Raw genomic sequence first — 41948 nt, 5'->3', positions numbered from 1 at the left:
CCTCCTGTTTCATGTGTTTCCTGCCATATTACGGCATGAAATGGGCGGATGGCCTAGCACATAGACCATCCAGCCACCCCCTTAACATCGCAATATGACAGTTGGGACACAAAGCCGTAGGGCTGTGCCCCAAGGGTGAGACCCTATGCCCATCACCATCACCATCATCCTGCTGAACCTCCTCATCTGGGGAGGAGTGGCATTCATTTGTAATGGAGCATCATTCCATGGACGACCGTTCGACAGAGATAGCAGCCGAAGCCGAAGCCATCATCGCCGGGGTAAACATTGACCCCATGCTGCGCGCGCAGATGGATCTTGAAGACGGCATGATCGAAGCCGGGAAGGCCCGCTATTGGGAGCTGGTCGACAAGGCCACAAGCAAGGCCGAACGTGGATCTGAAAGCACCCCTGCCCGCGCAGCCATACGCCTGGGCCATGACAAGCTTGCGACAGCCGTGGCCGAGTGGGTCGCAAACAGTGGTAAGACTGGAGGCAAGAAGCGTGGCCCCAAGCCGAGCGGTCTGCGTACCATCGCCGCCGTCGACCCCGAGACCGTGGCCTTCATCTCCCTGCGCGTGGTCTTCAACTCCCTCGCCACCGCAGCCGCAACAGTCACCATCCCCAAGCTGGCCATCCGCATCGGCATGGCGCTAGCTGATGAGGCAATGCTGCGCCAGTATGAGGATCGTCACCCGGCCATCGTACACCTGATCAAGCAGCGCCTCGAAAGCTCCAGCCGTATCCACTATCGCCGCATCCTGAAGGCATCGCTCAACCGCAAGGCGCCTGACATTGTCGAGCAGAACCTCCCTGATGCGGACTACATGCTGGTCGGCCTACCCATCGTTGAGCTGATCCAGACAGCCACCGGCCTGATCACTACGGGAGGCGGCAAGTACAGCCCGCACGTCACCATGAGCGAGGAGTGCCAGCGTTTCTTTGATGACGTGCACACCCGAGCCCAGTTCTTCTACCCAGAGTTCGGCCCCACCATCGTGCCCCCCCGGCCATGGCGCGGGATGCGGGCTGGAGGCTATCATTACGGGCTGGCCGGGAAGCTGACCCTGATCAAGACCCGCGACAAGGAACACCGCCGCCTGATCAGTGAGGCCCACATGCCGCTGGTTTACGCTGGGCTCAACGCTCTCCAGAACACGGCCTGGCGCATCAATCAGCAGGTGCTTGAGATCTTCGACTACGCCTTGCGACTAGACAGCGGGATCGGTGGACTACCTCAGGTCGGTGATGTGGTCGTGCCGATGTGCCCAGCAGATATCCCTCTCGACAAGAACAAGCGCACCGAAGAGCAGCAAGAACGCTGCGACAGGTGGCGTCGGACGGCTGCGGCTGCATACAGGGAGAATGAGGAGCGGGCCGGTGCGCGCAAGGCCATCAGCAACACGCTGTCTCAGGCCAACAAGTACGCGGAATATGAGCGCATGTACTTCCCTCACACGCTGGACTTCCGGGGTCGTGCCTATCCCGTGACCAGCTTCCTCACGCCGCAGGGTACGGACTATCAGAAGGCTCTGCTTGAGTTTGCCGAAGCCAAGCCGATGACCGCCGAAAGCCGTGGCCTGTTCTGGCTCTCGGTTCATGGCGCCAACTGCATGGCCGACTGCCCCTTCACCGGGGAGAAGCTGGACAAGGGCAAGCTGCACGCCCGCGCCGACTGGGTCCAACGCAACAGCGAATTGATCTGGCAGACAGCCCGCTCACCGCTCGACCACATGGACTTTTGGACCAAGGCCGACGCACCCTTCCAGTTCCTCGCCTTCTGCTTCGAGTGGGACCGTGTGGCCGACGCTCTGGCCCGTGGTGAAGTCCCGGTCTCACGTCTACCCATCGCGCTCGACGGTTCCTGCAATGGCCTTCAGCACTTCTCGGCAATGATGCGTGACGAGGTCGGCGGGGCAGCGGTCAACCTGATCCCCCAAGAAACACCGGCCGATATCTACAGCATGGTCAAGGCAGCAGCGACAGAAGAGATCGTGGAGATCTCGAAGCAGCCGCCGAAGCTGGTGCTTGTGGAAGAGGAGGATGAGGAAGAAGAGGAGATCATCGACACCGGGATTGAAGGCATCACCGGCAAGGCCAAGGCCAAGAAGAAGCGCAAGGTCAAGGTCGACCCCGTGAAGATGTCTATTGCTTGGCTGGGGTCTGGGCAACTGGACCGCACCATGTTCAAGCGCCCGGTCATGACCACGCCCTATGGATCAAAGCTGTTTGGTATCAAGGGTCAGATCCGCGAAGAGCTGCGCAAAAGGAAGTACCGTTTCCCAGATGGCGACGGCTTCTCTGAGGCAGCGTTCCTCGCGGGCATTACGGTCGATGCGATCGGTGCGGTCGTTGTGAAGTCTCGACAGGTTATGGACTGGCTACAGCACACGGCTGCTCTCATGACTAGGGTCGGAGCTGCGGTGGTCTGGGTCGCACCGTCTGGCTTCATCGTGCGTCAGGCGTATCCGAAGGTTGACAGCAAACGCATCGACACCTTCTTCCATGGTGTACGCTTTTACCCCCAACTTGATGTGGAGCAGGAAGGAACCCTCGACCGCAACCGCCAGACAAACGGCGTGTCTCCAAACTTTGTGCACTCTCTTGATGCCGCCGCCATGATCCTCACCGTTGCCCGACTCTGGCTCGACCACGGGATTAATGCCTTCGCCATGATACACGATAGCTATGCAACCCACGCGGCAGACACTCAGCTTCTCGCCGATACTCTGCGCGATGTGTTCGTGCGTATGTATCTGGAGAACGACCCGCTTGGGGAATACGAGCAGACCGTGCGTACCCTTCTTGAGACCACGCCACATGAAGATGATGCGCTAGCAGATCTGAAGGACGCACCAAGCAAGGGTAATCTCGACCTCAATCAGATCAGGCAGAGTGATTTCTTCTTCGCCTGATCACTCTCAAATTCCGATGTGCAATTAATTACCCCACGCCTTCGGTCTCTCAGCATTTCAACACACCACCTAAGGACATGCACATGCTCAATCGAGACGCATTGATCAACGCAAACTCTGATGACGTGATCGACGTGGCACTCGCCATTGCCGACCGTCTTCAAGACTTCCCGCAGCATCTTCGCTTGGCTGGCGCCATGCTGTTCCTTCAGACGTGCACTGAGCTGACCGGGACTACTCCGCAGGACGTGGCGATGGTGGCAGGGAACATCCGCACCGCAGCCGAGAAGGGTCTGGTTGACCCTGGCAAACGGCACAAGGCGCTCGTCGGCTTCCTGCGTGAAGACGTGATGGAGTGGCGCCAGAAGGTCGCTGAAGAAGAGGGCATCGAAGTATGACCCCTGACTATCCCAACCAGTTCGTCAATCAGACCTATCGCCTTCGGGAGCATCCACTCATGAACCACCAGTCCCTCACCGCCCTGGCCCGCAAAGAAGTCGAAGCACTCGGCTACCTCACGGGCCAGACGGCCCAGGCATTGCGGTCTTCCGGGGTCGACCCGGCCGCATTCGAACGGCGGGCGCTTGATAGCGTCTACTGAAACTCACATTCATATATGACAGGACACCCCTGACAATGGCTGAAAAGCGCAAATACGATCTCCACAAGTCTCCTCGTGGCGTTCTCATCTGGCCGAAGCTCAACGTGCCGGACACCAAGTACAAGCCTGACGGCGAGTACAAGACCAGCCTCCGCATCTCGGTCGCCCTCTTCGTGTCGAGCGGCCTCAAGGATCTGATTGACGCCGAAGCCGAGAAGGCATTCACCAATGCGACCGACGACAAGGGCAACGCCGTCTCCCCGGCGACCCGCGCCAAGATCAAGGCGAAGGGTCCGAGCTACCCGTATGGCCCGGCGTTCGACAAGGATGGCAATGAGCTTGAAGATCAGGTCGATCTGAAGTTCGCAGTTGGTGCTGGCGGCGTCGACCGCAAGACCGGCGAGACCTACTCGAACAAGCCCAAGCAGTTCGATGCCAAGGGCAAGCCGATCAGCGTTGCGTTGAACATCGGCACCGAAGCCAAGGTCTCCTTCACCTGCTTCCCGTGGGCCACGGCGGCTCTCGGTCACGGCGTTGCGCTGCGGCCCAAGGCTGTCCAGGTCTTGAAGCTGGCCGAACGTGGCGGCTCGGATGCTGGCTACTACGGCTTCGAGGAAGAAGAGGACGGCTACGAATACAGCAAGGACCTCGACGGCGGCGAAGGCGAGTTCGACAGCGAGGCCCCGGCCGATGCTGGTTCCGACGAAGACCAGATCCCGTTCTGATCATGGAACATGGCCCGATCCGATCCGATGGTTTTCGGTCAGGGCTTGAAGCAACGAATGCCGGTCTCCTTCGGGCGGCTGGCATTCAGTTCGAGTATGAGAAGCGGCTGATCTACTACATCGTGCCGCGCCGTCGAGCCAGCTACAAGCCAGACTTCGTGCTTCCCAATGGCATCATCCTTGAGACCAAGGGAATTTTCGACGCCGATGACCGGCAGAAACACCTGCTCATCAAGCAGCAATATCCCGACCTCGACATTCGCTTCGTCTTCTCCCGGTCTGCCTCGACGCTGACCAAGGTCATGAAGATCGTGGATGGTCAGAAGATCAGGCGGGAGAACCCAACCACCTACGCCTCGTGGTGCAAGACGCACGGCTTCCTCTATTCGGACAAGACGCCGCCAATCGACTGGCTGCACGAACCGCCGAATGAGAAGTCCATCGCTGCGCTTCAGGCCGCAGCCGAGAAGGCAGACTTCGAACCATGACCAACAACCTTCCCCGCCCTTACGCCGTTGCGTTGGGCCAGCTCGCAGCCCTGCGCGGTCCTCTTCCCCTGATGGTGGTCGAGGCGATCAAGATCTACGGCGTGGTCGAGGCACCGGGCAAAGCCAACAACCAGCTCATCCTTTCTTGGGCCAAGGAAGTCGGCCTTCGCGATACCTATTCCAACGACGCAATCCCGTGGTGCGGCCTGGCTCTCGCGGTCGTCGCCAAACGGGCGGGCAAGGCTGTCCCGACGAACCCACTCTGGGCGCTCAACTGGCGTAACTTCGGCGTTCCGGTTGACAAGCCGCAGCTCGGCGACGTGCTGATCAAGACCCGCAAGACCGCATCCGGCGCCGTGGCAGGGCATGTGGCCATCGTCCTGGGCGAAGACGCCACGCACTACCATGTGATCGGCGGCAACCAGTCGGACGCAGTGACGATCACCCGCATCTCCAAGAAGGACAAGTTGTGGTTCCGCCGCCCTGAGTACCGGGTCGCGCCAGCCACCGTCCGCACGCTCACCTTCAAATCCACCGACGCCAAAGCTGGAGCATCCGAAGCATGACATTCGAAGACAAGATGAAGTCCGCTCGACGCGGTCTCAATTTCCTGAAGCTCGGCGTCATCCTTGAGCCGGACATGAAGCGCGGTCTTGCGGTCTTCGCCTGGCTCAACTGGGGCTTAGGCGTTCTCTTCGCGACGTTCTGGTTTCTGGTCGCCAAGCTTTTGGTGATGGCGTTCGCATGAGCAAGCGCCGAGACGACGCCTTCGTCCCGTACTTCGCGGCCGGTCTCATTGCCGCCATCGCGTATCTCTTTCTGATCGGCGTCATCATCGCGCCGCTCCTTCGTTAATCTCACCTTCCAATGTGAAAGGACTACCCCATGAAAGACGCAATCCTCAAGCGCCTCCGTGAACCTTCGACCTACGCGGGCCTCGCCGCTCTCGTCGGTAGCCTGGGCTTCGCCTTCGCCCCTGAAGCTGGCCAGTCGATCCTGGCTGTCGGCACTGCCGTAGCTGCACTTCTCGCCATCTGGCTTCCTGAGAAGAAGAGCTGACCATGGACGTCGTCAGCACCACCCTTGGGCTGGCGGCGGTCATCATCGTGATCACACTCATTCTGATCTGGTGGTTGGTCCGCACCAGCCGCAGCGAAGCGGTCGCATCCCATACTGTCAAGGAAGCACAAGCCAATGCCGCAGCAACGCGCAAGGCGTCGGGCGAATTGGTTCGTCACGTTGATCGCGGCGATACTGTTCGCTCTCTCAGGGACGGCGTGTTCTAGCACCGCCACCTGCCCGCCTCTCGTCACCTACTCGAAGACCTTCCAGACCCAAGCCGCCAGCGAGCTTGAGGCCCTGCCAAGCGGGTCTCGGGTCGTCACGATGGTCGGGGACTACGGCAAGCTGCGAGCCGCCTGTCGCACACTCGAAGCCCAGCCATAGCGCTGGGCTTTTTGCGTTTCATTTCCGATTTCTGGAGAACACCCAATGACTGAAGTCAAAGCCCCTACCGACAACGCCTCGATATCCCTCGCGACCGGCATGTCGACCGCCTCCATCATCCAGCGCAAGGACGTGCTGTCGCGCGGCACTCCGCAGATCAAGACCATCTATCGCCACCTCACCTCCCCCAAGGGTCTCGACAAGGGTCTCTCGGATATGGAGGCCCGCATGGTCTACCGCATCAACGCCCTGCCCCGCCGCATCTCCGATCTGGAGACCGAGTATGGCGTGACGATCGATCGCCTCCGCAAGAAGGACCCGACCGGCCGCGCCTACGTCCGTTACTACATCGTCCTGCCGGTGGATGGAGACACGGGAGAAGCTGCATGAACCAGCAGCAGATCAAGTACACCATCGAACGGGTCGGCCAGATCGAAAGCAAGAAGCTCGCAGCCCTGCGTGTGGAATGCACCGTCCCGGCCAAGTGGCTGACCGATGAGCACCGCCTCGCGCTTGTTCAAGGGCGCAAGGTCAAGCTGCGGGAGGGCCTGACCGCTCTCCGACGCCGTGACGATATCGGCGATGTGTTCGACTTCTCCAAGTACGAGTGGAGCGAGCGCAAGACCGCCGACTTCGAGAAGCGCCAAGAAGCCATCAAGGCAGACGCCTCCCGCATCAAGGATGAGATCATGCTCGGCGATCACGTTGCCGCGCTGGAGCTTCTGCGGAAGTTCGAAGCATGAAGCAAGCTGTCGGTTACATCGCATGGGACTTCGCTGAGAACTGCCCCAAGTCCGGCACCCGGCGCTTCAAGGTCTGGACGACCGAGCTTGGATGTATGCGCAAGCACGGTCTCCTCAACAGCACGTCCAATCGCTACGGCGTGAAGACCGTCTACGTGGATGTGGACGCCTGACGAGATAGCCAAGGAAACGCGCCATCGCATTCTGGTTGCGGTGGCTGCATATGCTTACGAATTCCTATCTGAGAGCATTCTCTCGGACCATGAGTTCGACGCGATGGCCTTGGCTATCCGCCCCGAGATGAAGACCGCGCGGCCTTGGCACACGCCAGACCAGAAGCGCCGCGTGGCGAAGCTCGACAAGTTCTTCCGAACGCAATTCCACGCCGACACCGGACAGTGGATACACCGACACCCGGAGTTGAGCCTCGTCGCCCACAAGTATGAGACGACATATGGCAACAAGAAAGCAAGATCATGAACACGATCCGAGCGAATATCTATACAAGGGTCCGTGCGATGACTGCGGCTCTTCAGATGCACTTGCTCATTATACTGATGAGCATACCTTCTGCTTCGCGTGTGGTAAGCACACAGCCGCGCCTCGTGCATCCGCTGAACATGCTGATCGCAAGGGAGCTAGGGTGGCAACCTCGTCCGTCCCGCAAGTAAAGGCGGGGTTTGTATCGGGTCGCTACTCCGCAATCGAAGCCCGCAAGCTACAGCTCGAAGCGTGCCGCAAGTACGACTATCAGATCGGCACCGATGAGAAGGGCAAGCCGGTCCACATTGCGAACTACCGCGACCCTGAGACCCGCCAAGTGGTGGCGCAACACCTGCGCTATCAGGACAAGGAAATGCCGTGGCGCGGTGAACCCAAGAAAGCTGGCCTGTTCGGGCAGCACCTCTGGGGCCCTGGCTCTGCGAAGCGCCTCATCATCACCGAAGGCGAGATCGACTGCATCACGGTCGCCCAGCTCCTCGGGCTGAAGTGGCCGGTGGTCTCCATCCGATCCGGCGCCCACAACGCGCTGAAGGATATCAAGGCCCAGATCAACTACGTCGAGAGCTTCGATGAAGTCGTCCTCATGTTCGACATGGACGACCAAGGCCGCGAAGCCTCCAAGGAGATCGGAGCAATCCTGTCGCCGGGCAAGGCCAAGATCGCCACCCTTCCCTACAAAGATCCGAACGAATGCCTGATGAAGGGCAAGGGTCAGGATGTGGTCGACGCCCAGTGGACCGCCACGGCCTACCGACCGGACGGCGTTGTGACACTCGCCGAGATCTACGATGAGGCCATCAAGCCTGTCGAGCAGGGCTTGCCGTGGGCCTGGCATCCCATGACGGAATGGACATATGGCCGACGCTTCGGAGAGATCTGCGGCTTCGGCGCTGGGACAGGCGTAGGCAAGACTGACCTACTGACCCAGCAAATCGTCTTTGATATCGCGGACCTGAAGCAACGGGTCGGTATCATCTTTCTCGAACAGCACCGCTCAGAGACAGCCAACCGCCTAGCCGGGAAGCTGAAGGGCAAGGCGTATCACGTCCCCGATGGATCGTGGAAGGATATAGACCGCGTGAAGGCTATCCGTGAGGTGGCCGACATGGACCGGGTCTTCCTCTACAACCACTTCGGGCAGACCGACTGGAAGCGGATCGCCGAGATCATCCGGCACCTCGCCATCAACGAAGGCGTCAAGCTCTTCTACCTCGACCACCTGACCGCCCTCGCCGACCCATCCAATGAGCGCGAGAGCCTTGAGCTGATCATGGAGGAGATGGCCTCCCTGGCCCAGCAGCTCCGCGTCTGGATCGGCTACATTTCACACCTGTCGACACCCGAGAAGGGCAGTCACGAAGAAGGCGCCCAGGTCAGCCTGAAGCACTTCAAGGGCGCGCGAGCCATCGGCTTCTGGACCCACTTCGCCTTCGGCATCGAGCGCAACAAGGTAGCCGAAGAACCGGCTGAGCGCCTGATCACCACCGTCCGCTGCATCAAGGACCGGCTCACCGGGCGCGGCGACGGCCAGACGATGAAGCTGAAGTACGACCAGAAGACCTGCCGCCTCTCGGTCGCGACCCAATCACAATACGGCGGTGGCATCGACTTCTCCGCAGGGGAGGACGAAAGCCCGCCAGCTCAAACTGGAGCAACCCCCAATGAACCTGAAGATGATCCGCTTCCTTTCTAGGTTGCGGTCGAAGCAGCGCGATCTGCGCGGCCAGATCAAGCGGCTGCGGAAAGCCTACGACGCGCTCGACAAATACTGCGAATACCTCCTCGGCCGGGTCAGGCGTTTGGAGGTCGACAATGAAGAACTGCGGAAGGAGGCTGCATGGAAGCCCCCCGCGAAAGACTAATCTTCGACATTGAAACGAACGGCTTCCTCGACAAACTCGACCGCATCCACTGCATTGCTATTGGCGATATCCGCTCAAGCAAGATCGACCTGTACGGCCCAGAGCGCATTGACGAAGCCATCGCCCGTCTCGAAGCTGCCGAGTATGTCGCCGGTCACAATATCATCGAATACGATATCCCGGCGATCAAGAAGATCTATCCCAGCTTCAAGCTGTCCGGCCGCATCACCGATACGCTGATCGTCGGCAAGATCATCTGGCCGCATCTCAAAGCCCTCGACTTCGACCGTGTCCGCGAAGATCACACCTTCCCGAAGAACATGATCGGCCGTCACGGCTTGGAAGCCTGGGGCCACCGCTTCAAGCTGCACAAGGGCGACTACTCCAAGAAGATGAAGGAGTTGGGTCTCGACCCGTGGGAAGCCTACAACGATGAGATGGGCTCGTATTGCGTTCAGGACGTCGCGGTCAACATGCGGCTCTGGCGTGAGCAGTTCAAACGCTCTCCCTCGCCCAAGGCCGTCCGCACCGAACACGCGATCTTCGAGATCATCCGGCGTCAAGAGCGTCGAGGCATCCGCTTCAACGTTCGCAAAGCGCACCTGCTCTATGCCCAGCTCACCGCCCGGCGCCAAGAGCTGACAGACCAACTCACGCACATGATCCCGCCATGGTGGGCGGCTGAGCCTGAGGCCCGCTTTGAGCGGACTCGGCGCGTTGGCCTTCCGCAGTTTGGGAAAGAGTGGGTCACGGCAATCGGCAAGCGTGGCCAGCAGCTCAAGGCCAAAGAGGTCTTCCGCGTCTACAAGACCGAGACCGAAGGTGACACCTACCAGAAGGTCGAGCTGATCCACTTCAATCCTGCCAGCCGGGATCAGGTCGCCGACCGTCTCATCAAGCTGTTCGGTTGGAAGCCTTTGGAATTCACCGACAGCGGCAAGCCGAAGGTGGACGATGAGACGCTGAAGGCCCTCGAAGATATCCCGGCGTGCAAGCTCTTGGCCGAATGGTACATGATCGAGAAGCGTCTCGGCCAGCTATCTGAAGGCAAGAACGGCTGGTTGCGCAAGATCACCGAAGACGAGCGCATCCATGGCCGGATGGACACGATTGGCACACAGACCAGCCGTGCGACCCACTTTGAGCCCAACCTCGGGCAGGTCCCGTCGATCACCAACGCCGATGGCCCCGTACCGTTCGGCAAGGAATGCCGCGAGCTGTTCACGGTAGACCCCGGTTACGTCCTCCTGGGCGTGGACTGCTCGGGTCTGGAGCTGCGCTGCCTTGGGCACTACATGGCGCCGTTCGATGGCGGGGCTTACGCGGACATTGTCGTCAACGGCGATATCCACTGGGAGAACGCCCAGGCCCTTGGTCTGGTGCCACGCGGAACCAAGCGCGACAAGCACAACAAGGTGCATGAAGACGCCCGTGCCGTGGCCAAGCGGTTCATCTACGCATTCCTTTATGGCGCTGGCCCTGAGCTGATCGGGGCGCTGGCTGGCGTGGATGACGAGGAGGTCTACGCCCTAGGCGGCAATAAGACCATCGCCACGCAGCTCGTTAAGAAGGGGCGTCACCCTGACCGTAGGCTGATCGCCACGATCTCCAAGGGCAAGAAGCTCATCGACACCTTCACCAAGTCCCTGCCCGCTCTCAAGGCGCTGAAGGAATGGATCAAGGCTGAGATGGCGAAGAACGATAAGTCCGTTCCCGGTCTCGACGGTCGCTTGATCCCGAGCCGGTCGGAACACTCGGCGCTCAACTTCCTCCTTCAGTCGGCCGGGGCAATCATCTGCAAGCAGTGGATCGTGCAGTTCCACGAAGACCTGATCGCCGCTGGTTATGTCGAAGGCGTTGATTTCGCCCAGCTCCTTTGGGTCCACGACGAAGTGCAGGTTCAGGTTCGCCCTGAGATTGCTGAAGACATTAAGCGCCGCATCCTCGCGGCAATCCCCAAGGTCGGAGACTACTATGACTTCCGAGTGCCACTCACCGGGGACGGACAGATCGGAATGTCATGGGCCGAAACCCATTGACGTCCTGAGGTGGATCAACAAGCACGGCCCTTCGATGACCAAGTCGGTACTCTCCCGCACCTATGCGGACGAGATTGCTGTTTGCGCGTCGAGGGGCTGGCTTTCGGTGATCCTCCCAGATGGAGAGGTTGGCCGCTTCTGGCGGCTGACACCCATCGGCCTTGCCTTCCTCCATATGGAAACAGAAACATGACAAAGACACTTCTGCTCGACGCGGACGGACTGGTCTACAAGATCGCCTTCACCTCGCAAACGGCGGTCAACTGGGCCGATATCGGCGAGCCAGCCTTGTGGACCCTATGGGCCGATGAGGACGTGGCGTGGTATCGGCTACGCGCTTGGGAAGCCAAGATGCTGGAGACCTTCGAAGCCGATAAGGCAATCTGGGTCCTGTCCGACAGCGATAACTTCCGGTTCGACGTCCTGCCTACCTACAAAGGCAACCGCAACCAAGACCAACAGACCATGCGGCCATTGCTTCACGCACGGCTTCGAGAGCGCGTCCAGGCTGAGCTTCCGTTCTTCCTCAAGCCACGGCTCGAAGCTGACGACGTGATGGGCATCGTGGCCACGGCGGGCGACCGCATTGTGAAGGGCGACAAGCTGATCGTGTCCGACGATAAGGACATGCTCACCATCGCCGCACCGCAGGTTCACTTCGAAGGCACGGCTCGCGATATCTGCACGCCGACCAAGCTTGAAGCTGATCGCTGGCATTTGCGTCAGGCGCTCACCGGGGACACGGTCGACCATTATGACGGATGCCCAGGCTTCGGCCCCAAGTCCGCAGACAAGCTTCTGGCCAAGTTCGACGGCGACGTCGCCAAGTTCTGGTCTGAGCAGGTTGTTCCGACCTACGCCAAGAAGGGCCTGACGGAAGAAGATGCGCTTGTCCAGGCGCGTTGTGCCCGCATCCTGCGCTTCGAGGATTTCAACGCCAAGACGGGAGAGCCGATCCTATGGACACCGTGAAGAACTGCGGGCGCTGTTCCTGCGGCTATTCTGGATGCTTCGATTGTTTCCCGGCGCCAAAGCCTAAGGAAACCGAGCTTGAAGAAGGGCCGTGGCTCATTAAAAAGCGGGGCTTATACTACCGACCAAACGGCAGTGGCTATACGAACAAGCTTGAGGAAGCTGGGCGCTTTGTTTCCGAGTATGCCCACGACGTGCTGAATACCTGCGCTCCTGGCGAGATCGTGATCTTCCCTGAAGACTCCGCCGCATTCCGCGAGCTTGTGCACGCGAACAACATGGCGTCAGGCAATCGCCAAGATGGCTTCAAGATCGCCTCTGACGGCGGGTCTTCCGGCTACTACGTGCTGCCTCCTGAAGCCACTGAGCTGCGGCACCTCATACAAGCCCGCAAGATGAATTTCTCCATCGGTAATATCTTCAAGGCTTGCTGGCGGCTCGGGCTCAAGGCGGGCACTGAGAAGTACTACGACCTCCGCAAGATGGTCTTCTTCGTGCTGGATGAGTACGAGGCAGATGGCCGGGAGGTCTACAAAGCCGAGCTGAACAAGCTCAAGGATCACATCAACAAGGAGTTGGCCCGCGTAGGCTGACTTCCACATTGTCATCTGAAATTAATTACCCCACGCCTTTGGTCTTCAGGCAATAACACGAGGCTTTCCCGACATGAATGAATACGTCCCGACAGTCACGCCGCAGCTCATCAATCACCTTCGAAATGATCGCAAGGATTGGCGCAATGCAATGCCTGAAGCCAACTGGACACACGACCAAATCCAGAGGGCCATCGGCGCTAACGAGGTGATCCTTCATCTCGAAGAGCTGTTGAACCGCCAATCGGGTCTCGTCTCAGATGACGACGATTAGGAACAATCAACATGTGCAAAGTGAAACAAGCAGCCGCCGCCCCGGTCGAACCAATCGAGGCCGCGCCTACACCACAGCCCAATGCTTCTGCGGTCGCAACACCGACCCTCGACATGGCTGTGTCCAACCAGAACAAGGGACGCAGCTCGCTGTCTCTTCGTCGCCGCAATCGCGGTGCGCGGGCCACGCAAGTCACTGGCTCATCGAACGCCGCAGCAACCGGCGTAGCAACTACCTCGAAGTCCGGCCTCGGCACGCCGTAAGGAAGGAGCGAGAGGAATGGCGCAAGCAACCCTTGCACAAGACTACGCCTCGCTCGTCACATACCGCGACCCCTACCTGCAAGCAGCGCGCGACAATAGCGCCCTGACGATCCCGTCTCTGGTTCCGCCTGAAGACAATGGCGTCAGGAAAACCCGCAAGACCCTCCGACAGCCTGACGACAGCACCGGCTCACGCGGGGTCAACAACCTCGCCTCGAAGCTGCTCATCAGCGTTCTCCCGGCCAATGCCCCAGTCTTCCGCCTGATCATCAATGACCTCACGGTTAAGAAAGAGATGACGGAACAGATCGGCACGGCTGGGACGAGTGAGGTGCAGCGGGCGCTTGGGCAGGTCGAGCGGGTCGGTATGCAAGAGATCGATGCGACCGGCGTGCGTGGCCCGGCCTACGTGATGATCCAGCATCTTCTCGTGGCTGGCAACTATGCGATGAACGTGGACCACAAGACCGGACAGGTCCGTGGCTATCCACTCCAGTCCTTCGTTGTGTCCCGCGACCGTATGGGCAATCTCATGCGTGGGATCATCGAAGAGGTGATCGCTTTCGGCGCCCTCACGCCAGATCTTCAGGAAGCTGTCAAGCAGCGCCGCATGGAGATTGGCGGTGGGACTGAGACCAGCAAGGACGATCTCGAAGCGGAATGCCGGGTCTATACCTGCGTGAAGCGCACGACGTTCAACAGGTTCAAGGTCTGGCAGGAAGTCGAAGGCGTTGTCGTCGATGGGTCTGAAGGCTCATATGGCGAAGACACCTGCCCCTACATGTTCGTCCGGCTCATCCCGGTCGATGGTGAGGACTATGGCCGGGCCTTCGTGTCCGACCTTTACGGCGACCTGTTCAATGCCAACGAACTGCGGCGAGCAATCGTCAGCTACTCGCGAACAGCGGCGAAGGTGATCTACCTCGTCAAGCCCAACTCGACGACCAAGCCGAAGAAACTGACCGACGCCAAGTCCGGCGACTTCGTGACAGGCAATCCTGACGACGTCGTGGCGCTGACCCTTGAGAAGACCCAGGACTTCAATGTCGCCCAGGCGGTCTATCAGGATATCAAGCGGGCTCTGGAACTCTCCTTCCTTCTGAACTCGACAGTTCAACGCCAAGCGGAGCGTGTTACCGCCGAAGAAGTGAGAGCCGTTATCGAGGAGCTGAACACCGGCCTCGGTGGCGTCCAGTCTGTGATTGCGACCGAATGGCAGTTGCCCTTCGTGAAGCTCACCCTGAAGCGTCTCGAACGGAAGAAGCTCTTCAAGCTGCCGCCCGGCGTGGTCTCCCCGACCATCGTCACTGGGGTCGCCGCGCTTGGCCGTTCGCAGGATCTTCAGAACCTCGTCCAAGCCCTCAATGCGCTCGGCCTTCTGAATGCTGTCCCGCCAGAACTGCGTGGACGCATCAAGGCAGAGGACTTCATGAACCGCGTGTTTGCGGCGGCTGGGGTCGACCCGGATGGTCTCTTCATGACCTCCGAAGAATACGAGGCAGAGCAGCAGAAGGCCATGATGATGCAGATGATGCAGCAAGCCGGGCCTGGCGCCGCGCAGCAAGTTACCAAGGGCGTGATGGATCAGCAGACCGAACAGGTTCGCCAAGAAGCTCCAGCCGCCTGAACCACCCCCTAGATCGCCGACCACGGATGTACTGGCGCCGGTCTAGGGGCATTCACAGGACATTGCCCAACACCCGATTTCTGGGATTGAACCAAAGGAAACACCACCATGGCTAAGAAAGAACTCGCTTCCGCAACCGCCGCCGCCGACCTCGCCACCGCTTCTGAAGCTGGCATCAAGTTCGACGTCGAAACCCTGCCGGATGGTCAGGCCGTCGCTATCTCCTCGACCGGCGAAGTGCAGGGCGAAAGCGTCCCGGCCGAAGGCTTCCGCGAAGTGATCGAATATCCGGTCCCGCAGAAGGACGGCTCGTTCATGACCCTCCTCATCCGCAATCGCTGATCGACCCCACGAAGGAACCTGCCCACATGGAAGTAGACACCAGCATCACCACGTTTGAGCCGGGCACCACGGTCGACATCGACGCCGAAGTCAAGGCTGCGGAACAGCGGGAACGCGAGTTCCTTGAGCAGAGCCGCGTCAACCCCGGCGAGGAAACTCCCAAGGCTGAAGCCAAGGACCGCCCCGAGAACGTGCCTGAAGAATTCTGGGACGCCGAGAAGGGCGAAGTCGATTGGGTCAAGCTCAACGAACGCCTGACGAAGGGCGACGAGAAGACCGACGAGACCCCGGATGCAGATCAGGGCTTCGGCGAGGTCAACGGCCACAAGCTGACGGCCAAGCACGCGGAAGACTTCAAGCCTTTCTATGAAGCGCTTGAAAGCGGCCAGCCCCTCCCGGCCGATGCGGTCAAGTATGTCGAGGACACCTTCGGCATCAAGACCTCCCCCGAGATCATCGAAGCCTACATGCGTGGTCAAACCGCCAAGGCTACCGGCGAAGCTCAGGCAGCATCTCTCGAAGTCCAGACGGCAGCGCTCGGCGTGGTCGGTTCGGAAGAGAACTATTCGGCAATGCAGGATTGGGCCGGTTCGGTCCTCACTGAAGCCGAAGCCAATGAATATGACGAAGCCGTCCTGGGGTCAGACCCGAAGCTGGCCAAGCTCGCCGTCCAGGCACTCTGGAACCGCTACAAGGCTGAAGCCGACATTCCGCCTTCCCGCCAGATCGGCACGGGCCGCACCTCGTCTGGTGCATCCGGCACGGTCTACGCCGACATGAACGAATACGTCCGCGACACCATGAAGCCCGAGTATCAGAACGATCCGGCCTTCCGTGCGAAATGTGACGCCAAGCTCAGCCGGACGGGAAACCTAACCATTCCCTCCTAAGGAGAGCCTATGGCCGACCAATTCACTGGTTCCGGGTCGCAATACCCGTTCGGCTCATTCTACGCGGACTTGGCCACCCGCATGTCCACAATCGAAACGACGGTTGGAACGTCCCTCGGGGCGGTAACGGCGGCGGAGCTTGCTGAAGCGGCTGCGGCTCTCGCCAATACGGCAGCAACAAATGCACAAGCCGCGCTCGCTGAAGTCGTCTCGAATATCTCCACCATCGCAGAGGACGCGGCTGAAGCTGCCGAAGCTGCGGTGGTAGCAGCCTCTCAAGACGCTCTTGCAACCGCTCAAGCATCAGCAACAGGCGCGGCCAATAGCGTGGCTGCGGCGGCTGCGGCGGCTCTTGCTGCGGCCCAACAGTCGGCTCTCGATGCTGAAGAGGCGGCGCAATCGGCCGAAGCTTTCGTCCCATCGAACTACTACACGAAGGCTCAGGCGGATGCCGTGATCCAAGCCGCTGGCGTTCCAATCGGTGCGTCCCTCTATTGGAATAGCACTACGCTTCCCAGCGGCTTCATGAAGGAGAATGGTGCTGCCATTTCCCGCACGGTGTACCCTGAACTCTTTGCGGAGATTGGAACCACTTATGGTGCCGGTGACGGTTCGACAACGTTCAACGTTCCGGACAGTCGTGGCGAGTTCATTCGCGGTCTTGATGACGGCCGTGGTGTAGACGCTGGACGTGTTCTTGGATCAGCCCAAGCTAGCCAGAACCTCAGCCACACGCATACAGGGTCGGCGGTTTCGGCAGGAAGCCATGCCCACACCGGCTCAACTTCGTCGGATGGTGCACACACACACAATTCCAATGCAGGTACGGCGGTCGGCTCAACCAGTCCATGGAACGGTACAAGGGGTGGTGCGGCTTCCGGCACAATCCCGACCGATAGCGCGGGTGCCCATTCCCACTCTCTGAACATCAATGCAGCGGGCGCCCACACACATACACTCGCGGTTGATGCCAGTGGCGGGACCGAAGCGCGCCCTCGTAACGTCGCCAAGCTAATCCTGATCCGCGCCTTCTAAGGAGTCCCTATGGAAGTATACAACTACCATCCCGAAACAGGGGCTTACTGCGGCGCAACCTTGGCTGATGAAAGCCCGCGTGAACCCGGCGTGTTCCTGTTTCCAGCCTTCTCGACCATGACCGCCCCTCCAGAATACCGTGAGGGCTTCGTTCGGCGTTTCGTTGACGGCGCTTGGGGTTATTCCCCTGAAGCCGAACCCGCGACCCCGCCAACCGAAGAGCCTGTTATTCCTGATCCGCTCACACTGCCGATGGAGCGCTTGGATTTCTGGCGACTGGCTGCGCGTGTGCAGGTCTCAAAGTACAGCGTCCGCGCCCGGCTTGAAGCCATGCCGGAAGAGACCCCTGAAGAACGCCTTACGAAATACGACGCCATCGCTTGGTTTGAAGAAGCCAAGCAGTACCGCCGCTACGACCTCCTTCTGATTTCCCTCGCGGAAGCTGAAGGCATCACCTCCGACCAGCTCGACGCCCTCTGGTCTTGGGCTGCTTAAAGCGGCCTCGTCAATCCCATCTTTACATCTGAAATAAGGAACGCCTCAATGGCTGACAATACCCCAACTCGTCTTGGTCAGGCTAACAACGCTGGTGCTGACGACGCGCTCTTCCTGAAGTTCTACGCCGAGACCCTTGGCGCATTCCGCCGCACGACCCAGTTCATGGATCGCCACTATGTCCGGTCGATCACTCAGGGCAAGTCGGCCCAGTTCCCGCTGATCGGCCGCGCTGGTGCTGGCTACCATACGCCTGGCGTTGAGATCACCGGCAACGCGATCCCGCAGAACGAGAAGACCCTCGTCATCGACGGTATCATGATCTCCCCGGTCTCCATCGCCGATGTTGACGAAATGCTGAACCACTACGACGTGCGCCGCGAATTCACCGCAGCACTCGGCGAGGCTCTGGCTCTGGAATTCGACAGCAACGTCGCTCGCTGCGGTCTTCTCGCATCTCGTGCGGCTGGCTGGCACGCCTCCATGCCGGGTGGTTCGCAGATCGTATCGGCCACGGCCAAGACTTCTTCGGCTGCTCTCGCCGCTTCTATCTTCGCCGCTGGCGTTGCGCTGGACGAGAAGTACGTGCCGCAGGAAGGTCGTTCGGCCTTCGTGAAGCCGCTCCAGTACTCGCTGCTGGCCCAGGACACGACCATCCAGAACAAGGAAATCGGCGGTGCCGGTGCCTACATGCAGGGCAACGTCCCGATGATCAACAACATCCCGCTGGTCAAGGCGATCAACCTCCCGACCACGGCTGTCACCGGCACCTTCAACAACAAGTACAACGTCAGCGCGATCAACACCGCAGCTCTGGTCATGCACCGCACTGCGGTCGGCACGGTCAAGCGTCAGGATATCTCGATCAAGTCCGAGTACTCGCTGCGCCGCCTCTCCACGCTCATCCTCGCGATGATGCTGGTCGGCCATGGCGTCCTGCGTCCTGAAGGCGCTGTCGAAGTCGTAACCGCCTAATCCTCGCGCAGAGGGCTGCTCTTAACAGGGTGGCCCTCTGCCCTTTTTCTTTGACACTCTAGCGAGGAAGCCATGCCCCTCATCTTCTCCGAGACAGGCGAGTTCAACACACTCGAAGCCGTAAACCTCGGGCTGACCTACATGCGAGAGCCGCGCATTGACGACCTCGCCCTCATCAATACGTCATTCGCCGCCGAGAAGGCGTATGCCAATCTCCTCCAGCAAAACCGCGTCCAGCAGATGCGCGGCTGGTGGTTCAACACGACCAAGCCCACACTGACCCCTGACCCTGTCACCGGGCGCATTGCGATCCCGGCAACCTATTCCAAGGTCGAGCTTCACGCTGATGAGCGCTGCTATTTCCCTGAGGGGCTGATCCTTTCGGTCGAGATCGACAGCGATGCTAACACGCGGTTCCTCAAGAATGGCGAGACGGACAGCCTCGTGTGGACCCGGCCGATCCGGCTGGAGGTCATCACCATCAAGAAGTTCATGAACACCCCCGACCAGTTCCGGCGTGTGGTGGCGCTTCAGGCTGCATCCCTCTCGGGTCAGGAAGTGGACGAGGCAATCGCCGCAACGCCCTTCCACCAGCGCGAGCTTGAGCGGGCCGAAAGCGAACTGATGGATGCCGAGCTGTCCAACAACAAGGTCAATATCTACTCGACCCAACCGCAGGTACGCTGATGGCCAAAGGTACGACAATCATTCCAGTCACCATCGGGTCGATGGCCAACGGCGTCTCCCAGCAATCCCCGGCCATGCGTCTTCGAGATCAGGTCGAGGCATCGCTCAACGCCCGCGCAACGATCATCACCGGGATTGGCCCAAGGACCGGCACCGACCACCAAGCCACATTCGACCTCGGGTCCAACACCATCGCCGACTTCGAGAACCCGCTTCAGATCGACTTCGACCGTGGGCCTGATGGCTGTTACGCGGTGCTGGTCACGAAGGGCAACCTGCGGGTCTTCAACGTCGAAGAAGGCATTGAGTGCCCGGTGACGTTCCCGTCCGGCAAAAGCTGGCTGGTGGGCATCGACCCCTTTGAAGACCTCCGCTACGTGGCGGCTGGTGACTATCTCTTCCTGTCCAGCCAGAAGAAGACGATCCAAATGTCTGCGACCATGGCCCCGGCTGAGGTTGAGGAAGCATTCATCTATTGCCGGGCGTCGAACTATGAAGACACCACATCCATCCAGCTCACGCACGGCGGCCTGACCTACAGTTGGCGCGTGAAGGCGCCGAAGACTACGGGCGGCAACGGCCCACTGGCGGCGGCAAACGTTGCCAAGGCCGTTGCGACGATCCTGAACAGCAATGCTGCCCCAAGCGGTGCTGCGGTGGACAGTAACGATGGGACGACGTGGGTAGTTGCTGCGGCACCTGGCTCTACCGCTGCGGCCCTTGGCTATTCCATTGTGCAGAACGGGGCGATCATCAGGATCACGCGGGCCGATGGTGCTGACTTCGAAGTTAACTGCTCCGACCAGGACAACGCCAAGAAGGTCTATCATATCCAGCGCACCGTGCCGAAGCTGACTGAGCTTCCGGCTTCTTTCTGGCCGAACTCCATCATCCGGGTCTCATCGAATGCCGAGACAGACGCGCCTGAATATTGGGTCCAGTACCGGGAGAAGGACGAGAACAACAAGAAGATCACAGGCTATTGGGTCGAAGTTCCTGCCCCAGGAACACCGATCCGGTTTGATACGCAGACCATGCCGTGGGCTCTCAAGGCGACAGCTATCAACGCCTTCGAGTTTGGGCCGCTTCAATGGGATGATCGACAGATTGGATCGGTCGACACGATCCCCGAGCCTTCCTTCGTGGGGCAGAGCATCAACGACATGTTCTTCGTCGGCGGGCGGCTTGGCTTCGTGACCTTCGACGGCTGCGTGACTTCGCGATCCTCCGACCAGCCTTTCAACTTCTGGCGGGAAACCTCGACCCAGCTTCTCGACACGGACCCGATTGATATCATCTCGGGCGGTGCTGAAAGCCTTGCATTCCACTCGACTGCGGTGGTTGGCAATGAGCCGGTCTTCTTCTCCAACAAGACGCAGTATGTCTTGGCGGTGCCTTCAGGCGAGAACCTGAGCCCGGTTGTGGCCGACCTCAAGCCTTCTGCAAGCTATCAGTCACCACGAAGCGCTAGGCCGATCCCCTACGGGAATGTCTGCTACTTCGTTGGGCCAGGTGATCAGTTTGCCAGCATCCACATGTTTGAGCTGGGCAGTGATGAGAACCGAACGGGACGCGCGAAGAACGTCTCAGAGCATGTCCCGGCCTATATCAAGGCGCCGGTCAAGCAGCTCTTCGGTTGCCAGTCAGAGAACCTTCTCTTCTGCCTGTCAGGGGAGCAACGCCGCGAGGTCTTCGTCTACCAGTTCCTAGACACCGATGACAAAGGGCGCGTGCAGTCGGCTTGGTCTCTCTGGACATTCGCGGCTGGCGACCAGATCTGCGGCATCACGGTCTTGAACCGCAACCTGCATTTCCTCATCAGGCGCGGCACGCAGCTTCACCTTGAGAAGATGAACGTCAGCTCTGACCGGCTCGTGGGGCCGACTGCGGATCTCATTGTCATGGATCGCCGCATCCCGAAGAATGCCCCAGGCGTCTCTTGGGTCCGCGATAGCTATGACGGGATCTACACGATGACCCTGCCCTACAACCTGCCCAGTCCTCTCGACAGCTACTTCATTGTTGAGACCGAGTTGAACAGTGCCGGCTCAAGACAGCCTGTCAATGTGCACGCGGTCATCAGGGTCTCGGACAATCAGGTCAAGACCACGGCCCAGCTTGACGATTTCGACTTCGTCTTCGGCCGGGCGCCGCGTGTCTACATCGAGCCTTCTGAACAGGTGGCCAGAAACACCAACGGCGATGCGACCTTCGCGGATGCCGCAGTGACCGCGCTTGGTCCTATCCTCGGGCAGTCCGCCGGTCTGGTCATGCGTGTCGGCTCGAAGTCCCGCCGCCGCTACGCAAAGCTGCTGTCTCTTGGCCAGTCGCTTCGAAACTCCGCTGATGACCACAACGACATGTTCACCCCCCCGAACCACTACGGGGCGGGCACTGGCGAGTATATCTACGTTCTCCGCAGCGAGGCCGAAGAGAAGATCCCGAAGCGTTTCTTTAAGACCGCTGGGAACGCCAACGACATTCTTGTGGCATTTGAGAACAACGGGCCGCTGTCCTTCAGGATCGCCGGTCTCATCTATCGCATGGCGGTAAAGGACGCCTACACAGGAACATGATCATTTCATCCCCAGCAGCATTCGTGCGTAAAGCCAAGCTCGAAGATATCCCCGAGCTGGCCTCCAGACTCCGACATGAGGACGTCCGCGAAATACGATCCACCACACCGGCAGAGCAGTCTCTTGAGAGCGTTCTGGCCTACAACGTGGGCGCCTCCTCAACCGCATTCGCCATTGTCGACCTCCAGTCCGACGCGGTGATCGCCTTGTTTGGGGCCGCACCTGCTGGGGATGGAACCGGGTCTGTGTGGATGCATGGGTCGGATCTGATCAAGACCCGGCGCATCACATTCCTGAAGCACTCACGCAGAGCGGTCGAGTTGCTTCACGCTGAATACCCCATCCTGAGAAACTGGGCCGACACCCGCAACCAAGTCCATCTCGACTGGCTGCGCTATGCGGGCTTCCGGTTCCTCGGCACGTCAACCTCAATCTCCAACGACGGCACCCCGTTTGTGGAGTTCTTCCGCAAAGGACGCTGACATGTGCCCTCCAATGCTGGCGGCACTACCGGCCATCACGTCAGTCCTCTCAACAGGTCTCGGCGTCATGGGCGCAGTGATGCAGCACAACAGCCAAAAGCAAGCCTATAACGACAACAAGACGGGCGCCGAGCGCACTGCCGTCTCCGAACTGGAGGCCCTCCAAAGGCAAGAGCTGACCGAACAGGATGCAGCCGCCCAGGACAAGCTTCTTATGCAGCGTGAGGCGGTGGCTTCCATCGCTGACGCCAAGAACCGTTCCTCCTTCAGCGGCACCGCTGGCCTTTCGGTGAACGGGCTGATCAACAGCATCCGGCTTCAGGAAGCTGAGCGGCAGCAAGCCGCAAGCACCAACCTTGAGAACCAGATCCGGTCGATCCAGTCCGAGAAACGGGCATCCGGTGAGAACTACGTCGCCCGCGTGAAGAGCGTGCAGAAGCCTTCCGGCATGTCGCTGGCTCTTGGCATCGGCAACGCGGTCGTGGGCGGCATCGGCAGCTATTATCAAAACAAATCAGCAATGGGATAACCAATGGCCCCTTCACGAAGAATGCAGCCCTTGGGGCAAGTACGCATCGCGCCGCAGTCCTTCGCTTCCGAGACGCCATTCTCGGGGCCGGGCGACCAGAGCGCAACACGGTCCATCATTGAGGGACTGAGCAGCATGTCAGCCAATGTCGCCAACCTCGGCAATGTGCTGGCACGCGCGAACAAACAGAAGAAGACCGATCCGCAGGAAAGGCAGAGGGCTCAGGCTCTCGCCTCTCTTGAGCTGATGCAAAATCAGAACGACCCGACCTATGCCGCTGGCAAGTACAAGGGCGCGGCGCCGGAAAGCCTTGACGCAGAAGTCTGGGCCACCGCCGCTGGTCGGTCTTACTTCGAGAGCCAGCAAGCCCGCATCATTGCACTCGCCAATGAGCGCGGCGTCCAGAATGTGGACTGGGAGACAGAGTTCGCCAACATTGCCAAGCAGGGACAGGCCGATGGCTTGATCCCCGGTGGTGACGGCGCTGCGGCATTCCTGTCTCAGGCTGACAACTGGCTCAACACCTACCGCCAGCAAGCCGCTACCCAATCCGCGAACAACTCCGCCTTCGTGCGTGAGGGCGCCGCCCAGGCCGGGGTCAACTCCCTGACGAACAGCCTGAAGCAAGGGCCTGAAGCCGGGCAGAAGGCTCTTGATGAGCTGTTCTCCAGCGAGACCTTGCAGGGTATGCAGCCTCCAGAACGGCAGAAGTACCTTGAAAGCCTGATCGACGGCTATGTGCAGGGCGGCGACCCGGTTGCTTTGAACGCCCTGGGCAATCTCCAAGGACCGGACGGACAGCCGCTTCGTGCCAAGTACGCAGCGAACTGGACGCGCTGGGACAAGACTGCCCGCGACCAAGCCCTGATCGTCAATGAAGGCGACGTGGTCGGCGAAGTCATGAGCAATCAGGGCGACTACGAAGATCAGGTGGCCAAGATCAAGGGCAGTCCTGAAGCGGCGGAATACGCCACAGACCTCGTGCGCAAGCGTAACGCCGCCATCGCCCTGGCTCAGGAAACCGTCAACAAGATCGCCACGGCCAAGGCTGCTGGCGAGACCGTCGACATTGACGCCATCAAGCAAGAGGCCATCGATACGGCCAATGCGGACGGGGTCTTCTCGGTCGGCGGGGCCACAAACCCTGACGTCCAGAAGGCGTTCCTTGAAGTCTTCGAGCCGGGCGCTCAGGGCTTCCGTCAGGCTGATCAGAAGAAGGTCGAGGAGGACACCTTGACCGCGCGTGAGGCTGAGCTTCGGACGTCGCTTGGCACCACGTTCAACACGGTCTTGAAACAGCGTGGACCGGATGCCGCTGTCTCCGAAATCGAGACGGTGATGCGGGACAATCAGTCCTTCACCAACGCACCGCTTCAGGCCCAGGGCGCAATGCTGTCCGCGCTTGCTGACGAATACGTGGCTTCCGGCAACGTCAAGGCACTCGACGCACTCGGCAAGGTGAAGTTGAACAAGGCCGGTATGTCCATCGCCGAATTCAAGGGTGTGGACTGGGAGATCGCCAAGGCCAACGCCGAGAAGGCGCGGCTGACCAGCATCGAAGAAGGCCAAAAGCCGGTCAAGGAGAGACTGCGCACCGCTGCCCTCACTGGTAATTTCGATCCCTCCATGATTGACGAGGCCCAGGCTGCGGGCTTGCCATCGTCTTGGGTCGCCGAGCAAATGGCGAAGAACGACAGCGTGGTCGCCGAGAAGTACCGGGCGCGTGACAAGTCGCTTGAGTCCAACGCCAAGCAGCGGGTTATTCCGCAGTACGTGGATGCCGCCGCTAAGCGCCTGGCCGAAGGTCGTGGTGATCTCATCCAAGAGGTCAAGGTTCCATATGACCCGGCCGACCCTGAGAAGGTTGTGACGATCACCAAGGAAGATCTGCTAAAGCGCGCCGCCCAAGAGCGCGAAGAGGATCTGATGGTGGAATACCGGGTCAAGAACCCAGCCGCCACCCCTGAACAGGCAACCCGCGACGTGCGCAAGCAGGTCATGGACATGTACTCCCGAAACGGAATGGTGGACGACAACACAAAGTCCCTCATGGAAACATTCCTGAATAAGGTCCAGAAGGATGGCTATTCGGTCGGACCCGAAGAGGAGGCCCAGCTCAACGAAGTGCGGGATGCTTGGGCAACCTACTCTGAGCCTTTGAAGGACGAGCTGGTCGGTGGCAATGGGCGGCGCCGGGACTACATCGACGCAATCTTCGCCGGTCTCGAAGCCGACAAGACCCCGGCTGAAGCCATCACTGCGGCCCGCCTCTATCGTGACATGCCAAAGGAACAGCGCACAACGCTACCCACGGCAACGCTTGATGATCATGTATCGGCGGTGCGCGGTCAGCTCAGTGATATCGAGGAAGACCCGGTCATTGATCGTTTGATTGCGGACGAGGTCGAACGACTGTCGCAAATGTCGACCAACGATGACTACATCCGCACGCAAGCCGCGAAGAACGTGACCGATCGCTACGTCCCCATCTTCGGGCGCACGGTCAATGTCTCGGAATTCCCAGGCAAGCCACCGCGCGATGTGGCCAAGGAGGTCTTGGAGTATGCCGCAGAGCAGTACTCGAAGAAGTACGCGGCAGACCTCGGCGGCGAGAAGGTCATCTTCGACAACGGCGGGAAGCCGGGCACCCTGCGACTTTACTACAAGTCCAGCGGCTTTCCCGTCAGCAACTCTCTCGTAAACTGGTCCGATATCAAGTCCGATTGGGACACCACGGTAGCCAAGCCCCGCGCCGAGCAGCAAGCCAAGCGTGAAGCGGAGATCAGCGCCGGACTTGCGGCGTCCACCAGAGCCCAGACTGCCAAGGATAAGGCGCGAGAGGCCCAAGGCGCGGCCAATGCCGACAGCCTGATGATGCCAGAACGCCTTCGTTAACACTCACCCCCGGCCACAAGCTGGGGGTTTTTTCCTTTAGGAGACACCCTCAGTGGCAGACAACAACAACTACGACTTTCTCCGCATGGCCAACCAAGGCAAGAAGCGGAACCTCCCTCTCAACGAACGGCTCACCTCCTCCATGTCCTTCCTCTCGGATATGGGAATTCAGATGGAGGTCTTCTCCGGTGGGCAGGTAACACATGAAGAGGCGGCGCGCGGTCTTGGAACCCGAACCGGATCGACGCGACACGACCACGGTAATGCTGGCGATGTGTTCTTCTACAAGGACGGCCGGAAGCTTGACTGGGCCAATCCGCAGGATCTCCCCATCTTCCAAGACATTGTGCGCAAGGCAAAGGCCAACGGTGTGACAGGGATCGGCGCCGGGCCTGGCTACATGCAGCCTGGGTCGATGCACCTTGGCTTCGGTTCGCCGTCCGTCTGGGGAGCTGGAGGCAGTAGCGACAACGCGCCTCAGTGGCTTCGTGATGCGTACAACAGCGCGCCTTCAGCCTCCAACACATCGCAGCAAGCACTGCTTCAGGGTGGCTTTGACCAGACCGGCGAGACCTACACCCCGCGCTATAACCCGTCGCAGGTCCCGACGCCTTCCGCAGCTCCAGCCGGGACGCCAGAGAACTGGCAACCAGCCTCGTGGATGGACACGGCCAAGCCTGATGGCACAATCACCGCGCCTCCCGGCGCCAATGGCCCAGAGCCGACGTGGGGCCAGATCGGCGGCGCCGCTATCCGCACGACTCCGACCGCCCAGGTGATCCAGTGGGGCAACAATGTCTCGATGGTCCCCGACCAGACCTGGCTGGACAATAGCGACATGGGCAAATACGGCCCGGTCCTCGAAGGGCTGAACAACGATGAACGCGAGTTTGTCATCGGCCGGGCAGTGTCAGACGCCAGCGCCTTGGAGCTTCGCCGCCAGCTCGACCGTGCGCGTGCCGACAGCGCGATCTTCGGACGGTCTAACACGGCCATCGCTGCGGCATTCGCTACGAACATCCTCGACCCTGTCTCTCTGGTGGCCGGTGGCTTCGTCGGCAAGGGGGTCGTGATGACGTCCAACGCCCTTCGCGCAGCGACAGCGGCAAGCCGGGTCACGCGGATGGCTGAAGCCGGGATCATCGGTCTCAGTGATGCGACAATCGCCTCAGGTATTCAGGCCCAGGTCGACCCAAACTTCGGTGTGGATGACTTCGCGATGAATGCCTTGACCGGCGTGGCGCTTGGCGCCGGGATCGGGTCGTTCGTCCGTGGGGCTGAGGTCTCCGACGACATGGCCGAAGCATCGGCAGCATTCGGGAACAAGGCACGCAACATGCTTGCGGACAAGGCTGAAGCCATGGGCTATAAGCTCGACCCCGCCGCTCAAAACTTCCTGCGTCCCAAGGATAGCTCAGTCGGTGCGGCCCGAAATCCAACGCCGAACGCCGATGTGCGGACTGGCCTTGAGCGTGCTGCCGATTGGCTGACGCCGGGCTTCCTGTCCTCGGACGTTCTTCTGCGCACCAAGGCAGGATCGGGCGTTGCGGATCTCTACAAGCGCATCATGCCAGATCTGACCGGATCGGGTGGTAACAGGATGCGTGGGGCAGAGAGCGCGTGGGAGGTCAATGAGCGTCTGACCCGTACCGACAAGGCCAACGGGCAGCGTGCCTTTCAGTCCAACTTCGACCAGTGGGCCGAGAGCCAAGGCTATACCGGCGTCAAGAAGGTCCTCAAGCAGTCCGAGCTGGAGCAAGAGTTCGACTATCGTGTGGCCATTGCTCTTGAGCATCCGCACACGGCAGACCCCGACAGCCCGATCCAGAAGATGGCTGATTGGTATCGAAGCGAGGGCTATGGAAAGAAGCTGGACGAGGCCAAGGCATCCGGCGCCGAGTGGGCTCAGAAGGTCGAGCGTGACGACAACTACGTGCCGATGATCTATCGACGCAAGGAAGTCTCTGAGGTGGTCGACAAGATCGGTATGGACGGGCTCACGGACGTCGTGAAGCAAGCCTTCCTGCGTGCCCAGCCGGACCTCTATAAGCGGATGGATGCCCTGCCCGGTGGTCCGAAAGCACGCAAGGCGGCTGAAGCTGCGCGTGATGCCAAGGTCACAAGGCTAGCCCAGCGCTTCGTTGACACGGTCATGGCGACCAAGGTGGACGGCTCTGCCCCGCCCAAGCTGGCGGCGCTGTCTGGCGAGAGCGAAGTGGCTCTGCGCGAGATGCTGACCGATGCCGGGGCCAAGATCGATGAGATCGAAGAGTTTCTTGAGGCGTTCGGCTACAAGCTGAAGACCGGCCCGAACAACTTCCGGCGCCGGGCTGTGATGGAGCGCGAAGAGCCCTTCATTCCGTCCATGTATAAGGACCTGCACAACGCTCGCGACTATGCCACTTCTCTGCGTGACCTCACGCGCCGGTCGGCCCGCGACAACTATGAGGACTATGCGACCGCGATCAACCGGCACATTGCTCTGCACAAGGCGGGCTATCGGTCGGAAGCCGAGCTGCGCACCCAGATCGAAGAGCTGACAAACTTCGACCGGATGAAGCGTGAAGGTGGCCTTGAGCCGGGCGTGACCAAGTCCGGTCTGGATGAGGCGCGCGTCGAGCTGTCGTTCCAAGCTGACAAGCTCATGGGCAAGGAGATCTTCCCAGACATGAGCATGAAGGCCAAGCTCACCGTCCGCATTCTGAAGGACCTGGCCTTCGTCCGGTTCATGCAGCAAAGCGGTATCGCCAACGTGGGCGACCTCCCCGTGATTGCCTTGCGCTACGGCGTGAGGAACCTCGTCAGGACCTCGCGTATGCGGGACTTCATCGACGTGTTCAAGCGCGGTGGATCTGAAGCTGATGCCCTGTTCCGCGAGGTTCAGTCCGAGCTGGGGGTCGGTTTCCGCACCACAGACAAGCGCATGTTCGTGACCCACGAGGATATGAATGTCGACGGCGAACTGTTCGATGCCGACCGCACGACCAAGTTTCTCGCCCGCGTTCAGGCCAAGACCTCGACCATGTCCAACCTGACAGCCAACATCGGCGGTATGAACCCGGTGACGGACTTCCTTCAGACCATGTCCGCAAGGGCAATCTCCCAGAAGTTCGTGGATGTTGCCACGGGCCGGGCCAAGGTCAGCCAGAAGTGGTTGAACGAGTTCGGTCTCGATGAGCGCACCCTTGCCGATATCCGAATGGTCGCCGGGAAGATGGACCTGACCAAGGAAGGCTTGATCCGCAAATGGAACAGCGAGAAGCAGCGCAAGTTGTCCCCCGCCCAGGCTGAAGCCTACGACAAGTTCCTCGGGATCGTGCGCAGGGAGATCAACAAGACCGTGCTTGAGCCCTCGCCCAACGCCCTCCGCAAATGGATGAGCGGCCCGGTCGTCGGTCTGGTCATGCAGTTCAAGTCCTACATGTTCAACGCCATGGCCGTGAACACCGTGGGCGGGCTGAAGCTGGGGCCGACCTACATGGCCAAGGCACTGCTCGTCACTTCGTTGTGGGGCAGCATGATCTACTCGGTCCAGCAGTACCTCAACGCCTTCGGTCGTGATGACCGTGAGGAGTTCCTTGAGGAGCGCCTGTCGCCAACCGGGATCTTAGCCGGTGGCTTCCAGCGTAGCGCGTTCTCGTCGGTCTTCCCTATGATCATCGACACCGTGCTTGCTGGGGCCAGCATTCCGGCCGGGGAAGATATGCGGGTCTTCACCAATACCCGAAGCTCTGGACTTGGGTCGGATCTGGTCTCGGGCTCACCCGCCTTCAAGAACATCAACGACCTGCGCAAGCTGGCTGAAGGCATGGCCGCAGCCGCGACCCGCACAGACCAAGAGATGGATCAGACAGAGTTCCGTCTCTTCCGCGACCTGACGCCGTTCCTGCGCACCATGGGACTGCTTCAGGCCACCAACGCCCTCCTAGGAATGACCCCCGCAGATACAGACGGGACAGTCGTGAGACAAGCAAGATGACAATCGACAACAGAACGCCAGACACGCAGCGGCCCCGGCCATCTGCAATCTTCGAGCTGGCACTCTCCGTTGGCGAGCTGAAGGGGATGGTGGGCCAAGCGCTCACCTACCTCGGCGACTACGGAAAGAAGATCGAAGAGCATGAGAAGCGGATCGTGGAGCTGGAAACTCAGGAACGCATCCGCAAATCCCAGATCGCATTGATCTCCGCGCTCGTGACCATCGTGGTCAGTGGGCTCGGCTGGATCATCCAGAACATCGACAAGGTACTCTAATGGCACGCAAGAGCAAGAAAGCCTCAAGCGAGGCAATGGAACAACTGCATGACGCCCTGGCTTCGGCCCTGGCCACACGCATTGCCGCAGGTGAAGCCACCGCAGCCGATCTCGCTGTCGCGGCAAAGTTCCTCAAGGACAACGGCGTGAGCCGCCTCATCGACCCCGAGAGCCCTGATGGCTCGGTCCTGACCGGCGCAAAGCTGCCTGATATCGGCGACGATGAAGATGCTTTCGAAGAAGCACTGAAGACCTTCCAGTAATCAAGGCCACAGGCGCGCGTTCTGTTTGGATGGGACAATCCCATATCCGAATGTGAGAACGTGCGCCCTGAGCCAACGTCAGGCGAAAGCGCATGGATCAACCATTCATTACTCAACAGGAGGCCGAGAAACACCTCAGACAAATTCGGGAGCTGCGCAAAGGGAAGGGTCAGTGGCCCCTCTTTTCGACGCTCCTTGAGAAAGTCCTGAAGCATCTCGGCTTCCCCAAGGCTACCCGCACGCAGCGGGACATGGCCCAGTTCCTCCAGTTCGGGCCGAAGGACATGATCCTTCAGGCGTTCCGTGGGGTCGGCAAATCATTCGTCACCGCAGCATTCGTCTTGTGGGCATTGGACAGCGCCCCCCAAATCAAGGTCATGGTCGTCTCCGCTAACGGCGACCGCGCATATAGCTTCTCGACCTTCGTGCAGCGCCTCATTGCAGAGATGCCGTGCTTCGCGCACCTGAAGCCGGACAAGACCCGCAAGCAGCGTGAGAGCGTCAAGGCGTTCGACGTTGGCCCGGCGATCCCCGCCGACAGCCCAAGCGTGAAGTCAGTTGGCATCAACGGCCAGCTCACCGGATCGCGCGCAGACCTCATCATCGCCGACGACGTGGAAGTGCCCAAGAACAGCTTCACGGTGGTCATGCGCGAGCGTTTGGCCGAGCTGGTCAAGGAGTTCGACAACGTCCTGAAGCCTCTCCCAACGTCGCGTGTCGTCTTCCTGGGCACGCCTCAGACCGAGATGAGCCTCTACAACGTGATGGTCAAGGAACGCGGATACAAGCTCCGAATCTGGCCAGCGCGCGTACCGGCAGACGTCAGTAACTACAAGGGCAACCTCGCCCCGTTCGTGCTGGACATGATCGCCAAGGGTGCGAAGCCCGGCACTCCGGTCGACCCCGAGCGTTTCGATGACGCGGTGCTGCTCGACAAGGAGCTGAAGCTCGGCAAGTCCACCTTCCGCCTCCAGTTCCAGCTCGACACAACGCTCGCAGATGGCGGCAAGTACCCGCTGAAGCTGGAAGACTTGGTCATCATGGGGCTCGACCCCAAGCGTGGCCCGGCGTCTCTGGCGTGGGGCAAGGACCCCAGGTCGGCTTTGGACAGCCTTCAGAGCGTTGGCTTCAGCGGCGACCACTTCTGGGGTCCGATCTTCGTTGACGAGAAGTTCCTCGCCTATCAGGGCGCCGTCATGGCCATAGACCCCTCTGGACGCGGTGCGGACGAGACGGCCTATGCAGTCGTCAAGATGCTTCACGGGCGCCTCTTCCTGATCGCCTCTGGCGGTTTCCGGGGAGGCTACACCGATGAGAACCTGACCAAGCTGGCGCAGATCGCCAAAGAGCATTCGGTCAACTCCATCATCATCGAAAGCAACTTCGGCGATGGCATGTTCGGCGCCCTCCTCAAGCCCTACCTCACGCGCATCTGGCCGGTCTCGGTCGAGGAAGCCCGCGCGCATGGGCAGAAGGAGACCCGCATCATCGGCACGCTTGAGCCTGTCATCCAGCAGCATCGTCTGGTGGTCGATATGGCCGTCGTCCAGAAGGATCTGCTCGACAGCGAAGAGCATGGCCCTGAGTACTCTCTCTTCTACCAGATGACCCGCATCACGAAGGATCGTGGCTGCTTGGGTCATGACGACCGCCTGGACGCGCTTGAGATGGCCGTGGGCTACTGGCTCGCCCAGATGGAGGTAGACCAGCAGAAGGCCGCAGCAGACGCCGCTGATGAGGAGTTGATGGCCATGATCGATGAGATCTGTGAGGACGGCCCCCTGATCATCAAGAGCGATCTGGATGCATTCTTCGCCGGGCGCAAGGGGAACGGGAATATGGTGGGGAATTAATTACCCCACGCCTTAGAGGCTCTAGGATATATACCTTAGGATAGAGCAGTAGGCAGTAGCTTAAAGCGGTGCGGTAGGCTGGACCTAGGCAGAAGCCCTAGGCCATGACCAACCCATAGACCGTCCTAAGCAGTCCTACTGCTATCCTAAGGGGCTGATGTAAGACCAGCCTTAGACCATGGTGGTGGAGGGGATAGACCATGAAGACCCATGCTCCTAAGGGGCTGCGGTGAGATCGGCCTGTCCCCTGCCCGCCTAGAGCCATGCATTCGGCCCTCCCCCGGCTATTCCTGGGCCTGACCAATGATCATGGGTCTACAGGGTCTTGGGGTCTGCAGCGCGCCAGCGGCGAGCTATGGCCTAAGGGGCTGCGGTAGGATCACCCCGGCTATATTTTGGGTGGCACATATTCGAGGGGATATCTCTGACAAGGCGCGCGCAGTTTCCCCCGTGCACCCCCTACGCGCGGTGTAATGAACGCGAGCCGCACTGCCTTCTGACTGGCTCAAAGCGGGCCGTCCGCTGGCCTAGGGCACATAGCAGGGGCACATTCCCACGCTATCACCCTGCAAATGCGGGCATGTTGGGAAATGCATTGTTCCTTTGATGGCTGATCATGGCTATCTATTCGTTTTCAGTTCCATAATCTGATTACTGTTCAACCATGAACGTTATGTTATTACATTCATACACCTGCTCTCATCTGTTCGCTTTCACGTAATATTGTTGCGTGACCGCGCAAGATTCTTTCGCAGTAGCTCAACGCCATCTCGACGCCTTCCCAAGACCAGCCGCACGCCCTGCCCCGACCCAATGGCTAGGCTGATCGGCTTGCCGGGCATAAGGCTATGCATGGGCTATCTCGCTATCATCTATGCATGTAGGGGCTATTGTTAAACACGAATGATAGATTTATGCATGTTAAAACAATAGCTTATCATTTTATCTGTCCATTTTCTCGATTTCATATTTACATGCAAAATCAAATCAGCCTATAAATCCACCCATCGGAAACGACCAGCGCAACGATTGCTGGCCCCTAGGGTAAAAAACAACCGGACGGCGTCCTAACCGTTAAGAGAAGGGGGTGCGGCATCTCAATTCATAGCCGCTGAAACCGGACACTGAACCGGGAGACGGGATCGGACACGGCGACGCAAGCGGATTTTGTTCTGCTTGGTTTGTAAGACCGGAACCGCACGAATTGACTATCAAGCCCTTACGGCTTGCGTTCTTTGACAACCGAATAACGAAGGCTTTGCGCCATGTGACCTGAACGGGTCGAAACGGTCTCTAACCGTGTTGCGCAAGGACAAACACAAGGCTTGGCAGTCGGCCTTTCTCAGACTGCCCGGCATGGGACCGGCTTAAAAATAGGTTCCCGCCTCTGTCTAGGCGTACCCGCCGCTAAGTGTCGTGCGACCACGGCAACCCGCAAGGGTCGGATAAGGGGAAACAACCCCATGACAAATTCAGCCCGAAAGGCTGGCTTATCGCTCTCCCAACGGCGGGCGATTGGCAAACCTTTCAACCTCTCACTCCCACATAGGAGATTGACACAATGCAAGCCCACCGATTTCCAGACGGATCAATCGTGGCCCACAAGGTCTACGTAAATTCGAACGTCTCGACCATGAAGCATTCTGTCTGGTTTTCGAAAGACGGCGACCTGACAGACTGTGAGGCAATCGACAAGCTTGGCCGGTCGCGACCGGTCTCTGACAAGGTCCGCCGCGTTCTGGCGACCATGTACGGCATGGCCTTCCACTACACACGCCTTCCCGGCGAAACCGCGCACCTTTCCAGCAACGCCTAACCTTTCCGCACAACTCAATATCAAATAGGAATATGACGATGATCGACCACATGCCAATCCAAGTGCAATGCATAATAGAGTTCATGAGGCTGGTGGCTCTCATAATATCCACCGCCACGCTTTGTGCGTGGCTTTGGGCCATCTCTGCCGCCCTTCCCGTCTGAAATTCCAGTCTAACCGCCTTGGGCCATCCATAGGCGGTTATGCGGCAATTTCGCCGACTACCCATAGGGATTTGAGCATGACCGCAACAGTCAACGCGGATCTTTTCCGCATCGTCGCCGGGTTCGTTTCGACGGAAGAAACACGCTACTACCTCAAAGGCGTTTTCATCCATGCGCATCCGGTCGCCGGGGTCTACATGGTGGCAACGGACGGCCACCGCCTGATGATAGCCCATGACGAGACCGGCACGACAACGCTAGACGGCGTGATTGTGGCGCTCGACAAGGCAACGCTAGCCGCCACCAAATGCGCCGCCCGTGGCGAGAACCACCCGCGTTCCTTGGAAATCCATGGTCACGGTGAGGTGCGGGTCTTGGCGGGCGATCCTGACGAACGACGCCCGGTCGCAATCCAGCACCGCGCGATTGTTGACGGCACTTTTCCGGACTATCGCCGCGTCATCCCGACCCCGGCCGATGCTGGCGCACCTTGGTTTAATCCGGCCTATTTGCAGGACTTCGCAAAGGCCGCGCAAGAGATCGGCAAGCTACGCGGCCAAAAAGACGCCGCCTTCCGAGTTACCGGCGCTTCCGACATGCCAGCGCTAGTCCAGTTTCTCAATGCTTCCCACATTTTCGGCGTCTTGATGCCTATTCGCGGACCCCAAGACGTCACCCTGCCGAGCTGGCTTGATGCACAACCTGAACAGGCTTTGATGGCCGCTGAATGATCAATCTAAGGGCAAGTCTGCGGGCTTGCCTTTATGCGGACCATTCCAAACGGAGATATGAGACCATGCGTTTCTATGCTGCTTGCTTGGCAAGCTACAATAACGGCCGACTGCATGGCCGGTGGATCGACGCGACAAGCGACGTTGAGGAAATGCAGGAAGAAATCACCGCGATGCTGAAGGTCAGCCCGATCCGTGGCGCTGAAGAATGGGCCGTGCATGACTATGAGAACCTGCCAACGACGCTTGGCGAATATCCGGGTCTCCAGACCATTGCGGACTTTGTCGAGCTGGCTGAAGAACACGACCTGACCGGGTCGGACTTTGGCGCGGTCGTCGCCCATTTCGGGACGGTCGAATATGCGGCTGAAGAGCTGCGCAACCACTACTCAGGGACCTATCCAAGTTTCAAGGACTACGCCGAAGAAATGGCAGACGAAAGCCTTGCCGCCCATGGGATCAAGGATGACCACCCACTGGCCCAGTTCTTCGATTATGAGGCATATGCGCGGGACCTGACGCACTCATGCAGCGCGGTCGAAGTGAACAACGGCGTGATGGTGTTTTGGTCATGACACACGCACCGCTCAACGCCGCTCAAATCGACGCGCTCCAAGCCTTTGCCGCTGACTACGGCCGGGGCTGGAAAGCCAAGCTGTCTGACGTCTACTGGTATAACGCCCGCATCTGGCGAGATCCACGCGGCGACCCCGAAAGTCAAGCCGGGTACGTCCTGCACGGCCTTCGCAATAGCCACGGGCCAAGCTGGCTGATGGGCTTCAAGCTACCACCACGTTGACCGATCTAAGGGGCATCCTCGCGCTGCCCTTTATGCAGATCAACGCGCCATATCCAAAGGAGGATGCGCCGTGCGTCTCATTGAGAAAAACGAACGCTATGAAATCTGGGAAGTCCGCGAAGATTGGGGCTTTGACTACATCGTCTATGGGGTCTACAACTCCGGCGATCCGCGTGTTTGCCCGTCGCTAGCGATGGCCCGTGAAGTTGCGGCGGGGGCTTGAACATGAAAGTCTTCATAGGAATGGAGACCAGCGGGGTCTCTCGCCGCGCTTTCGAAGCGCTTGGGCATGACGTGATTTCGTGTGACCTGCTTCCAGCTCAAGACAAGCGCGGCGGTCGCCACATTGTCGGGGACGTCTTCGCTGCCCTTGAACAGCTTCGGGCGGATGGTTGGTGGCCGGATCTGGCAATCTTCCATCCTGATTGCACATATCTGACGGTATCCGCAGCGTGGGCCTTCAAAGATCCAGACTTCGAACGCTATCCGGGTGTTGGCTACCACCAGAAGGTCAAGCCGGGCACGCTAACCGGCGCCGCAAGACGAGAAGCGCGGGACAAGGCCGTTATTCTTGTCAAACGCATCTGGTCTCTATCCATCAAACGCATCGCCATCGAAAACCCGATCGGTGCCCTTTCGAAGCGCTTCATGAAGCCTTCGCAGATCGTCCAGCCATGGCAATTCGGCGACGACGCAAGTAAGGCAACCTGTCTATGGCTTCGCGATCTCCCGACCATCAAGGCAACCGAGAAGGTTCCAGGAAGACTGGTCGAATGGCCAAGGGGCTCTGGGAAAATGGTCGAACGCTGGTCCAATCAGACGGACAGTGGACAGAACAAGCTCACGCCGGGCGATACGCGCTGGCAAGCTAGATCGGACACCTTCGGCGGGATCGCCGCTGCCTTCTCAACGCAGTGGACTGCCGCCGTCTCCAAGGAAGCCGCCGTAACGGTAGCTGCTTGACACGACTCCCCAGACCGCCCAAAGCTACGCGCCTTGCGTTCCTCTGGGGTCTTGGTCATGGGCTATTCAATGGGCAATGTCGTCTTTGCCCTCTTCCTGCTACTCGCCGCCGCGCCGTTCATCGTGTGGGGTGGCTTCAACGCACTGGTCGCCACGGCCTTGGTTATGGTCGTCGGCCACGCCTTTTTCAACCGCCTGAAGTAACCGCGTCGTCGGTCCTAGATTGGGGTCGGCGGCGAAGCTTTGCCTCCTTACTCCCACATTTGGATATGACAATGAAAGATCGACGCTACCGAATAAAGGCGCTGAAGGACGGCGCCGTGAACCTCTGGATCGTGCTTGAGGGCGGCAAGACGCGCCTCCTCAAGACCTGCCTGACGCGCGGCGGTGCCAAGGCTTTTGCCCGGCGCCACGCTGGCGAGGACGGGGTCGCGGTTCTGGAGGTGCTGGCGTGACGCAGCGCGCTTGTGTGGACTGCCGCCACTACATCCCCCGAACCGTTCGCGTTCCTGGCCGGTGCAAGCTCTCGTACCACTTCAGCCTAGAGCTGGGGAGGATCTACCACGAGGTCATGGACAACCGCGACGGCGCATGTGGGCCTGAAGCCAAGCTCTTCGCTCGCCGGGGAAACTGGTTCACGCGCCTCTTCACGGACGGCGAAGGATGACCCCAATCGCGGCCCTTCAGCGGGTCGGCGGATATCACCCGGCTGGCGCCTTGCGCAAAGCAATCGGCCATCCAAACACCGCCATCAATTTCAGAGAGCGGCCCGATCTGCGGGCTCTCCGCATCCTAGCGCGCGCCGTAAAGCGCGGCTCTTTCTATCACGCAACTGGAGACGTTGAGACATGACAAAGCACGTTTACAAGATAGGTGACGAGTTCCGCCTGGAACCACCCTACGCCGCCAAATACGATTTGCACGGCATTTACAAGGCTGAGGCGGTCCATGACGGCCCAATGGGACAGGTGATCCGCTTCAACGGCACCAAGCTCGCCCATGGTTTTGCCTTGAAACCCATCACGCAGTCCGATCAGCCCGCACCCAGCATCTTCGAGCGCGGCGTCTTGGACCTGATCAGCAAGATCACCTACAAACCGGGCTGGTCGATCTGGACCGGAACGGACGGCGACCGGGTCTACGTCCAACTCTCGGTCAACGCCTTCGCTGAAGCCTCCATGGACAGCGTCAAGCGCGACGGAACGCGGACCCCTTGGAAGAGCGCCAAACGCTACCTGTCGCCGCACATGTGCCGCCAAGAGCTGGTCGGCGTGATCTTCGGGCTGATCAAAGACGCCGAGCTGCACGAGATCCACGAGTGGTTCCGATACAAGGGCGCGTCGATCTACAATCCGCACCTCGACCCGGATGCGCTCGCCGCGTTGGCCCGCAAGAAGACTTCCTTCGTGGTGCGCGAGAACGCCATGACCATGGAGGAAGCGGCGTAATGGGCTTCAATCTATATGCCAAGCGGGAGTGGAAAGACGACCCGGAGAACGACCGCAGCGTCGAGATTGCTTCGCGTGATGGGCCATGGCGGCAAACTAAGGTTGAGATTGAACCAAGCGCCTACGCCGGACGGCCAAATGAGGTGATCTTACACTGCGAAGAGGTCAATCTGAGGGGAAGCCACAACCTTGACTTTCTCCCAACCGAGCTGCGTCTGCGCATCCACGGGAGGACTGTAGTCGAGCTAATGGACGCCTTGATCGAAGACCCTGCAACCCGGCGATACCTCGCGAGCGGCGTCGATTTCTTCCGAGAGAAAGAGGCCAAAAAGAAGGCCGCTTCTGAGGAGATGGTCAAAGTCACGATGCTGACCGGACGGCACTGGTTGCCTTTCCCATGACCGGCCGCATCCGAACAATCATCCTCAAGCCCTGCGCCAAGCTCGTCCAGGGCGCCCGGCAGCACATCGTTGTGCGCGAAGGCGGAAAGCTCACCCGCGCATCATTCATCCGCATCGGCATCGCCCAGTGGCGCCGATTTCTCTGATCATTCTCACATTTAAATCTAAGAAGGACCCGACCAAATGAACATTACCCACAAGATCGACCGCACCACCGCCAGCAAAACCAACGGCTTCTCCATCGGCGACAAGGTCCACTACAAGGACGCCACCGTGGAAGGGGTCGGCGTGATATCGGGCATCCTCATGCACGGTTCAATCCACGCTCTCAACCCGCTCGTGGTGCGGATGGACAAGAAGGACGACAATGCGTCTTTCGCCTCCTTCACATCGTATGGCTTCCACGACCTCGAACGTCCGTTCAATGCTGCCGAGCTGAAGAAGATCGAAGAGCCCACCCCGCGCGCATTCCGCGACGGCGATGAGATCGCGCTTCTTGAGCCGTATGGCGGCTACAAGGAAGGGTCTGCTTTTGTCGTGACCGGCGTGCGTGGGGATATTGTTGATGCGCTGCCGATCGCTGGCCGCACCGCGAAGATCAACAGGTTCTCGGGAAGCCGCCCGCCTATCCATTGCTATGGCAAGCGCCTGAAGCTGCTCAAGGAAGCGCCGCAGCAGCTCACCGGGACCAGAGCCGACATGATCATCATGGACGACGTCACGGCGCCAGCATCACGCACCGCCGCCAAGCCGTTCCGGGTCGGGGATCTGATCGAACGTATTGGTGATAGCGATACGATGTTTGGTGAACGGGGCAAGCAGTACACGGTTCTCCACGTCAACAAGCACGGCGAACCCGCAGTGATCCATGCAGATCAACACGGGATTATCGGCCGATACAAGCTCATCAAGACGGCCGAGCAGAGCGCTATGGAAACCGTCACGCAGTATGCAATGCCGACCGGACGCCTGTTCTTCCCGATCTTGGGGCGCAAGGACACGCCGCCGACCCCGACCAAGGCACCGGCCAAGCCAAGGCAGTTCCGCGTGATCGCCGCCGATGGTTCGGCAGTTGCAAGCCGGGTCTGGGATAACTTCGATGCCGCCCAGCGGGATGCCTCAAAGCGTGCAGATCGCTGCGAGAACTACCGCGAGTTTCTGGTGGTCGAGGTGGTCGCCAAGGCCAAGGCCGAGAAGCTGAAGGTCATCACCTACAAGCGCGGCGCCGTAGCCGTGGAAAAGGTTTAATTTCCCATAAACGTGGTGGCAAGGATTAAATTCCTAGCTATAAGGTTTGTGATCGGCTAATAATCGATACACCTAATTTGACTACCAAACATCAATGTCCACAACTTATGGAGAGGGCGCCGCGATAATGCGGCGTCCGAGGAATGAGAATAATGTTCGTCAAGATCGCCAACATTGAAATACACGCAACTCTGGGATATGAGATCAACCTTCACGAGCCGCGCTTCTGGTATCACCGCACCCCCAACAACATGACCTTCCGCATCATGCGGCTGGTTGTGACCGCATCACGCCAACAAAAATAATGGAGATCCAATGTCCACCCCTGCCAACTCCCTCTTCCTCGTCCTCGCTGAGCTTCGCCAGCATTGGAGAAACTTCCCCGTCGTCCATATGCTGATGTTTCTGGAGGTCGCCAAGAACGATCTCGAACAGAAGAAGTGGGGCGTCCTTGAGATCGGCGAGCGGCTGGACATTACACAAGCATCGGTCTCGCGCGGACTCATCGATCTATCAGCGCGGACCATTCCCCCTGGTGCGGATGAGCCTATCGACTTGGTCACGACTGAGCCCGATAGGTTCGACCACCGCAAACGCATCCCGGTCCTGACCAAGAAGGGGCGCCGGGTCTACGACAAGATCATCCGCATTCTGGAAAGGGACGAGACGTGAACATCACATCAACACCGAACGATCAGGCATTCTTCCTCAAGGCGATCACTGCTGAGGTTGCAAGGCGTGTGAATGAGGTCGCCAAGGAAGAGGCTGACGCCGCCGCCAAGCGCGTCCATGAGCGCATCCGTGGGGAGGTTGATGCTATCGCCCTGCGGTTGCTTGCCAACTACGAGGTGCGCACCATGACCGACCGCCTCGTGATCGAAGTGAAGAGGACAGGCCAATGACCATCCGCCCGAGAGGCAATAGCTTTCTGGTCGACGTAAAGGTCGGCCCCAAGGAGAACCCCACGGGAAAGGTGGTTCGCGTTCGTTCCACATGCCAAGATGAGATCACTGCCAAGCGCCTCGAAGCAGAGATCCGCGCCGCCATCATGAAGCATGGCCAGTGGACACCCAACACGCCGAGCGCTCCGACCCGGTCTCAAGGCACGCTCGCGGCGGCGCTCGAAGAAGCCCACACATACCCCTCGGGCAAGCGCCGTGGCTGGAAATACCAGAAGGCTGGGCACAAGCAGTACGCCCGCGCCGAGAAGTGCATCAACCTCCTGGGACCAGAGCGACACTGCGCGACCGTGACGACAGACGACTTCGACCGCCTCACGCAGCAGTTCGAAGCGCTGGGCAACACGAGTGACACGATCAACTACAAGCTACAGGCCCTCCGCAGGGTTCTCTGGCACGCTCAACGCAAGGGATGGATCACTCACCGCCCGCTATGGGACAGGCCCTCTCCCGGCCAACCTCGTGAGTTTATGTATGACGAGGATCTGGAGCGCCGCGTTGAGATGTACTTCCGCACGGTCGAGCAGCACCCCGTCATGGCTGACCTCTTCATCCTCGGCATCGAGACAGGGCTGAGGCTCGGCGAGTTGCTGTCCTCATTGTGCGGTGACTGGCAGGTCGACAACGGCATCGTCGTGGTGCGCGCGGTCAACGCCAAGTCCGGCCAGGCCCGTGCGGTCACGCTGACAGACCGAGCCAAGGATATCATCCGGCCGCACGTCACCGCCGCCAATGGGGATCTTCGCAAGCAGCTCTTCCCTATGTCCGGCCAGACCGTATCCAACTGGGTGCGTAAGGCTCGGGTCTATCTGGGCTACGAGGGGACCAAGTCTTTCTGCTTCCACGCGACCCGCCACACGCGGGCGACAAGGCTGGCCAGACAGACGCGCGATCCGTTCTTGGTCATGACCCAGCTTGGGCATCAGGATATCAAGGTCTCGATGCGCTACATCAAGATGGCCTCAATCGATGTGACAATCGGCAAGGGTGCTATTGATTGGGACACTGGTGTATTCCGTGCCCCTGTGCCCCAGACCTAAGCGCTTGAAAACAATGGCAAATCTGGAACCGCGTCGGAACCCTCCTGTTTC

The 41948-nt window shown here is 59.7% G+C and carries 51 protein-coding genes; all 51 read left to right on the top strand.

All coding sequences use genetic code 11. From position 1 onward, the window contains the following. The first annotated feature begins 227 nt into the window (after positions 1–227). A complete protein-coding gene (locus tag GVK95_RS24095) occupies positions 228–2915 on the top strand; it encodes a DNA-directed RNA polymerase (RefSeq protein WP_159953230.1) in 2688 nt (895 codons plus the stop codon). A gap of 83 nt (positions 2916–2998) precedes the next feature. After that, positions 2999–3313: a hypothetical protein gene (locus GVK95_RS24090; RefSeq protein ID WP_159953229.1), complete on the top strand. Its 315-nt coding sequence runs from the start codon at positions 2999–3001 to the stop codon at positions 3311–3313. Then, a complete protein-coding gene (locus GVK95_RS24085) occupies positions 3310–3516 on the top strand; it encodes a hypothetical protein (protein WP_159953228.1) in 207 nt (68 codons plus the stop codon). Before GVK95_RS24090 ends, GVK95_RS24085 begins: the two co-directional genes overlap by 4 nt. Before the next feature lie 35 nt (positions 3517–3551). Next, on the top strand, positions 3552–4241 hold the full coding sequence (locus tag GVK95_RS24080; protein ID WP_159953227.1) for a hypothetical protein: 690 nt from the start codon (positions 3552–3554) through the stop codon (positions 4239–4241). Between the two features lie 2 nt (positions 4242–4243). Beyond that, the gene (locus GVK95_RS24075) at positions 4244–4729 is read left to right on the top strand and encodes a hypothetical protein (RefSeq protein ID WP_159953226.1); all 486 of its coding nucleotides are present in this window, start codon (positions 4244–4246) and stop codon (positions 4727–4729) included. Beyond that, positions 4726–5295 carry a TIGR02594 family protein gene (locus GVK95_RS24070; RefSeq protein WP_200844370.1) on the top strand — a complete coding sequence of 190 codons (570 nt, stop codon included), beginning with the start codon at positions 4726–4728 and terminating at the stop codon, positions 5293–5295. The genes GVK95_RS24075 and GVK95_RS24070 overlap by 4 nt, the downstream gene beginning before the upstream one ends. Next, a complete protein-coding gene (locus GVK95_RS24065) occupies positions 5292–5477 on the top strand; it encodes a hypothetical protein (protein ID WP_159953225.1) in 186 nt (61 codons plus the stop codon). Before GVK95_RS24070 ends, GVK95_RS24065 begins: the two co-directional genes overlap by 4 nt. Before the next feature lie 137 nt (positions 5478–5614). Next, positions 5615–5788, top strand: coding sequence for a hypothetical protein (locus GVK95_RS25120; protein ID WP_200844369.1), 174 nt, complete (start codon positions 5615–5617; stop codon positions 5786–5788). A gap of 2 nt (positions 5789–5790) precedes the next feature. Beyond that, positions 5791–6015, top strand: a complete 225-nt coding sequence (locus GVK95_RS24060) for a hypothetical protein (protein WP_159953224.1) — start codon at positions 5791–5793, stop codon at positions 6013–6015. Positions 6016–6220: 205 nt separating this feature from the next. Beyond that, complete coding sequence (locus GVK95_RS24055; RefSeq protein WP_159953223.1) at positions 6221–6565, top strand: hypothetical protein; 345 nt, start codon at positions 6221–6223, stop codon at positions 6563–6565. Further along, entirely contained in the window at positions 6562–6918 is a 357-nt protein-coding gene (locus GVK95_RS24050; RefSeq protein WP_159953222.1) for a hypothetical protein, read from the top strand. Before GVK95_RS24055 ends, GVK95_RS24050 begins: the two co-directional genes overlap by 4 nt. After that, positions 6915–7091, top strand: coding sequence for a hypothetical protein (locus tag GVK95_RS24045; RefSeq protein WP_159953221.1), 177 nt, complete (start codon positions 6915–6917; stop codon positions 7089–7091). The genes GVK95_RS24050 and GVK95_RS24045 overlap by 4 nt, the downstream gene beginning before the upstream one ends. After that, positions 7078–7398: a hypothetical protein gene (locus GVK95_RS24040; protein WP_159953220.1), complete on the top strand. Its 321-nt coding sequence runs from the start codon at positions 7078–7080 to the stop codon at positions 7396–7398. The genes GVK95_RS24045 and GVK95_RS24040 overlap by 14 nt, the downstream gene beginning before the upstream one ends. Further along, on the top strand, positions 7373–9115 hold the full coding sequence (locus GVK95_RS24035; RefSeq protein WP_159953219.1) for a toprim domain-containing protein: 1743 nt from the start codon (positions 7373–7375) through the stop codon (positions 9113–9115). The genes GVK95_RS24040 and GVK95_RS24035 overlap by 26 nt, the downstream gene beginning before the upstream one ends. After that, positions 9084–9284 carry a hypothetical protein gene (locus tag GVK95_RS24030; protein WP_159953218.1) on the top strand — a complete coding sequence of 67 codons (201 nt, stop codon included), beginning with the start codon at positions 9084–9086 and terminating at the stop codon, positions 9282–9284. The genes GVK95_RS24035 and GVK95_RS24030 overlap by 32 nt, the downstream gene beginning before the upstream one ends. After that, on the top strand, positions 9260–11323 hold the full coding sequence (locus GVK95_RS24025; protein WP_159953217.1) for a DNA polymerase: 2064 nt from the start codon (positions 9260–9262) through the stop codon (positions 11321–11323). The genes GVK95_RS24030 and GVK95_RS24025 overlap by 25 nt, the downstream gene beginning before the upstream one ends. A 189-nt stretch (positions 11324–11512) precedes the next feature. Beyond that, positions 11513–12295 carry an exonuclease gene (locus tag GVK95_RS24020; RefSeq protein WP_159953216.1) on the top strand — a complete coding sequence of 261 codons (783 nt, stop codon included), beginning with the start codon at positions 11513–11515 and terminating at the stop codon, positions 12293–12295. Next, positions 12283–12888: a hypothetical protein gene (locus tag GVK95_RS24015; protein WP_159953215.1), complete on the top strand. Its 606-nt coding sequence runs from the start codon at positions 12283–12285 to the stop codon at positions 12886–12888. The genes GVK95_RS24020 and GVK95_RS24015 overlap by 13 nt, the downstream gene beginning before the upstream one ends. A 73-nt stretch (positions 12889–12961) precedes the next feature. After that, positions 12962–13162 carry a hypothetical protein gene (locus GVK95_RS24010; protein WP_159953214.1) on the top strand — a complete coding sequence of 67 codons (201 nt, stop codon included), beginning with the start codon at positions 12962–12964 and terminating at the stop codon, positions 13160–13162. 11 nt (positions 13163–13173) lie between these two features. Then, positions 13174–13425, top strand: a complete 252-nt coding sequence (locus tag GVK95_RS24005; protein WP_159953213.1) for a hypothetical protein — start codon at positions 13174–13176, stop codon at positions 13423–13425. A 16-nt stretch (positions 13426–13441) separates the two neighbouring features. Beyond that, positions 13442–15052 carry a portal protein gene (locus GVK95_RS24000; RefSeq protein ID WP_159953212.1) on the top strand — a complete coding sequence of 537 codons (1611 nt, stop codon included), beginning with the start codon at positions 13442–13444 and terminating at the stop codon, positions 15050–15052. 108 nt (positions 15053–15160) lie between these two features. Beyond that, positions 15161–15394, top strand: a complete 234-nt coding sequence (locus tag GVK95_RS23995) for a hypothetical protein (RefSeq protein WP_159953211.1) — start codon at positions 15161–15163, stop codon at positions 15392–15394. Between the two features lie 26 nt (positions 15395–15420). Then, the gene (locus tag GVK95_RS23990) at positions 15421–16284 is read left to right on the top strand and encodes a hypothetical protein (RefSeq protein WP_159953210.1); all 864 of its coding nucleotides are present in this window, start codon (positions 15421–15423) and stop codon (positions 16282–16284) included. A 9-nt stretch (positions 16285–16293) separates the two neighbouring features. After that, a complete protein-coding gene (locus GVK95_RS23985) occupies positions 16294–17319 on the top strand; it encodes a phage tail protein (protein ID WP_159953209.1) in 1026 nt (341 codons plus the stop codon). A gap of 9 nt (positions 17320–17328) precedes the next feature. Further along, on the top strand, positions 17329–17814 hold the full coding sequence (locus GVK95_RS23980; protein ID WP_159953208.1) for a hypothetical protein: 486 nt from the start codon (positions 17329–17331) through the stop codon (positions 17812–17814). 48 nt (positions 17815–17862) lie between these two features. Continuing rightward, positions 17863–18789 carry a capsid protein gene (locus GVK95_RS23975; protein WP_159953207.1) on the top strand — a complete coding sequence of 309 codons (927 nt, stop codon included), beginning with the start codon at positions 17863–17865 and terminating at the stop codon, positions 18787–18789. Between the two features lie 72 nt (positions 18790–18861). Beyond that, the gene (locus GVK95_RS23970) at positions 18862–19476 is read left to right on the top strand and encodes a hypothetical protein (protein WP_159953206.1); all 615 of its coding nucleotides are present in this window, start codon (positions 18862–18864) and stop codon (positions 19474–19476) included. A 41-nt stretch (positions 19477–19517) separates the two neighbouring features. Next, the gene (locus GVK95_RS23965) at positions 19518–22052 is read left to right on the top strand and encodes a hypothetical protein (protein WP_159953205.1); all 2535 of its coding nucleotides are present in this window, start codon (positions 19518–19520) and stop codon (positions 22050–22052) included. After that, on the top strand, positions 22049–22534 hold the full coding sequence (locus GVK95_RS23960) for a hypothetical protein (protein ID WP_159953204.1): 486 nt from the start codon (positions 22049–22051) through the stop codon (positions 22532–22534). Before GVK95_RS23965 ends, GVK95_RS23960 begins: the two co-directional genes overlap by 4 nt. A gap of 13 nt (positions 22535–22547) precedes the next feature. After that, positions 22548–23063, top strand: coding sequence for a hypothetical protein (locus GVK95_RS23955; RefSeq protein ID WP_159953203.1), 516 nt, complete (start codon positions 22548–22550; stop codon positions 23061–23063). 135 nt (positions 23064–23198) lie between these two features. Then, positions 23199–25958: a hypothetical protein gene (locus GVK95_RS23950; protein WP_159953202.1), complete on the top strand. Its 2760-nt coding sequence runs from the start codon at positions 23199–23201 to the stop codon at positions 25956–25958. Between the two features lie 52 nt (positions 25959–26010). Then, complete coding sequence (locus GVK95_RS23945) at positions 26011–29937, top strand: hypothetical protein (protein ID WP_159953201.1); 3927 nt, start codon at positions 26011–26013, stop codon at positions 29935–29937. Then, entirely contained in the window at positions 29934–30212 is a 279-nt protein-coding gene (locus GVK95_RS23940) for a hypothetical protein (protein WP_159953200.1), read from the top strand. The genes GVK95_RS23945 and GVK95_RS23940 overlap by 4 nt, the downstream gene beginning before the upstream one ends. Further along, complete coding sequence (locus tag GVK95_RS23935) at positions 30212–30475, top strand: hypothetical protein (protein ID WP_159953199.1); 264 nt, start codon at positions 30212–30214, stop codon at positions 30473–30475. Before GVK95_RS23940 ends, GVK95_RS23935 begins: the two co-directional genes overlap by 1 nt. 92 nt (positions 30476–30567) lie before the next feature. Further along, positions 30568–32328 carry a phage terminase large subunit gene (terL, locus tag GVK95_RS23930; RefSeq protein WP_159953198.1) on the top strand — a complete coding sequence of 587 codons (1761 nt, stop codon included), beginning with the start codon at positions 30568–30570 and terminating at the stop codon, positions 32326–32328. A gap of 1561 nt (positions 32329–33889) precedes the next feature. Further along, positions 33890–34144 carry a hypothetical protein gene (locus GVK95_RS23925; RefSeq protein WP_159953197.1) on the top strand — a complete coding sequence of 85 codons (255 nt, stop codon included), beginning with the start codon at positions 33890–33892 and terminating at the stop codon, positions 34142–34144. Between the two features lie 241 nt (positions 34145–34385). Further along, entirely contained in the window at positions 34386–35039 is a 654-nt protein-coding gene (locus tag GVK95_RS23920; RefSeq protein WP_159953196.1) for a hypothetical protein, read from the top strand. Between the two features lie 65 nt (positions 35040–35104). Then, a complete protein-coding gene (locus GVK95_RS23915) occupies positions 35105–35614 on the top strand; it encodes an antirestriction protein ArdA (protein WP_159953195.1) in 510 nt (169 codons plus the stop codon). Continuing rightward, positions 35611–35838, top strand: coding sequence for a hypothetical protein (locus GVK95_RS23910; protein ID WP_159953194.1), 228 nt, complete (start codon positions 35611–35613; stop codon positions 35836–35838). Before GVK95_RS23915 ends, GVK95_RS23910 begins: the two co-directional genes overlap by 4 nt. Before the next feature lie 70 nt (positions 35839–35908). After that, positions 35909–36061 (top strand): hypothetical protein, encoded by a 153-nt coding sequence (locus GVK95_RS23905; protein ID WP_159953193.1) that lies wholly within the window; start codon positions 35909–35911, stop codon positions 36059–36061. A gap of 2 nt (positions 36062–36063) precedes the next feature. Then, positions 36064–36801 carry a hypothetical protein gene (locus GVK95_RS23900; RefSeq protein ID WP_159953192.1) on the top strand — a complete coding sequence of 246 codons (738 nt, stop codon included), beginning with the start codon at positions 36064–36066 and terminating at the stop codon, positions 36799–36801. A 57-nt stretch (positions 36802–36858) separates the two neighbouring features. Next, on the top strand, positions 36859–37005 hold the full coding sequence (locus tag GVK95_RS23895; RefSeq protein ID WP_159953191.1) for a hypothetical protein: 147 nt from the start codon (positions 36859–36861) through the stop codon (positions 37003–37005). A gap of 71 nt (positions 37006–37076) precedes the next feature. Then, the gene (locus GVK95_RS23890) at positions 37077–37256 is read left to right on the top strand and encodes a hypothetical protein (protein ID WP_159953190.1); all 180 of its coding nucleotides are present in this window, start codon (positions 37077–37079) and stop codon (positions 37254–37256) included. 393 nt (positions 37257–37649) lie between these two features. Then, on the top strand, positions 37650–38249 hold the full coding sequence (locus tag GVK95_RS23885; protein WP_159953189.1) for a hypothetical protein: 600 nt from the start codon (positions 37650–37652) through the stop codon (positions 38247–38249). Next, entirely contained in the window at positions 38249–38650 is a 402-nt protein-coding gene (locus GVK95_RS23880; RefSeq protein WP_159953188.1) for a hypothetical protein, read from the top strand. The genes GVK95_RS23885 and GVK95_RS23880 overlap by 1 nt, the downstream gene beginning before the upstream one ends. Then, complete coding sequence (locus GVK95_RS23875) at positions 38647–38796, top strand: hypothetical protein (RefSeq protein WP_159953187.1); 150 nt, start codon at positions 38647–38649, stop codon at positions 38794–38796. The genes GVK95_RS23880 and GVK95_RS23875 overlap by 4 nt, the downstream gene beginning before the upstream one ends. A gap of 37 nt (positions 38797–38833) precedes the next feature. Beyond that, positions 38834–39898, top strand: a complete 1065-nt coding sequence (locus GVK95_RS23870; protein WP_159953186.1) for a hypothetical protein — start codon at positions 38834–38836, stop codon at positions 39896–39898. Positions 39899–40050: 152 nt separating this feature from the next. After that, positions 40051–40203: a hypothetical protein gene (locus tag GVK95_RS23865; RefSeq protein ID WP_159953185.1), complete on the top strand. Its 153-nt coding sequence runs from the start codon at positions 40051–40053 to the stop codon at positions 40201–40203. Positions 40204–40213: 10 nt separating this feature from the next. Beyond that, entirely contained in the window at positions 40214–40570 is a 357-nt protein-coding gene (locus GVK95_RS23860; RefSeq protein ID WP_159953184.1) for a MarR family winged helix-turn-helix transcriptional regulator, read from the top strand. Further along, a complete protein-coding gene (locus GVK95_RS23855) occupies positions 40567–40800 on the top strand; it encodes a hypothetical protein (protein WP_159953183.1) in 234 nt (77 codons plus the stop codon). Before GVK95_RS23860 ends, GVK95_RS23855 begins: the two co-directional genes overlap by 4 nt. Beyond that, positions 40797–41897: a tyrosine-type recombinase/integrase gene (locus GVK95_RS23850; RefSeq protein ID WP_159953182.1), complete on the top strand. Its 1101-nt coding sequence runs from the start codon at positions 40797–40799 to the stop codon at positions 41895–41897. The genes GVK95_RS23855 and GVK95_RS23850 overlap by 4 nt, the downstream gene beginning before the upstream one ends. Positions 41898–41948: the final 51 nt, after the last annotated feature.

This window comes from Rhizobium sp. 18065 (genome assembly GCF_902706095.1).
GTDB lineage: Bacteria > Pseudomonadota > Alphaproteobacteria > Rhizobiales > Rhizobiaceae > Allorhizobium.
This window is presented reverse-complemented; position numbering and strand designations above follow the sequence as displayed.

Coding starts and splice junctions, on each gene's coding strand:
- GVK95_RS24095 (WP_159953230.1), top strand. CDS start 228: ATGGACGACCGTTCGACAGAGATAGCAGCCGAAGCCGAAGCCATCATC.
- GVK95_RS24090 (WP_159953229.1), top strand. CDS start 2,999: ATGCTCAATCGAGACGCATTGATCAACGCAAACTCTGATGACGTGATC.
- GVK95_RS24085 (WP_159953228.1), top strand. CDS start 3,310: ATGACCCCTGACTATCCCAACCAGTTCGTCAATCAGACCTATCGCCTT.
- GVK95_RS24080 (WP_159953227.1), top strand. CDS start 3,552: ATGGCTGAAAAGCGCAAATACGATCTCCACAAGTCTCCTCGTGGCGTT.
- GVK95_RS24075 (WP_159953226.1), top strand. CDS start 4,244: ATGGAACATGGCCCGATCCGATCCGATGGTTTTCGGTCAGGGCTTGAA.
- GVK95_RS24070 (WP_200844370.1), top strand. CDS start 4,726: ATGACCAACAACCTTCCCCGCCCTTACGCCGTTGCGTTGGGCCAGCTC.
- GVK95_RS24065 (WP_159953225.1), top strand. CDS start 5,292: ATGACATTCGAAGACAAGATGAAGTCCGCTCGACGCGGTCTCAATTTC.
- GVK95_RS25120 (WP_200844369.1), top strand. CDS start 5,615: ATGAAAGACGCAATCCTCAAGCGCCTCCGTGAACCTTCGACCTACGCG.
- GVK95_RS24060 (WP_159953224.1), top strand. CDS start 5,791: ATGGACGTCGTCAGCACCACCCTTGGGCTGGCGGCGGTCATCATCGTG.
- GVK95_RS24055 (WP_159953223.1), top strand. CDS start 6,221: ATGACTGAAGTCAAAGCCCCTACCGACAACGCCTCGATATCCCTCGCG.
- GVK95_RS24050 (WP_159953222.1), top strand. CDS start 6,562: ATGAACCAGCAGCAGATCAAGTACACCATCGAACGGGTCGGCCAGATC.
- GVK95_RS24045 (WP_159953221.1), top strand. CDS start 6,915: ATGAAGCAAGCTGTCGGTTACATCGCATGGGACTTCGCTGAGAACTGC.
- GVK95_RS24040 (WP_159953220.1), top strand. CDS start 7,078: ATGTGGACGCCTGACGAGATAGCCAAGGAAACGCGCCATCGCATTCTG.
- GVK95_RS24035 (WP_159953219.1), top strand. CDS start 7,373: ATGGCAACAAGAAAGCAAGATCATGAACACGATCCGAGCGAATATCTA.
- GVK95_RS24030 (WP_159953218.1), top strand. CDS start 9,084: ATGAACCTGAAGATGATCCGCTTCCTTTCTAGGTTGCGGTCGAAGCAG.
- GVK95_RS24025 (WP_159953217.1), top strand. CDS start 9,260: ATGGAAGCCCCCCGCGAAAGACTAATCTTCGACATTGAAACGAACGGC.
- GVK95_RS24020 (WP_159953216.1), top strand. CDS start 11,513: ATGACAAAGACACTTCTGCTCGACGCGGACGGACTGGTCTACAAGATC.
- GVK95_RS24015 (WP_159953215.1), top strand. CDS start 12,283: ATGGACACCGTGAAGAACTGCGGGCGCTGTTCCTGCGGCTATTCTGGA.
- GVK95_RS24010 (WP_159953214.1), top strand. CDS start 12,962: ATGAATGAATACGTCCCGACAGTCACGCCGCAGCTCATCAATCACCTT.
- GVK95_RS24005 (WP_159953213.1), top strand. CDS start 13,174: ATGTGCAAAGTGAAACAAGCAGCCGCCGCCCCGGTCGAACCAATCGAG.
- GVK95_RS24000 (WP_159953212.1), top strand. CDS start 13,442: ATGGCGCAAGCAACCCTTGCACAAGACTACGCCTCGCTCGTCACATAC.
- GVK95_RS23995 (WP_159953211.1), top strand. CDS start 15,161: ATGGCTAAGAAAGAACTCGCTTCCGCAACCGCCGCCGCCGACCTCGCC.
- GVK95_RS23990 (WP_159953210.1), top strand. CDS start 15,421: ATGGAAGTAGACACCAGCATCACCACGTTTGAGCCGGGCACCACGGTC.
- GVK95_RS23985 (WP_159953209.1), top strand. CDS start 16,294: ATGGCCGACCAATTCACTGGTTCCGGGTCGCAATACCCGTTCGGCTCA.
- GVK95_RS23980 (WP_159953208.1), top strand. CDS start 17,329: ATGGAAGTATACAACTACCATCCCGAAACAGGGGCTTACTGCGGCGCA.
- GVK95_RS23975 (WP_159953207.1), top strand. CDS start 17,863: ATGGCTGACAATACCCCAACTCGTCTTGGTCAGGCTAACAACGCTGGT.
- GVK95_RS23970 (WP_159953206.1), top strand. CDS start 18,862: ATGCCCCTCATCTTCTCCGAGACAGGCGAGTTCAACACACTCGAAGCC.
- GVK95_RS23965 (WP_159953205.1), top strand. CDS start 19,518: ATGGCCAACGGCGTCTCCCAGCAATCCCCGGCCATGCGTCTTCGAGAT.
- GVK95_RS23960 (WP_159953204.1), top strand. CDS start 22,049: ATGATCATTTCATCCCCAGCAGCATTCGTGCGTAAAGCCAAGCTCGAA.
- GVK95_RS23955 (WP_159953203.1), top strand. CDS start 22,548: ATGCTGGCGGCACTACCGGCCATCACGTCAGTCCTCTCAACAGGTCTC.
- GVK95_RS23950 (WP_159953202.1), top strand. CDS start 23,199: ATGTCAGCCAATGTCGCCAACCTCGGCAATGTGCTGGCACGCGCGAAC.
- GVK95_RS23940 (WP_159953200.1), top strand. CDS start 29,934: ATGACAATCGACAACAGAACGCCAGACACGCAGCGGCCCCGGCCATCT.
- GVK95_RS23935 (WP_159953199.1), top strand. CDS start 30,212: ATGGCACGCAAGAGCAAGAAAGCCTCAAGCGAGGCAATGGAACAACTG.
- terL (WP_159953198.1), top strand. CDS start 30,568: ATGGATCAACCATTCATTACTCAACAGGAGGCCGAGAAACACCTCAGA.
- GVK95_RS23925 (WP_159953197.1), top strand. CDS start 33,890: ATGCAAGCCCACCGATTTCCAGACGGATCAATCGTGGCCCACAAGGTC.
- GVK95_RS23920 (WP_159953196.1), top strand. CDS start 34,386: ATGACCGCAACAGTCAACGCGGATCTTTTCCGCATCGTCGCCGGGTTC.
- GVK95_RS23915 (WP_159953195.1), top strand. CDS start 35,105: ATGCGTTTCTATGCTGCTTGCTTGGCAAGCTACAATAACGGCCGACTG.
- GVK95_RS23910 (WP_159953194.1), top strand. CDS start 35,611: ATGACACACGCACCGCTCAACGCCGCTCAAATCGACGCGCTCCAAGCC.
- GVK95_RS23900 (WP_159953192.1), top strand. CDS start 36,064: ATGAAAGTCTTCATAGGAATGGAGACCAGCGGGGTCTCTCGCCGCGCT.
- GVK95_RS23895 (WP_159953191.1), top strand. CDS start 36,859: ATGGGCTATTCAATGGGCAATGTCGTCTTTGCCCTCTTCCTGCTACTC.
- GVK95_RS23890 (WP_159953190.1), top strand. CDS start 37,077: ATGAAAGATCGACGCTACCGAATAAAGGCGCTGAAGGACGGCGCCGTG.
- GVK95_RS23885 (WP_159953189.1), top strand. CDS start 37,650: ATGACAAAGCACGTTTACAAGATAGGTGACGAGTTCCGCCTGGAACCA.
- GVK95_RS23880 (WP_159953188.1), top strand. CDS start 38,249: ATGGGCTTCAATCTATATGCCAAGCGGGAGTGGAAAGACGACCCGGAG.
- GVK95_RS23875 (WP_159953187.1), top strand. CDS start 38,647: ATGACCGGCCGCATCCGAACAATCATCCTCAAGCCCTGCGCCAAGCTC.
- GVK95_RS23870 (WP_159953186.1), top strand. CDS start 38,834: ATGAACATTACCCACAAGATCGACCGCACCACCGCCAGCAAAACCAAC.
- GVK95_RS23865 (WP_159953185.1), top strand. CDS start 40,051: ATGTTCGTCAAGATCGCCAACATTGAAATACACGCAACTCTGGGATAT.
- GVK95_RS23860 (WP_159953184.1), top strand. CDS start 40,214: ATGTCCACCCCTGCCAACTCCCTCTTCCTCGTCCTCGCTGAGCTTCGC.
- GVK95_RS23850 (WP_159953182.1), top strand. CDS start 40,797: ATGACCATCCGCCCGAGAGGCAATAGCTTTCTGGTCGACGTAAAGGTC.